Here is a 57671-nt window from a genome sequence, read left to right as displayed (position 1 = left end):
TTCTTACGCTTATCAAGCTTAAGAATTCAGGATGAAAGGAGTCTGAAATGGCAGTAGGAAAAGAGATTCTCACCAAAATCCGTAGTGTTCAAAATACACAAAAGATCACTAAAGCGATGCAAATGGTGTCAACCTCTAAAATGCGGAAGACTCAAGAGCGGATGCGTCTTGCGCGTCCGTACGCTGAAAAAGTGCGTTTAGTTATGAGCCATTTGGCACAGACCCATTCGGACCATGGTGTCAAATTGCTTGAATCGCATCGTAGCGTACAACGCGTAGGATTCATTTTGATCACCACCGATAAAGGTTTATGTGGTGGCTTGAATGCTAATGTATTGAAGAAATTTTTAGCACAAGTTCAAGAGTATCAAGACCAAGGTATTGAAGTTGATGTTGTGTGCTTTGGCAGCAAAGGATTAGCAGCTTGCCAACGAATCGGATTAAATGTAATCGCTAGTGTGGTTAATTTGGGCGATACTCCACGCATGGAAAAATTGCTGGGAGCATTGACTGAAATTTTCCAACGCTATGAGAAACAGCATTTAGATGTGATTCATTTGGTGTATTCTGGCTTTGTTAATACTATGCGTCAGGAACCGCGCAATGAGATTTTATTGCCAGTAGGTCAAAACACAATCGAAAGCGTAAGCGAAAATAGCGATTACAATTGGGATTATCGTTATGAACCAAGTCCGGTTGCTGTTTTGGAATATTTAGTCCGCCGCTATTTAGAGTCTGTGGTTTATCAGGCACTAAGCGACAATATGGCATCAGAACAAGCCGCACGTATGGTAGCAATGAAAGCTGCTACGGATAATGCAGGTAATGCCATTAAAGAATTGCGTTTGGTGTATAACAAGTCGCGTCAAGCGGCGATTACCACAGAGTTGTCAGAAATTGTTGCAGGTGCAGCTGCTGTTTAAGGCTGCTGCGCCGTTCATTTAAAATAGGATACGATAATGAGCCAAGGCAAAATCGTACAAATCATTGGTGCTGTAGTTGACGTTGAGTTTCCTCGTGATGCTATTCCGCACGTATATGATGCCCTGAAGTTGGTTGACCAAGATTTGACTTTGGAAGTTCAACAGCTTTTGGGAGATGGTGTAGTACGTACCATTGCAATGGGTAGTTCAGACGGCCTTAAGCGCGGTATGCCTGTAGTGAATACAGGCTCTCCGATTACTGTACCGGTAGGTAAAGCTACACTGGGTCGTATTATGGATGTACTCGGCAATCCGGTAGATGAAGCAGGCCCGGTTGGTGCGGATGTAAAACGTGCCATTCACCAAGAGGCGCCTAAATTCGACGAACTTTCCAGTACAACTGAATTGTTGGAAACTGGTATCAAAGTGATTGACTTGCTTTGCCCGTTTGCAAAAGGCGGTAAAGTAGGTTTGTTTGGTGGTGCCGGCGTGGGTAAAACCGTAAATATGATGGAGTTGATCAACAACATCGCGAAGGCACATAGTGGTTTGTCTGTATTCGCCGGTGTAGGTGAGCGTACCCGTGAAGGTAATGACTTCTACCACGAGATGAAAGACTCCAACGTATTGGACAAAGTAGCCATGGTTTACGGCCAGATGAATGAACCTCCGGGTAACCGTTTGCGCGTTGCTTTGACTGGTTTGACTATGGCCGAATATTTCCGTGACGAGAAAGATGAAAACGGCAAAGGTCGTGACGTCTTGTTCTTTGTGGATAATATCTATCGCTATACTTTGGCCGGTACCGAAGTGTCTGCATTATTAGGCCGTATGCCGTCTGCAGTAGGTTATCAGCCTACATTGGCAGAAGAAATGGGTCGCTTGCAGGAGCGTATTACTTCTACTCAAACAGGTTCTATTACTTCTATTCAAGCCGTATATGTACCTGCGGATGACTTGACTGACCCGTCTCCGGCTACCACTTTTGCCCACTTGGACGCAACAGTAGTATTGAGCCGTGATATTGCTTCTTTGGGTATTTATCCTGCAGTTGACCCGTTGGATTCTACCTCGCGTCAATTGGATCCAATGGTTTTGGGTCAAGAACACTATGATGTAGCACGCGGCGTTCAATCTACTCTGCAAAAATATAAAGAGTTGAGAGATATTATTGCAATTTTGGGTATGGATGAGTTATCTGATGAAGATAAACTGACAGTAATGCGTGCTCGTAAGATTCAGCGTTTCTTGTCACAACCGTTCCACGTTGCAGAAGTATTTACAGGTTCTCCGGGCAAATACGTTTCATTGCGTGACACCATTGCAGGCTTCAAAGCGATCTTGAGCGGTGAATATGACCACTTGCCGGAGCAAGCTTTCTATATGGTTGGCGGCATTGAAGAAGCTGTAGAGAAAGCGAAAACCGTAAGCTAAGGAGGCCGGCATGAGTATCATGCAAGTTGAAGTGGTAAGTAATGAGCAGAATATTTATTCAGGGGAGGCCAGCTTTGTAGTTGTGCCGACTCTGACAGGTGAGCTTGGTATTTACCCGAGACATGAGCCGATCATGAGTTTAGTTCGCCCGGGTGCTTTGCGTTTGACCGTACCTGGTGCAGCTGATGAAATATTGGTAGCCGTTTCAGGTGGGCTTTTAGAGGTTCAACCTGATAAGCTGACTGTGTTGGCTGATGTGGCAGTACGCAGTGAAGAAATGGATCAAGCTCGTGCTGAGGAAGCTAAGAAAGCTGCTGAGGCACGCATTTCTCAGGCTGGTGATGATGAATCATTGGCTAAGGCACATGCTGCGTTGGCTGCTGCAATTGCACAGTTGAAAACCTTGGATTATATTCGCTCGCAAAGAAATAAATAATAGAAATAGATTGTTTATTTACCCAAGAAAAGCACAGTTTTTACTGTGCTTTTCTTTTTTGTGTAAGGGGTAGGGGGAAAGATTTTTGATTTACACATAGTTTGAGACCTTTGCAAAACCCCCATCTGCCGCGCATTTCTGCGTTGTGTGCTGCTCACTCGTTTGCCTATCTATATGATATGTCTGCACTCGCTGCGCTTCTACGCCTTGAACTGCGTCCACATCTGAGGGTTTTGCAAAAGTCTCAGTTCGAAGCTTTTAAATGTGCTTCTCGATTTGGATAAACACCGTATAGAGTAAAAAAATTTGATTTTACGACGCTATTATTAGACAAAAAATGTTTTTAACCAAAGTCTTAAGTGCTATATGTTTTTGCAGCAGCTTAAATGGCGGCAAGGGTGTTGGTGCCTAATGATCGTGCATCTGAGGAAGGATAAAGGAATATTAGAATAAATCAACAGCCGAAATCCTGCGATCGGACTTCGGCTGTTGATTTTGGTGAAGGCCTTAACCTAGATTGATTGAGATTGTCTGTTTGTATCAATCTTAACTTTGCGATATCTATAATGGTATGGTGAGAATGACTATATTAATCAGACGATCATTAATCAGGCATTGTGAAGTTCAGCAGCTTGTAGGGTATTTTCTAAAAGTGTTGCAATTGTCATCGGGCCTACACCTCCGGGGACGGGGGTAATCATGGATGCTCGCTCTTTGGCTGCATTAAATTCTACATCACCGCACAGTTTGCCGTCTTCTAGGCGGTTGATGCCTACATCAATGACAACGGCGCCCGGTTTAATCCACTCGCCTTTTACAAAATTAGGAATGCCTACACCTACGACCACGATATCTGCAGCGCCTACTTCTTCGGCCAGATTCTGGGTGGCGCTGTGGCAAACGGTTACGGTGGCGCGGGCTAATAAGAGTTCTAATGCTTGTGGTCTGCCGACAATATTTGAAGCGCCGACGACAACGGCTTTTTTGCCTTTGGGGTCGATGTTATAAGTTTCTAATAAAGTCATCACACCTTTAGGTGTGCAAGGACGGAGGAGCGGCATTTTTACGGCGAGACGGCCTACATTGTAGGGATGGAAGCCGTCTACGTCTTTATGAGGTAAGATTCGTTCCAATACTGCTTGGCTGTTGATTTGAGCGGGTAAGGGCAGTTGTACCAAAATGCCGTCAACGCCGGCATCAGCGTTTAAATCGTCCACCAATTTGAGCAGGGTGTCTTGAGAGGTGTCTGCGGGCAGTTCGTAGGAGAGTGAGCGGAAACCGACTTTTTCACAAGCTGTTTTTTTATTGCGCACATATACGGCACTGGCGGGATCATCGCCTACCAATACGACAGCCAAGCATGGGGCACGTAAGCCGGCTGATTGGCGGGCTGCTGTTTTTTGTTTGAGCATTTCTAAACGTTGTTGGGAAATCTCTTTGCCATTAATCAATTGCGCGCTCATGATGCGGTTTCCTTCGGTAAAGTGGAAGATAAGCGCAGATTATCGCATTTTTAACATTTGATTTCATCTGGTGTAATTAAACAAAGCAGACAGAATGGGGAGCATTGGAACGACTGCTTTTGTTTGCAGCAAATAAGTTGATCTACCAAATATAGCTTTATTCATTTGGTTTTTCCGCAAGGCAATCTCCAAATTTGGGCTTGCTGGACTGGATTCTTGAGTTTAGCTTTAGGTTGGGGGATATTTTCAGACGGCCTTCAGGCGCATAAGAATAAGTTTGTTGTCTATATAAAAAGCACTTGGCAAGGAGATGCCAAGTGCTTTTATTTTCAAGCCTATTGGGAGCCAAGGCTTTTATTTTCTAGCAGGTTTTAGAATTTATCATATTCTACGATCATGTATTTACCACCGATATTTTTGGTGGCGTCGCCGTCGTCGCTCATGAAAATCAGACGGTTTTGGCCGTTTACCTTCACAGAATCTACGGCTTCGACGTTGGTCATGTGATTCATATTGGGCAAGTCGATAGGTTTGGCTTCGGAAGCAGGTTCGCCGTTCCATAGCCAGAATTGCGGGAATTTCTTGCCTTTTTCATCTTTCACTTCGTTGGTCAAGATAAATGATTTCAATACTGCATCGTAGTTTATCGAGCGGATACCGCCGCCTTTAATATCCAAGAAAGCAACGTCAACAAAGTTGGGTTTGGCTTTTTTCTCAAACATTTCTTTAGGATTGTCGATGTAGAGAATCATGGATTTATCGCTGAATTCGGGGTCACGGAAGCCCAGCAGCAGGCGGTTTTTGGTGGGATCGTAGGCCAAACCTTCGATATTGATGGTTTTGAAATCCAACATCGTGCCGATTTTGCCGCGGATAAGTTGTTCTACTTGCTCTGATGTTTCCAAGATGTCCACCAAGCCGTTAAACGAACTTAATTCCACCACTTCGTTGCCACGGATTTTGAAGCGTATAAAGTGTTCGCGGTCGGGGCGGCGCACGCCTTCTCTGTTGCGGGAATGCGAGGTGATGGCATAAACATAACCGTCGTTATCCAAAGTCAGGCCTTCCAAATCACTCAGTTTGCGTTTGAAGCCGCGGACAATTCGGGTATCGATTGATTCGTTTTCATCTAAAGTACCGTCTTTGTTAAACGATACGATGCTGGCAGCGCGGGAATGTTCGTCTTCTATAACCAGCAGGCGGCCGTCAGGCAGCTGCTGTACGGCTGAAGGTTCGTACAACCCTTTGAATGAATTAATGCCGAGATTACGCAGCTCTGCCGCAGCTTTGTCTGCACGCATAGACGGCACGACATTGGGCAGGGTTTTAATCGCGATAAAGGCCAGCACCGAGAAGAGCAGCCCCCAGCGGAAAACAGCGTATGACATGTTCAGGTATTTGAACTGCTTGTTAGCCAAAGAGCCGAGCCAGTAAAGCTCTTCACTCATTTTTTTATATACTTCTTCGCGGTTGGCCATAATATCCTGCATCATTTCCCAGTAGCGGTCTTTGGATATTTTGACGCGGTCTTCGTAAATCAGAATATTGGGCGATTCATCGACAAAATGCGCTTCCGGTTCATATACCCGTGTTTTGAAATCGCGAAGGGAGGCCTTGCGTTTGAACACATCTTTCAGCCATTCGACGGTGGCACGCATTTTACCCATACGCTCTGGAGAGGCCGACAATAAAGCAAAGACAATAGAGGCGGCGGCCGTTGCCATAAAGATACCGGCCGGCACAAGAAAATCGGGGGAAGTTGAGAAAATAAACGCACCGGAAATCATTAAAGCGGATACGATAAAGCCGTTTAATGAAATCATGATATTGGCTTTGGTTGCTGCCAAAGCCAATAATTCCATTTCCGTACGGAACGCGTTGCGGAACATGGTTTCTACACCTTTTGCCGTGCCTAGTTGCAATGTGGGTTCTTCCGCCGGTTCTGAAGTAGCTTCTTTTTTGGCTTTGCGCTGTTGTTTCAACAGTTTCTTTTTGGCTTTTTTGGCTGCGGCCGCCGGATCGTCGGCAGATTCGGATTCGTTTAATGCCGCTTCTTCTGTCGGCGATTGGAGGTTTTCCTTGTCCTCCAAGTTTTCCAGCATCAAAACCGGCTCTTGTGCTGCTAAGTTACTCATTGTGTTGTGCTGCTCATGTGTGTTTTCGGCGCTCATCAAATCGTCGTTTTGCGCCGATTTTTCTGCATGGGTTTTATTGTTTTCTTGTTCTGTCATGGTATGCCTTTGCTTTTTCTAAGGTAATTTTTGCTATTCAGCTCAATTAAAATTTCCGAAGTATCTTAGTTATTGTGAATGTTGGTCAATCAGTTTTACAACATTCCATTATGCATAACATTTATTAACAAAATGTATAGAAAATATATATGGAACATATTGTTACAGTAAATTAGGCAAGCGCAAGGACAAGCATGTTTCGACATGGGCTGTTTGGAGCCAAAATAAAAGTCCCTGATAAATATCAGAGACTTGTCTTGTTTATATTAGTTTCCTTATGGATGAGGTTTTTTGCCCAGCAGGCAGATGACCGAGCTTAAACCTTGATGGCGGCTGCCTTCGTTCATTTCCCTTACAGAGTGTTCGGCAATCAACCATTCTAAGCCGGACAAGGCCTGTTGCATTTCTTCCAAGTTGCCCAACAATGCCGGATCGCTGGGGCCTCCTGTGCCGTAAGCAATTTGATCGGGGTGGTAAAACACGCCTGCAAACAAGCCTCCGCTTTTTAATGAGCGGATGATGCGCTGCATGGTGCGCGTGCGCTCCGGCTCGGGGAAATGGCAGAACACCGAAGTGATCACCGAATAATGTTCAGACGGCATGTCCATTTCCGTTATGTTGTCGAGACGGGTGGTAAAGTCCACGCCTTTGCTTTGAGCCAGCTTTTGTGCTTTTTCCAAACCGCGTGCCGACATATCTACGCCTTCCGTTTCCAAGCCTAATTGTGCAAGGAACACGCCGTTGCGCCCCTCGCCGGTAGCCAAATCGAGCGCCTTGCCTTGCGGGGGAAGATACGGGCGGATGCGGGCGATAAATTCGTTTGGCTCGGTACCGAACACATATTCTTCGGGTTGGTAGCGTTCATCCCAGCGCGACATTTCATTCTCCTTCAATCTTAAAAAGTGTTTTCAGACGGCCTCATCAACATCTTTGCAACCGTTAAAAAAACGGTTGTTTCAGAGTGTAGAAAATCCGGTTTTTATGCAGATGAAATTGGCTGAATAATTTATATCAATCAGCAAGATACAAACATTACCCAAATCTTTACCTGAATTAAAATCCGGCTAATTTTAACCTAAGTTTCGATCCATACAATGAGAATCAAACAATAAGGCATAACCCGATGCACAGGGTTGAAGAGATTTAACGCTGCATACACGGTCATGAACAATAATTGTTGCGCCCAGCTGTAAGAAGCTGACTTTGTTTGTCACTTTGATGAAAAGGACTACGACTATGAAACTCAACCTGAAAAAAACTGCTGCTGTTATCTTGGCTGCAACTTTGAGCGCCGGCGCTTTTGCCGATTACCATGATTACTGGACGCCGGATCAATCTTATTACGATAACAAAGTAAAAGAGAAGGCTGCGAAAAAAGCTGCCAAAGCTGCTAAGAAAGCTGCCAAAGCCAGATTGCCTAAGCCTGAATCTGAAGCTGTAAACAAAAAACTGCTGAAAAGCGCAGCATACCAATCCGGTATTCACTACAAAGCTTTGGATCACCACAGAGCGAGTGTTGACCGCAACGGCGTGAAAACCATCGTTGCCAAAAACCACTATACTGGTCAGGACATCGGTAAATTCTCGTTCAACAGCATCCGCAGCGGCGGGGCGAGCGTACAGTACGGCGAATGGGTAGGCCGCGAGTTTGCCAAAGGTTCTAACCGTGCCGTGTTCTACTCAGGCGACAGCCGCACCCGCAACATGCCTACTTATGGTACTGCTACTTATGCGGTTAAAGGCTTTAACCAATATAAAGGCAACAACCTGATGACCGGTACTTTGAGAGCCGACTTCGGTGCCCGTACCTTGGCAGGTTCGCTGAAAAACTCAGCGGTTAACATGAACGTTAACACTTACATCGATACCAAAGATGCAGAGTTTGAAGGCTACGCCTACGCTAACGGCCATGTAGGTAAAGTTGAAGGTAACTTCTTCGGCAACAACGCCTCAAGCTTGGCTGGTGTGGCTAAGTTCAAAACCAACCACAATCTGAACACTGCGTTCGGCGGTGTGAAGAAGTAAGTTAGGGCAAACAGGCCTCACGGGAAACTTTCCCTAAACGCCTGAATCCAATCATCCGCTTATTTGTTGCAATATCAAATAAGCGGATTTTTATTTATCTGAACATTTAGGTGCAGATTATGTTGAAAAAAACAGTTTGGCTGTGTTTGGTGGCGGTGAGTTGGCCTGCCTTGGCGCAAGACGACGATACCCAGCAGCGCTTGTGGCAGAACACCCGCCAGATGGACAGGGCGCAAGAGCGCGAAGTGTGGGAGAAAGATGCCGAAGCGCAGGCTGCGATGCGCGGAGAAGAAACCGCACCTCAAGACACCGGCGCCGCACTTTACGAAGCGGTGAACCATAGCGATTGGCCTGCCGCACGCCGCCTGCTTGCAGAATACGAACAACAAGCCGACCACGACCAAGACGTTGCCCTGCTGGCGCGTGCTTCGTTGGCGCGTGCCGACGGCAAATGGAAAGAATCCAAGCGGCACTACGAAACCTTGCTGGAACGCCAGCCCGACTTCACCCGCGGCCGCCTCGATTTGGCCAGACTGTTGTATGAAGGCCATCTGAACCGTGAAGCCCAATCGCAGTTTGTGCAGATTGCCCGGGCGCCGGATCTGCCCGAAAGTGTTCGCGAAAACATTGCCTCTTTTCAGACGGCCTTAAACCAACGCAATTCATGGCGAGGGTCGGTACAAATCGGCGGCGTATGGAACAGCAACATCAACCACAGCCCCGGCACAGGCAAAGAGTGGTGCCACCGGCTGAGCGACGAAGACGACGAATGCAGCAGCGTCTTGCAGGCCGACCCCGTTGAAAGCGGCGTGGGCGCAAGATACGAAAGCACCGCCGTGCGCCGTTGGCAAATCAGTGGGCATCACGGCGTAACAGCCCGCGGTATTGCCTACGGAACCGTTTACCGCAACCGCAAAGAGCGCGGCTCGCACACAGTCAATGTGAGCGCCGGCTACCAGTTTGAAAACCACCGCGACAGCTTTACTTTGGCGCCGGTGTTTGAGTGGAACAACAGCGGCGGCAAAACCGAGCAGCTCGGCTACGGTGTGCGCGGCGAGTGGGAAAGAAGCGGCAGCAACTGGCTGTGGAACACCGAGCTGGAATGGACGCGCCTGAATTATGTCGAGCGTTTCAACCATTTGGACGGCCACATGGTTACCGCCAACAATACGCTCACCTACCTCCCGCGCCACGACATCATGCTTTACGCCGGTTTAGATTACCAACGCCGCACGGCACAGAGCGATGTGTTTGCTTACCGCCAAACTTCCGCGCGGGTCGGCGCAGTGAAAATATTCCCGCAGGGCTTCAGTTCGGCCTTTAATGCCACCTTCCGCCGCCGCTCTCACGACGGATACGAAGCTTTCTTCCAAAACCGCCGCCGCGACAACGAGCAGATTTACACCCTCAGTCTCACCGCCGACCGCTGGAAAGTGGCGGGCTTGAAGCCGGTGCTGAATCTGAAGCACCGCAGAGTGAACGGCAATATCGGTTTGAACAGCTACAAGCAAAACGAAATCGGCTTGGCGCTGCAAAAAACCTTCTAAAACCGCTTTGGTGATATCGAGGCCGTCTGAAATAATCTTTCAGACGGCCTAAAGGCACGATTAAGCATTTAAGAATCAAAATAAAAATACGGCAGATTTCGCCGTGATGCTTACCAAAACAGCGCACGGAAAGTTTAGCCTGTATCATAAAAATCTGTAATTATCCAACAAGTTCGCAAGTTTCGGGTTAAAATTCCCTCCATTACGCCAAACAGTATCGAAATCAAAAGGATGTTTGCCATGAATGCTTCACAACGCGATTTAACCCGCATCCGCCATAATACTAAAATCGTGGCCACCCTCGGCCCGGGCAGCAACAATGTTGACCTGTTGAAAGATATGATTGCCATAGGCGGCTTGAATGTCGTCCGCTTCAATTTCAGCCACGGCACGCCCGAATTTCATCAAGAAAACGCCCGCATCGTCCGCGAAGCTGCCAAACTGGCCGGCCGCGAGGTGGCGATTATGGCCGACCTGCAAGGCCCGAAAATCCGTGTGGGCAAAATCGAAGGCGGCAGCATCAAGCTTGAAGCCGGTGAAAAACTGCTGCTCGATGCGGCTTTGGAAGGCGAGGGCAGCCGCGAACGCGTCGGCCTCGATTACCGCGACCTGCCCAAAGATGTGAAAGCCGGAGACATTTTATTGCTCGACGACGGCCTGCTCACTTTGATTGTGGACAGCGTCGGCGGCAGCGAAATCCTGACCACCGTTCAAAACAGCCATGTGTTGAAAAGCAATAAAGGCATCAACAAACAGGGCGGCGGCCTTTCTGCGGGCGCGCTCACCGAAAAAGATTTCCGCGATTTGAAAACCGCCGTCGCCATCGGCTGCGACTATTTGGCGGTCAGCTTTGTGAAGTCTGCCGAAGACATGCACACCGCCCGCCGTTTGGTCGAGCAGGAAATGCAGGGCAGCGACGCCGTGCGTCCCGGCTTGGTGGCGAAAATCGAACGGGTGGAAGCGATTACCCATCTTGATGAAATCATTTTGGCTTCAGACGGCATCATGGTTGCCCGCGGCGATTTGGCGGTAGAAGTCGGCAACGCCGCCGTGCCCGCCCTGCAAAAACGCATGATCCGCCGCGCCCGCGAGCTGCGCCGTTTCAGCATTACCGCCACGCAGATGATGGAAAGCATGATTACCAACCCCGTGCCGACCCGCGCCGAAGTGAGCGACGTGGCCAATGCCGTGCTGGACGGCACCGACGCGGTGATGTGCTCGGCAGAAACCGCCATCGGTGCGTATCCGTTTGAAACCGTGCGTCAGATGGCGCTGATTTGCGCCGCCGCCGAAGCCGAGCAGGATTCGCTCAACGGCGTGAGCGAAGAATACAGCGACGAGGCGGTGAGCACCAATTTGGCGATTGCCGGCGGCGCGGTTCACGTTGCCCGAGCCGTCAACGCGCGCGCCATTGTTACCCTCACCGAAAGCGGTTCGACCGCGTTTGAAATCAGCCGCCACAGCATCCAGCTGCCGATTTACGCGCTGACGCCGAGCATTTCCGCCCAGCGCCGCATGGCCATGTACCGCGGCGTCCGCCCCATGATTTTGGCGACCAGCACCGACCACGATACCGCTTTGGAGCAGGTGGAAAAAACGCTGGTCGAGCGCCAAGTGCTGGCTGCGGGCGACCAATACATCATCACCAGCGGCTCGCGTATGCGCGAAACCGGCTCGACCAATATGCTGCAAATTTTCACCGTGCGCGGGTAAACATTCACGCATTTGGGCTAAAGGCGTTACATCAAAGGCCGTCTGAAAAAGCGTTTCAGACGGCCTTTGGCTTATGGCAAAAGTTTCCATGCGCGAGCTTTGCTATATAATCCCTCTTTTTCAAACGGTTTCAGCAGGATACGATGTCGAAGCGCATACGCACCCATTACGACAATCTGAAAGTTTCACAGGATGCGCCGATAGAAGTAATCCGCGCAGCCTACCGCTCGCTGTGCAAAAAGTATCATCCCGACCAAAATCACGATAATCCCGATGCCGACCGCATCATGAGCCTGATCAACCGTTCCTACGCCATATTGTCCGACCCCGAACAGCGCCGCGCACACGATGAATGGATTGCCTCGCAACAGCACGGTGGTATGGCAGGCGAAGACAGAACGTTTGCCGCAGAAAGCGAAAGCGGGGCAGGGCAGCCGTTTAACATGAGGCCGTCTGAAACCGAAACGGAATATCCGCCGCAACACACATTCAAAAAACGCCGCTTGTGGCTGGGGCTGGTGTTTTTTCTGGCGGTGCTGGCAGGTTTGTTTTGGCTGGCCGATCAGCAGCGCCAAGCCGTATCGGATATGCCTGCCGTCCGCAGCGGCGATGCGGGTGCATCTTATCCCGAGTTTGCCCAATATTGGGAAGGCTATCCCGTGTTGGCCGAAAACGGCAACGGCATGGTGAAGATAGACAATGCCGATAACCGCTCGCCAGTGTTTGTGCAGATTTATCCGGCGGATAAAAAAACCGCCATCCGCACGCTGTATATCCCGCCCGCCGCCGACTTTACCGTGTTCAAACTGGCGGCAGGGGCTTACACGCTGCGCTACCGCCAGTTGCAGACCGACGATTGGGAGCAAGCCGAGTTTCAGGTTTCAGACGGCCCCGGCCAAGCGGAACATGTTTTGCTGAAACCCGCCCGCATCGTTACGCCTTGAGATTGGGCAACTTCCTTCATAGCGAATAAAAAACATGCCGCCGTTTCCAACATCAGGAAACGGCGGCATGTTGTGTTTTGGCGAAGCTCACAAAGTGTGCTTTAGCAAAACCTGCAAACTCGTTTTTCAGACGGCCTTAAAGTTAAGGTTAATGCCATGCTTTCAGCGCAGGTTCGGGCGTAACCGTATAGCCTTTGCGGCGCAGTTGCTCGATCAAACCTTCTTGGCTGGCAAGGTGGCCGATGCCCACGGCAATCAATGTTTTCTGAGTATCGACGTTTTTTTGGATTTCCGGCATCCATGCGCGGTTGCGGGTGGCGATCAGGTCTTGCTCCATCCACTTGCGCGCGGCGGTAACTTCTTCCGGCTTCATGCGCGGTTTCGAGAGGTTTTTGTCCATAAACGCCGGAATGTCTTTGAAGCGGTTTTGCGCATATAGACGGTGCAAAGTGCGGATGTCGGCGGTGTCTTGCGCGTGGTATTTCACCATGCTTTTCAGCATAGCCAACGCCAGATCGTTGGGAATGGAAGAAAAGTGGTGGAACACGTCTTGAACGTTTTCCAAGCTGCCGCGCGGTTTGCCTGCTTTCTTGGCTGCTTGCGAGAGCAGGATGTCCACGCCGTTTTCGGCGCTGTATCCTTTGGGATTGTATTCCATCATTAGCATCACGGCCGCCCACGGTTGCAGGTTTTCCAATACCGGCAAGAAAACCGACAGCTTGGCCGAGCGCTCGAAATGGCGTTTCAAGTTGGTAAATTCTTTTTCGCCCAAAGCGGTGCGCAATGAATTTGGCGAAATCATCTGCTGCCCCATATATGCGCCCATCTCTTCAACCGCTTTTTCATCGGGCAACATATCGACTTCGGTAACCAGTTTGTCTGTTTTGGCCAGCAAAGCCTTTGCCTGCTTGCTTAACGGTTTGTTTTTCAGGCCGAGATGCAGCGTGCCGAGCAGGTAAGAATCCGGCTGCCCCGGTTTGCTGACTTTCCAAACGTTGCTGGTCAGCTTGGGCGAGTGCCAGTTGAAAGACGGGGCAGGTTCCGCTTGTGCAAACGGCAAAGCCGCCAATAAGGCGCATGTGCCTGCCAATTTAACCAAGCGGGTTTTCAGATTCATCATATTCATACTCCAAAGCGGTTGTGATTGTTCGGTACAAAGTAAAGGGGCGACCATCGCGCCCAGTTTTCTTGCATCATTAGAACAGCTACAAACAAATCTGTTCCGCAAGCGCGGTTAGGCTTCGGTTGCAGAATATGTTTTTCAGACGGCCTTGAGAAACCTCGCTACCACAATCCCAACGCCGTCAGGCAGATTTCGCGCTGCCCTTTCTGCGGGGCAATCACCCGTTGCGGCAGCTCCAGCGAATATGTCTGCCCGCTGCGTTCGGCTTCCAAAACGCGGAAACACAGCAAGCCTGCCAAGCGGTCTTTGGAGGTGCCGGCGGGGTAATCCAGATACGAAATCACAGTATTGCGGACAGCTGTTTGCGGTTCTTCAAAACGCTTATCCAGCATTTGGCCGGTTTTTGCATAGGCTTTCCAAGCCACATGCTGCAACGACGCGCCTTCTTGATGAGGCTGCAAATAAGACAAATCGTCGCCGCCCTGAACAGGCGCTCGTTTGCGGTCGGTTTCGCCGCCGCGCTCACGGCCGTCGGGCAGATCGTGCGGAATCGGTGCGGGAAACACTACAGCATCGCTCGGCCAATGCCACACGCACTGCACCATGCTCATGCCGAACGGCGCTACCGCAGCCGTGCGCAGCGGCGGTACGCGCAAATAGCCCCGCATCAGCGCGGGAATCTGCCAGTGATACACGGAGAGGCCGTCTGAATTCACCTGCCACGGCTGCCAGAGTTTCGCCGCTGTTTGGTTGGGATTGAGGAAATCGTCTTCGCTGCACAGCCACAACCAACGGCGGCGCGAGTTTTGCCGAGCGGTTAATTCGAGCACCGCCGTATGTCCCGCAAACACCTCTTTCGGCATGTTGACATCTATCTGCACATCCAAAAGCTGGCGCAGATTCAGTAACACCGCCACCGCCAAAAAACCTGCCAGCCAGAAAGCGGCGGCATACGCCAGATTGACCTGATAATTCAGCCCCACCAGCCACAGCAGCAACACCGTTACCAACAGGCCGGCACCCAAACGGGTCGGGCGGCAATGCAGTGAAGCCAAATCGGGAGAACGCCCTGCCACGGCGGGCAGTTTGTGTTTACGCGACGGCCACATGATTGAGCAGATCCGCCAAAATCTGTGCGCTGGTCATGCCTTGCTGCACCGGCTGCAAACGGTGGTTGGCCACCGGCACCCATACCGCTTTGATGTCTTCCGGCAGCACATGCCCTCTGCCCTGCATAAACGCCCATGCTTTCGCCGCATTCACCACAGCCAAACCCGCGCGCGGGCTGAGTCCCAGCACAAACCGCCCCGGCTGGCGCGTAGCCTGCACCAAACGGTACACATAGTCTGCGGCAGCCTGTGCAAACTTCACCTGCGCCGCCTGTTGCTGCCATTGTTGCAGCGTCTGCGCATTGCACACCGCCTGCAAAGCGGGAAGCGCTTGACGGCGGTCGCCCTGAAAATAAAGCTGTTTTTCGGCATCGGCCACGGGATAACCCATGCTCAACCGCATCATAAAACGGTCGAGTTGTGATTCGGGCAGCGGAAACGTACCCAGCTGCTCGGTCGGGTTTTGTGTTGCCACCACGATAAACGGCTCGGGCAGCGAGTAGGTTTTACCGTCCACCGATACCTGATGCTCTTCCATCGCCTCCAACAGCGCAGATTGCAGCTTGGGCGAAGCACGGTTGATTTCGTCGGCCAATAAAAAAGAATGGAATACGGGGCCGGGGTGAAACTCGAAGCGGCCTTCGTTCGGGCGGAACACATTCACCCCGAGCAAATCCGAAGGCAGCATATCGTTGGTGAACTGCACGCGGCGGTAGTCCAGCCCCAACACCGCCGCCAAGCCGTGCGCCAATGTGGTTTTACCCACGCCGGGCACATCCTCCAGCAGCACGTGCCCGCCTGCGAGTATGGCGGCCATCAATTGTTTTAAAACGGTTTCTTTCCCCAGAATCAGCGAGTTAAGCTGGTGTAATGCGTGTTGGATGTGATTATTCATTGTGTTTTTTGTGTTTTGTAGAAGTGTGGTTACGGAAGTTTTTAAGCGGTGGGCATTTTAGCATGGGAAGCCGCCAAATCTGCCGGATGGTTACGCCCGGTATTGTCAGGTGTGGCGAAAATGTGCAAGTGCCGTTGAGGCCGTCTGAAAAAAGATGGGGCGTGCCGTGATTGGCTTTCGGTTTCAGACGGCCTCTCTACATTTCCCCAAAAGCCTTGCATTAAACTGCTATAATTCCGCCTTATCTTTACGTTTTTCTGATTAAAAGCATTTCAAAAGCACAATACCATGCAAGAACAATACCAACCGTCTGCCGTCGAGCCGGCAGCACAAGCCAAATGGGATGAAGCCCGTTTGTTTAACGTGGCCGAAGACGCGTCCAAACCCAAATACTACTGCCTCTCCATGTTCCCCTATCCCAGCGGCAAGCTGCACATGGGGCATGTACGCAACTACACCATCGGCGACGTATTGAGCCGCTACAAACTGCTCAACGGCTTCAACGTGCTGCAACCGATGGGCTGGGACGCTTTCGGCATGCCCGCCGAAAACGCCGCCATCGACCGCCAAGTCGCCCCTGCCAAATGGACTTACGAAAATATTGCCTACATGCGCAAACAGCTGAAAAGCTTGGGTTTTGCGTTTGACTGGGAACGCGAGCTGGCCACCTGCACCCCCGAATATTACCGCTGGGAGCAGCTTCTGTTTACCAAGCTGTTTGAAAAAGGCGTGATTTACCGCAAAAACGGCACGGTAAACTGGGATCCGGTCGACCAAACCGTATTGGCCAACGAGCAAGTGATCGACGGGCGCGGCTGGCGTTCGGGCGCGTTAATCGAAAAACGCGAAATCCCCATGTATTACTTCAAAATCACCGATTACGCCGAGCAGCTTTTGAGTGATTTGGACGGCCTCAACTGGCCGGAGCAAGTCAAAACCATGCAGCGCAACTGGATCGGCAAATCGCGCGGCGTACAAGTGCGTTTTGCGTTAGACGAAGACAGCAAACAAGGCTTGGAAGGCGATTATGCCGAATATCTTCAAGTCTACACTACCCGCCCCGACACCTTGCTGGGCGTAACCTACGTTGCCGTGGCCGCCGAGCATCCGCTGGCTACCGCCGCCGCAGCCGACAAGCCCGAACTGCAAGCGTTTATCTCCGAATGCAAATCAGGCAGCGTGGCCGAGGCCGATATGGCGACGATGGAAAAAAAAGGCGTGCCGACCGGCCGCTATGTGATTAATCCGCTCAACGGCGACAAGCTGGAAGTGTGGATTGCCAACTATGTATTGTGGGGCTATGGCGACGGTGCGGTAATGGCCGTGCCCGGCCACGACGAGCGAGATTTCGAGTTCGCCAACAAATACCGGCTGCCTATTAAACAAGTTGTCGAATCCACTTTGGAACAACCTGCCTACAACCCGACCGAATGGCAGGATTGGTACGGCGACAAAGAAAACACCCGCCTGATCAACAGCGGCGAATTCGACGGCATGGACTTTCAGACGGCCTTTGATGCCATTTCCGCCAAACTGCAATCCCTAAACGCCGGCGCACCGAAAACCCAATACCGCCTGCGCGACTGGGGCATTTCGCGCCAACGCTACTGGGGCTGCCCGATTCCGATTATCCATTGCGAAAGCTGCGGCGACGTACCCGTACCGGTCGACCAGTTGCCCGTGGTGCTGCCCGAAGATGTCGTACCCGACGGCAGCGGTTCGCCTTTGGCCAAAATGCCCGAATTCTACGAAACCACCTGCCCGCACTGCGGCGGCCCGGCCAAACGCGAAACCGATACCATGGATACCTTTATGGAATCGAGCTGGTATCAATTCCGCTATATGTCGCCCAAGTTTTCAGACGGCATGGTTGCGCCCGAAGCCGCCCGATACTGGCAGCAGGCCGACCAATACATCGGCGGTATCGAACACGCCATCCTGCACCTCTTATACGCCCGCTTCTTCACCAAACTGATGAACGAAGAAAGCATCGTGCCGGTAAAAGAACCCTTCGCCAGCCTGCTCACGCAAGGCATGGTGCTGCAAGCTACCTACTACCGCGAAACCGAAGGCGGCAAAAAACAATGGTTCAACCCCGCCGAAGTAGAAGTGCAAACCGACGACAAAGGCCGCCCCGTCTCCGCCGTATTGCGTTCAGACGGCCTGCCCGTTGTGATCGGCGGCGTGGAAAAAATGTCGAAATCGAAAAACAACGGCGTCGACCCGCAAGAGTTGATCGAAGCCTACGGTGCCGACACCGCCCGCCTGTTTATGATGTTCGCCTCGCCGCCCGAACAATCGCTCGAATGGAGCGATGCCGGCGTAGAAGGCGCACACCGCTTCCTGCGCCGCCTGTGGCGCACCGTGTTTGAATACATCAACCGGGGCGGCACAGTCAACGCCTTTTCAGACGGCCACGACAGCCTAAGCAAAGAGCTGAAAGACCTGCGCCACAAACTGCACGCCACCATCGCCAAAGTCAGCGACGACTACGGCCGCCGCCTGCAATTCAACACCGCCATCGCCGCCGTGATGGAATTGCTCAACCAATACGACAAAACCGATTGCTCGTCCGAACAAGGACGTGCCGTGGCGCAAGAAGTGTTGGAAGCCGTTGTCCGCCTGCTGTGGCCGATTGTGCCGCACATCTGCGAAGCCTTGTGGAGCGAGTTACGCAACGATACCCCGCTGTGGCAAGCCGCTTGGCCGCAAGCCGATGCCGCCGCCTTGGTGAAATCCGAAATAGAAATCATGGTGCAGGTAAACGGCAAACTGCGCGGCAAAGTAACCGTACCCGCCGATGCCGACAAAGCCGCCGTCGAAGCCGCCGCCATCGCCACCGAAGGCGCAATGAAATTCATGGAAGGCAAAGAGCCGAAGAAAATCATCGTCGTCCCCGGCCGTTTGGTGAATATTGTGGTGTGAGGTTGATTGTCTCAAAAAGGCCGTCTGAAATAAGCCGTTTGGCTTTTCAGACGGCCTTTTATTTCAATTATATATCATATAAATATCCGTATGGTTTAAAATCGCGCTTATTTGTTTTCAGCAGATTTTGAATCATGCAAACTCAATCCTACCACCTCAGCTTCTCCCGCTTCAGCCCCTCCCTCTCCGTCGTCTCCTTCACCGCCACCGAAGCACTCAACACAGCCTACCGTCTCGACATCGAACTCACCTCAGTCGATGCCGACCTGCCGCTGTCGTCGTATATTAATCAAGCGGCCAAGTTTACGGTGACGCCGGTAAGCTCTGATGTGTTGGGGTTGATTGAGGGAATGATCGCCCCCCAAGCGCTGAAGGAATGGAGCGGCATCATCACTTCGTGCGAGAAGCTGTCGGTATCGGCGGACGAGACCCGTTACCGCATGGTATTGGAACCCCGCATCGCCGCATTGAAGCACCACCGCACTTCGCGTCTGTTTCAAAACCAAAACGTGCCCGACATTATTTCGTCGCTGTTGAAACACCACGGCTTCTCCGGCGTCGATTTCCGTTTCAATACCTCACGCGAATACGGTGTACGCGAGTATGTGACCCAGTATCAGGAATCCGACTTTGCCTTTCTCAACCGGCTGTGCGAAGAAGAAGGGATTTGGTATGCCTTCGAGCAGAATGCCCAATATGGCGATGTGGCGGTATTCGGTGACGATGCCGCCCATTATTTTCGCAGCCACACTTCCCCCTATCCCTACCGCCCCCACGGCGGGTTGGAGAGCGTTGGCGAGGAAGCGGTGTTTGCCTTACAGGTGAAGCACAATCCCATTCTCGAATCCATCCGCGTCGGCGACTACAACTACCGCGATGCCGATACCGACTTATCGTCCGCAGTAACGGCGAAGGGTACGGAAACCGACAGCAGCGTCTTACTCGGCAGCGACAGCCATTGGGGTTTGCATCAAAAAACACCCGAAGAAGCCCAACTTCAGACGGCCTTACTGCAACAGCTCGACCACAGCCGCCGTATCGTCGCTTCCGGCAGCGGCAACATCACCGCGCTTCGCCCCGGTCTGGTGTTTCAGACGGCCCCGAGCTTCAGCGAAGCACCCAACGGCTGGTTGGCGGTATCGCTCACCCACAGCGGCAGCCGCGACCAAGCATACAGCCATACTTTCACCGCCATTCCCGCCGACAGCATCTTCCGCCCCGAACGCATCACCCCGTTGCCGAAGATCCAAGGCAGCCTTCCCGCCAGAGTCACCAGCCCCGGCAACTACACCTACGCCTATATCGACAATATGGGCCGTTACCGCGTCAAACTGCCGTTCGACCTTGATGAATGGAGTCCGGGCGGAGAAAGCCGTCCCATCCGCTTAGCCAAGCCCTATGCCGGCCCCGACTACGGCCAACACTTCCCGCTGCACGAAGGCACCGAAGTAATGCTGTCGTTCGTACAGGGCAATCCCGACAGGCCCTACATCAGCGGAGTGATGCACGACAGTTCCCACCCCGACCACGTGCCTGCCGATTGGAACACCCGTAACGTCATCCGCACTTGGGCGAATAATAAGCTGCGCATGGAAGACAAACAGGGGCAGGAACACATCAAACTGGCGACCGAATACGGCAAAACCCAACTCAACCTCGGCCATATCGTCGACGGCCAAAGACAGAAACGCGGCGACAACGGCGAAGGCTTCGAGCTGCGTACCGATAGTTGGGGCTCATTACGGGCGGGGAAAGGTTTGTTTATCAGTGCCGATGCCCAAAATCAGGCGGCAGGACAGGTATTGGATATGGATGCCGCCATCGCCCAAATGGAACAGGCACTCAGTTTGGCTAAAAGCCTTAACAAAGCCGCCCATACCGCCAAAAACGAAGCCACCGAAGCCGAAGAACAGGCAGGCCGTCTGAACGACAGCCTCAAACAGCTGCAACGCTCCGGCATCATCCAATCCGCCCCCGACGGCATCGCCACCGCCACCCCGCAAAGCCAACTGCATACCGCCGGCCAACACATCCACCACATCAGCGGCGGCGACACCGACATCAGCGCCGGCAGCAACTTCACCGCCCATGCGGTCGGAAGCGTCAACCTGTTTGCCCAGAGCAACGGGGCGAAGTTACAGGCCAATCAGGGCAAGGTGGAGATACAGGCACAGAACGACGAGATGCAGATCAACGCCCTCAAAGACGCCACCATTACCAGCAGCGCCGGTAAAGTGACCGTGGCGGCCAAAGACGAAATCCTGCTCACCAGCGGTGGGGCGTATATCAAGATTAAGGATGGCAACATTGAGCTGGGCTGTCCGAAGATGGTGTGGGTGAAGTGTGCGGGGTTTCAGGTGATGGGGCCGGCCACTATGAATTACACTCATCCCGAGTGGCCGAAAACGATTCCGACTCGAACATTAGCTTTAAATATTGCGCGCTCAGCCCATGGTAAACAAGCATTTGAAGGTATGCCTTTTAAATTGTACGCAGATGGAAGAGAGATAAAACGAGGAGTAATCGATAAAAGTGGAAATATTGCTATAGAACATCAAATACCTACCCAGCAATACAAACTGGAGCTGGCTAACGGGGAAATCTATAAAATGTCGCTTATCGATGAATATCAGGAAAACACTAAAAAATCAAAACTAATCAATCAAGGGTTTTATTTTCCTAAAGGAATGGATACCGCCAGTGCAGCAGAAGCTGCCCAGCATTATGCTGACTTAGTTGCCGGAAAGTTAAAGGGAAAGAATAATGGCACAAGTGATTAAATTACCGATTCAACAATGCTCTATGATGAATGCTAAAGTGAACGGCATTTGGTTCGTAGAAAAAGAGCTAACTCAAGCAGAGAATAAATTCTCAGTAAGGAGCAATGGCTCTGCTGATGATGATATGTATTATCAAGTAAATAATAGAGAAGCCTTGATTTTCCCTTTGATCAATGGAGAGCGTGCATTTGGTGCTTTATATGACGCACTTGTAGCCGCAAAACTTAGTGTCGAAATAGTCTGTTGGGGTTTTCAACCTTCTTTATTTTTAAAAAGAGGAAATGCAAATCCTGCTTTTTCCGAAATCTTGCAAGAAAACTATTCTTTTCGGTTGGGGGAGTTACTGGCTCAAAAAGCAAGAGAGAATGTTAGAGTTAAAATATTATGCTTTTCTTTGCCATTGGGCATACAAAATCTAGCAGGTGATGATCTGGTAAATATGCCGGGTTATTTAACCTCATACGCTCCCAAGATAGTTAGCACGCGAATAAACAAAGAAGAAAGCTTGGCTGATGTCGATGTTGAATGGTGGGAAAAATACGCCAACAGCAAGGTTGAAAATTTAGAATTTGAAACGCATGCGGCAGATCCATACCAAGATAGTGAATATATAGATGCCACAGTTACCAAAGATGCGATTGGTATAACGCAAAGAATGGTTTACTTTTTTACTGCCAGTAATCATCAAAAAACAGTATTGATTGACTTTGATAGCAATGATGAAGATATTATTCCAACTGGTTTTGTGCTCGGTCATAACTATCTAGACAGTTATTGGGATAACGACGAACATCTATACAACGGCGATGCCATCTCAAACAATATTGAAGCAGCCGGCCGAGGTAAAAATGTTGCCACTCCTTTACAAGATATTTCTTGCAAAGTTTACGGCGCGCCGTTGATATTGATTAAAAAGAATTTCGACCAGTTATGGAAAGTTATCAGACCTGATGCGGAGATATCATCCGATATCGGAGACGAAAAAGCAGCAAAGCTGATTGAACCCCTGCAAAAATGTAAAATTCCTATGCAGTTGCCCGTGCCCGGCGGACAAGTAAAAGGCCATCATCTTTACGCACAAATACTGCGCACTTACCGCAGAGAGGAAATCAAAGACATTGCACGGATGTATATTAAAAACATTCGTCATGCAACCAAATTTATCTATACCGAAAACCAATATTTCCGCTTTCCACCTTTGGTGGAAGCCTTAAAAGAACAACTGAAATACCGCTCTGAGCAATGGCCGCAGGAAACCGAGGGTAATTTCCTTTATTGGTTTGCCCTAACCAATTCCAGCGATACCGGCATAGGCTCGGGAACCAAAAATACCGACCGTATGTTTGAAGCCTTGGGCAAACGGCACCAAATGCCGGAAGTTGCTCGTGATCGCGGCTGGCAGCCTGATTTTAAGGAAGACGACCTTCAAAAAGCCAAAGAGCTTTCAGAAGAGCAAAAAGCATTAGAGTTGCGAGAAAAAAGACACAAAGCGAGAAATCCCAAATTAATGAACAAATCGGCACAGGCTGAATATAATCGTGAAGGCCAAGCCATTCAGGAAAAAAAAGCAGAATTGGATGCACGTTATAAAGAATTGTATGCACATTATAACGTTGGCGAGGAATTTGCAAACGAATTCCGTCTCAAAAGCATCATCTGCACCTTGGTAGCCGCTGATACCTCCCGCACCTATTCGGAAAATGCTGCTACTCCTGCTTTACCGTGGCAAGAAACTTATATTCATTCCAAATGTAGCATCATCGACGACACCATGGCGGTTCTAGGCTCGGCCAACCTCAACACCCGCAGTATGGAAGTGGATACTGAAATTGCGATTCTAACTGAATGTATTGAATATGCTACGGATTTACGGCAACAGCTTTGGAAAATACATTTATGTGACAACCCTGAGGCGCAATATATCCAAGGATTTGATTTGGAAGACATATTTGAAAAATGGAAAAACATTACAGCTTATAACAATCGTAATGAAGCTTCTGGTCATAGCCCACAAAGCCGTATTCGAGAATTTTTCAGGGCTAATACCAAGGTTAGCAGTTTAGACTAGGAGAAATAATGAAAACCAAACTGTTTTTCACTCTCATATTATCCACACTTTTTCAGACGGCATTACCTGCTTTTGCCAAGGAGACCCCTAAAATGAACCCTTTAAAGGAACTGGATGATTTCCAATGCCGTTATGCCGACGAACATACCCACGGTAACAAGGAAAACGAACTACTTTACAACTATGCTTACTGGCACGAACTCCACGGACGCTGGCCCGGGAAAAATATCGAGTTCCTTAACGACAATCTGCGCTACTTCCGCATTGCCGCCGCCAACGGCGACACCATTGCCAATCTGAAACTGCAAAGCTATCTGCGTTCCGGCAAACTTTCCAAGAAAGCCGCTCCCGATGTGTTGAACGAAGTGCTGGATTTGAACGATAAACTACTGGCACAAAACGTACCTGCCGCCTATTACCGTAAATCCCGTTATATTCGGATGGGGATGTATCGAGGCAGCAGCCAAGATGCTGATGCTTATCTGCGTAAAGCCGCCGACTTGGGAGATAAAGATGCACAATATGATATCGGGCAAAGGGTAGAAGACCGCAGGGATTTGCCGGCACAAGTCAGATTGCCTTATCTGAAAAAATTTTGGGGTTGTGCGGCTATGCAAGGACACTCCGAAGCAGGACATGCCCTAAGAGCTTGGCTGTATAACATTGACAAAAAGCAATTGAAAGATAATATCAAACAAATACATAATTCAGCCAAAGGAGGTGGAAGTACCATTACACTAGTTTTAGAACTCGGTTTTATTACCACAGATATGACTAATAGAAGCTATTACATAGGCTTAAATCAAGTAGATAAAGAACGTTCCGAAAGATACCGCCTCATCCGCAAACAAGTTGCTAAATACTCCCACCTTAACCCTCAGGTTCCCGATTTGGATAAAATCGTACCACTACCTCCGGCCAAGCTACCCGCATGGGACGGTAAAATCGAATTCGTCCGCTGGTATGAAGGCCCCGCTCCCGCTAAACCTTCCGAAGAATTGATGCGGCGGTTGGCGGCCAAGCATCATCTCGACCCCGATACCGGCCTGTCTTTGGACAAACGGCGTTAAGTAGTTTACTGTTGAGACTAGTCTACTTCAGTATCATAAACAAACTATAATAGCTGAGGCCGTCTGAAAAGTTATTTTTCAGACGGCCTTTCCGTTTCATTCAAAATCACTTAAGCATTTTTACTTCTTCGCTTTAAATCCCAATAAATGCTGCTGGGTGGCGAGCCATGCGCCGGCGACGCCTAGGGCTGAGACGACTGCGATGATGAGGAGGATTTCCCATGCGTAGAAATAGCGCCAGTCGATGTGCAGGCCGTAGGGTTTGAAGATGCGGTTGATCAGCGGCTGTGAGGCGTTGACGAACCAGGCGCACAGGGCGAGGCTGACGCCGACGGCTAAGATGCCTTGCCATACGGCTTGGTAGAGGAACGGGCGGCGGATAAATGATGCGGGTGCGCCGAGCAGTTTGGTGATTTCGATTTCTTCTTTGCGGCTCAGAATCTGCAGGCGGATGGTGTTGTGTGCGACCAAGACGAAGGCGACGCTGAGGGTTATGGCGAGGAACCAGAAGATTTTGTGTAGGAAGTCGTTGATTTGGTAGAGGGTTTGCATCCATTCGGTGTCGAGGGTGGCGCTTTCTACCATGGGCAGTTGGTCTAAATCTTGTTTGAGGGCTTCCATTTCCGCGGGCGGTGTGGCGGGGTCGGGGGTAACGATGAATACGTCGGGCAGGGGGTTTTCATCGAGCATGGAAACGAGGTCTTGCCCGCCCATGCTGGTTTGGAGTTCTTCGAGGCCTTTTTGTTTGCCGACGAATTTGCTCTTGGTGATGCGTGTGTCTTTGGCCAGCAGGGATTTGACGGCTTCGGTATCGACTTGGTCGGCGTTAAGTTCCATGTATAGGGTAATTTGGGGCGACTCGTTGAGTTTGCCCAAGACGGCTTGCGAGCTTTGTACGCCGAGGTAGAGGGTGAGCGGGAGTGTCATGGCGATGGCGAGCATGACGAGGATCAGCAGGGTGCCGACGGGCTGCTTCCAAAGTTGTTTGACGGCGTTGACGGCGGATTCGAGGTGTAGGGATAGGTAGTGATTCATGATGCAAACCTGCCTTCCTGCAAGCGTAAGATGCGGTGGCCGTAGTCTGCCATCAGGGTTTCGTCGTGGGCGGCCACAATCACGGTGGTGCCTGCTTCGTGGAAGGTTTTGAAGAGTTCCATAATGTCGAGGGCGTAGGCGCGGTCGAGGTTGGCGGAGGGTTCGTCGGCAATCAGGAGGCTGGGTTGGTGGACAACGGCGCGGGCGATGCACAGGCGTTGTTGTTCGCCGCCGGACAGGGTGATGGGGTCGGAGAGTTCGCGTCCGCCCAGGCCGACTTTTTCGATGGCGACACGGGCGCGTTTTTCGGCTTGTTTGGCGTCGTAGCCGATGATGCGCAGGGGCAGCAATACGTTTTGTAAGACATTGCGGTCAAACAGGATTTTGTGGTCTTGGAAGACGATGCCGATGTGCTGGCGCATGAAGCCGATTTGGTTGTCGTTGAGGCTGCCGATGTCTTGGTTGTTCATCCATACTTTGCCTTTGGTGGGCTTGGTGATGCCGGAAATCAGCTTGAGTACGGTGGATTTGCCGGCGCCGGAATGCCCGGCCACGAAAATCATTTCGCCTTTGTCGATTTTGAAGCTGACGTTTTTCAGGGCTTGAAAACCGCCGGGGTAGATTTTGGAAACTTGCTCGAAACGGATCATAGGTTTTCTCGTTGAAGTTGCTGTTCAGACGGCACAGGCCGTCTGAAAAAGAAGGGCGGAAGTCTCAGGCTGCGATTATACCGAATAATGCGCCGTGCTTCAGCCGCGCTCAGGCAGACGGAATATTTTTATTGTGGAGCGGCGTGGCGGGGGCGTTTGTTGTTTTCTGTATGCAGTTTGGGCGGGTGCGGTTTGTTTGCGGCGGGTGGGACGGATGCGTGCGTGTGTTGGCGGCGTGGCGGGGCTTGCGGGAGAAAGTTGCTTGGCGGAGGTGTGCGGTTAAGCCGGAAACCGGCCGGTTTGGGCGCTTGGAATGGGGCGGGGTTTGGGCTTGTGTCTGTCGTTTGTTTATGCCTCCCTATATAATGCACACTTATTTTTCAGACGGCCTTGTCAGCCGAGGCCGTCTGAAAGCTGATTTTTGAAAGGAACCTCTGCCATGCTTTCTCCCGAACAAGTAAAAAATATGATTGAAGCCGTAGCCCGCTGCGAATATGTTGCCGTAGAAGGCGACGGCCACCACTTCTTTGCCCAAATCGTATCGTCCGAATTTGAAGGCAAAGCCCGCCTTGCCCGCCACCGCCTGATTAAAGACGGTTTGGCCGACAAGCTCGCCAGCAATGAATTGCATGCTTTGTCGATTACGACGGCTGCAACGCCTGAAGAATGGGCGGCGAAACAGGGCGGTTAGGCCGTCTGAAAAACATTGATAAACACGAAGCATACCGCTGCGGATAAGGCGGTATGCTTTAAAAACACCGACAAACATCGCTGCGGACGATCTGCCCGATGTTGATGATAAAAAACAAAAAATAAAGAGATTACTTCGGCTGCCGTTGTCGGCGAAGGTTTGAAGTCTCGAACAAAACAGCGGTTGCTTAGGCACGAAGATGCACGCAACGCAGCCGCACGATAAACACATTACGTCTCATCTATCATGCTGATTCTCAATCCCGCCTTTCTCCAACAACCGCCGCCGCGCGCCGTTGCGTCTGCCGTGCTGTTTACTTTGCTGTGGGCGGCGCTGCCGCTAGTGTCTTCGCTGCCTGCCGCGGTGGTGGCCGTGTTCGGCGGCATGTGGCTGCTGCGCTTGGTTTTGCTGCGGCTGGGCGTGGCCAAGCTGCCGCTGCCGGCATTGGTTTTGCTGATGGTTATCGGCTGCGCGCTGGTGTGGCAGCAGCTCGGCACGGTGATCGGGCGCGACGGCGGGGGGTCGTTTCTGCTGTTGATGGTGATGCTCAAGGCATTCGAAGGCAATACCCGCCGCGACTGGCAGGTGCTGCTGCTGGCCATGCTGTTTTTAATCGGTTCGTCGGTGCTGTTCGATCAAAGCCTGATCATCGGCATATGGCTGCTGCTGGCTTTGCCGATGGCAGGCATATGCTTCGCCGTGCTGTGCGGGTTGAGTGTTAAAGAAGCGGCCAAACACACCGGCCAAGCCCTGCTGCTTACCCTGCCGCTGACCGCCGTGCTGTTTGTGGCCGTGCCTCGTTTGAACGAACCTTTATGGCGCATTCCTCAGCCTCAGCAGGGGCAGGCCAAAACCGGTTTGTCCGACTCGATGGAGCCGGGCAGCATCAGCAATCTGGTGCAGAGCGACGAATGGGTGGCGAACATTACCTTTTCAGACGGCATCAAGCCGCAGCGCAGCGATATGTATTGGCGCGCCATCATCATGGCCGACTTTGACGGCGTGCGTTGGCGCGCGCTCGACAACACCTATATAGACGAAGCCCGCAGCGTGGCCAACCCAGCACGCACCGTTGAATATCAAATGATTATCCGCGACCAAAACGGCGCGTTGCCCGCTTTGGACTATCCCGTCGGCCAGCTGCACGGCAGCCTCACCAAACGCATGGGGCAGATTGTACGCGCCCACCGCAGCCGCGAAGGTTTGCGCCGCATCACCTTGCAGGCATCGTTAAGCGACACCCTGCCGCATGCTCTCAGCCGAAATGAACACGATTTCTACACCCGTCTGCCCGAAGGCAACCTGCAAACCCGCCTGCTCGCCGACACATTGGCCAAGCAGTCTGCCAACGAACGCCAGTTTATCGACAAAGTGCTGCATCACTACCGCAGCAAAAAGTTCGGCTACACCCTGCAACCGCCGCGCACCCCGGGGCGTAACGGCATCGACGAATTTATGTTCCGCACGCATCAAGGCTTTTGCGAACACTACGCCCAAAGTTTCGTGGTGATGATGCGCGCCGTCGGCCTGCCCGCCCGTGTCGTTACCGGCTACCAAGGAGCCGAATACAACGAACAAGCCGGCTTCTGGCAAATCCGCTCTAAAGACGCACACGCATGGGCGGAAGTGTGGCTGCCGCAAGAACAAGCATGGCTGCGCGTCGACCCCACCGCCGCCGTCTCCTCCGTGCGCGCCGAAAGCGGCATCAGCCAAGCCCTGCCCGAAGCCGAGCGCAATATGGTTTCAGACGGCCACAGCCTCTTCGCCCGCTGGCGCGATACCGGCCAATTTTACTGGCAGCAATGGGTGGTGAACTACGACCAAAGCAAACAAAACAACCTCTTCGAGCTGCTCGGCTTGGGCGGATTCAACTGGAAAACCCTGCTGCTGGTGCTGCCCGCAGGCATGGCACTGGCGTTGCTGCCTCTACTGAAATGGTGGTTCGGCAACCGCAACCGCGAACGCGATTACCTAAACGAAGGCTTCGCACAACTCAAAACCGCCTTGCTGGGCGAAGAAGACGAAACCGCCCCCGCCGTGAGCGCAGGCGAACTGCAAAAACTGCTCAACAGCAACGGCATCGAAAGCCCCGAGCTCATCCGCCTGCTCAAACAATACGAACACTGGCTCTACGCCGCCGACCGCCCGACATTGCGCACCCAAAAACGCTGGTATCGCGCAGTACGGAAAATCGTTAAAAAGCATTACCGGCGGCAGCATTAATTTGTTAGGTTTTGCCTATAACAGAGGCCGTCTGAAAACAGCTTTCACCCGATTGTGAGTAGTTTTCAGACGGCCTCTTTTTGCAGTGAAAGGGAGTGCAAATTTCTAAAGTGTTATGATATATTTCTCACTTGGTAATCAATAAAGAAATAATAAAAAATACATTGGAGAATGTCTGTGGATCATCAAACTATCAGAATTTACTACGCCCATTCCGCCGAAAACCAACCTTACGAATACTGGCAAACCATGCGCAGCCATGCCCACAATGTGGGTGAGGCGGCTGCAAGGTTTGCCGCTTTTTTTGGTGCGGAGGAAATGGCGCGTTATACCGGCCAATTGCACGATTTGGGCAAATACACGCCGGAATTTAACCGCCGCCTGCATGGTGGGCCATCGGTTGACCATGCCACGGCTGGCGCAAAAATCGCTTTCGAGCGTTGGGGGTTGCAGGGCAAGTTGATGGCGTTTTGCATTGCCGGCCATCACGCAGGCTTGGCAAACGGAAACAGCGAGGGCGATAACCGCCGCACCTTAACCCAACGCTTGGCCGTGCCATTCGGCAAAGGCATTCACGATATTCCCGAGCCGGATGAGGTGTGGCAGCAGGACATCAGCCTGCCGCAAACTTTGCCCGCGTCCCCCTTGCAGGCTGACAAACACCATCCCTTTTTCTCTTACGCCTTCTTTACCCGCATGCTGTATTCCTGCTTGGTCGATGCCGATTATCTCGACACCGAAGCCTTTTATGCGGGCTTGGAAGATAAAACCGTGCAGCGCGGCGGTCATCCCGATTTATTGCAGCTGCAACAACGCTTTAACCGCTTTATCGGCGATTTCAGACGGCGTATTGCCGAAAAGCCGCAGCAAACCGAAGAAGATAAGCGCAATGCCGCCCTAAACCGCCTGCGCAGCGATATTCTCGACCACGCCGTGAGTCAGGCAGAGCAAGCGCCGGGGCTGTTTACCCTCACTGTACCCACCGGTGGCGGCAAAACCTTCACTTCGATGGCCTTCGCTCTCGAACATGCCAAGCGCCACGGCATGCGCCGCGTGATTTATGTGATTCCCTTCACCAGCATCATCGAGCAAAACGCCGCCGAGTTCCGCAAGGCTTTTGGCGATTTGGGCAAGGATGCCGTGCTGGAGCACCACAGCACGTTTGACGACAGTAAACTCAAAGACCAGCACAGCAAAGACAAACTGCGCCAAGCTTCCGAAAACTGGGATATGCCCGTGGTGGTTACCACTGCCGTGCAGTTTTTCGAATCGCTGTTTGCCGACCGCTCCTCCCGCTGCCGCAAGCTGCACAATATATCCGGCAGTGTGATTATCCTCGACGAAGCGCAAATGCTGCCGCTCAAACTCTTGCTGCCCATCATGCAGGCCGTTAAAGAGCTGGCGCGCAACTACCATTGCTCCGTCGTCATGTGTACCGCCACCCAGCCCGCGATCCAGGCCGAACATGGCTTTTATCGCGGTTTAGAAAATACCCGCGAGCTTGCCCCCAATCCGCCTGAACTGTTCGACAAACTGCGCCGCACTACCGTGCAACATATCGGCATCCAGACCGATGCCGATTTGCTCGAAAAGCTCGCACAGCACAAGCAAATTCTCATCATCGTCAACAACCGCCGCCACGCCCGCAGCCTGTACGACAGCGCCAAACAGCTTGACGGCGTTTTCCACCTCACCACCCTGATGTGCGCCAAACACCGCAGCCAAGTGTTAGAAACCATCCGAGGCCGCCTGAAAAACGGCCAACCTTGCCGTGTGATTGCGAGTTCTTTAGTTGAAGCGGGTGTAGATGTCGATTTCCCCTTGGTGATGCGTGCCGAAGCCGGATTGGACAGCGTTGCCCAAGCCGCAGGACGCTGCAACCGCGAAGGCAAAAGGCCGTCTGAAAACAGCTTCGTCTGGGTGTTCAAACCCGAAGAACAATGGAAAGCCCCGTCCGAACTCGGTCTACTCTCCGCCGCCATGCGCGAAGTCGTGCGCCACCACGCGGACGACCTATTGTCGCCGCAAGCCATCCGCCGCTATTTCCAGCGCGTTTACGAAGAAAAAGGCAAAGAATTAGATAGCAAAGGCATTCTTGAAATGCACAAGAAGGCAGGCAACAGCCTCAATTTCCCCTTCCAAACCATCGCCCAAAAATTCCGCATGATCGAAAGCCATATGCAGCCGCTGATTATCCCGTTCGACCAAGAAGCCGAACGCCTGATCGACAGCCTGCGCCATGCCGACCAAATCGGCAGACTGCTGCGCAAGCTCCAGCCCTACACCGTACAAGTGCCCGAGCGCGCCATGCAGGCACTCTTCAAAGATGGCCGTATTGAAGCCATCAATGACGAGCGGTTTGGCAAGCAGTTTTATCGCCTGATTGGTCTGGGTCTGTATGACAAAGTAGCGGGGTTGAGTTGGGAAAACAGCATCTTCATTGCCGCTGAAAGGAGTGTCATTTAAAACATGATAAATTGAAAAAAATATTGCATAGAGTAGATGGAGGTATTAGACTGTAGTCTCTGCAAGTAAAGGAGTTAGCTATGAGCAAGAAAAATCAACATGTTGTCCCTCATTCTGACGGATGGGCAGTTAAGGGAGCAGGGAACAGCAAGGCGACAGCTGTCTATGGAACACAGAAGGAGGCCATTATCCGTGCGCAGGAAATTGCCAAAAATCAGCGTGCAGATACCAAGATTCACGGAATGGATGGCAGGATTCGGGCGGGTAACAGCTACGGAAATGATCCTTGTCCGCCACGCGACAAAAAATAAGAGGGGTTTCGATTATCTGAATTGAGATAGTCGTGGATTGAAACAATTTGTCATGATTTCAAATGAAAACCGCCTCCCTTCGGGGAGGCGTGGATTGAACAAGAAGCAGAGGAGAGAGCGGTGCATGGAGAATAAAGTTCGTTTACACATCTGGGGCGACTACGCCTGCTTTACCCGCCCGGAGATGAAAGTGGAGCGGGTGTCTTACGATGTGATTACACCGTCGGCGGCGCGGGGGATTTTGGCAGCGGTGCATTGGAAGCCGGCGATTCGTTGGGTGGTTGACCGTATTCATGTGTTGAAGCCGATTCGTTTCGAGTCGGTGCGGCGCAATGAGCTGGGCAGCAAGATTTTGGCCAGCAAGGTTAGCGGGGCGATGCGGCGCAAGCGTGTGGAAGATTTGTATGCGCTGATTGAGGATGACCGTCAGCAGCGCGCGGCGACGGTGTTGAAAGATGTTGGCTATGTGATTGAGGCGCATGCCGTGTTAACGCCGCAGGCGGGCGAGGGCGAAACGGTTGCCAAGCATATCGAGATGTTTAAACGCCGCGCCGCAAAAGGGCAGTGTTTCCAGCAGCCTTGCATGGGCGTGCGCGAGTTTCCGGCGCATTTTGCGTGGGTGGATGAGGATTCGCTGACGGAGTCGGAGCTACCTGAAAACGAGCGCGACCGCGATTTGGGTTGGATGCTGCACGATATTGATTTCGACGGTAGCAATCTGCCGCACTTTTTCCGTGCGGAGATGAAAAACGGGGTGGTTGAAGTGCCGCCGTTTTTTGCGGAGGAGGTGAAAAAATGATTTTGACCGCTCTTGCACGCTATTACCGCCGCTTGGCGGCTGAAAATGATGTGGCGGGCAATCCGAAAGTGCCACCTTATGGGTTTAGCGAAGAAAAAATCGGTTGGGTGCTGGTGTTGGATGCAGACGGCCTGTTGGTGGATGTGGTGCAGCATTTTACGACTGAGGGCAAAAAGCCGCAGCCCCGCTTGATGAGTGTGCCTAAAACAGGAGGCTCTAATAGCAACAGTATTAAGCCAAATTTTCTTTGGGGTAACACCCAATATATTTTGGGTGTTACTAAAAAAGAAACAAAAGATAAGGACAGAACAAACAGGTGTTTTTCTTCATTTAGAGAATACCACTTTAGGCTATTGGAGAAAGAGCAAGACAAAGGTTTGTTGGCCTTGAGCCGTTTTTTGGAACGTTGGCAGCCCGAGCAATTTGCCCATCCGCCATGTTTGCCTGACATGCTCGATGCCAACGTAGTGTTTAAATTGGACGGTGCACACGGCTATATTCATCAGTGTGAAGCGGCACAATCCTTGTGGGTCAATCATTTGCAAAGCGATGAAGCAGAGCAGGGTTTGTGTTTGGTAAGCGGCGAACAAGCACCGATTGCGCGTACACATCCAGTTATTAAAGGGGTTGAGGGCGGAGAAAAGTCTGGTGGTATGATTATTTCCTTCAACAAGGAATCGTTCACTTCTTTCGGCAAAGAGCAGGGTGCGAATGCGCCGGTGTCGGAAGTGTCTGCCTTTGCCTATACCACCGCACTCAATTACTTGCTGCGCCGTGAAAACGGCCATTGCCTGACCATCGGCGATGCCAGCACCGTTTTCTGGGCAGAAGCCGCCACGCCCGAGCAAGCTGAGGCAGCGGAAGGTTTTTTTGCCGCCGCGATGACACCGCCCGACGATGAGCAGGAAAACCAGAAAATCTTCGATGTTTTGGCGCAAGTGGTCAAAGGCCGCCCGCTTCGGGAAATCGATCCGAATTTGGACGACCAAACCCGTTTTTATATTTTGGGTTTGGCACCCAATGCTTCGCGCATTTCCATCCGTTTTTGGCTGGATACCACGTTTGGCAAGCTGGCGGAAAATATCAAAAAACATCGCGATGATTTGTCGATTAACCCGCCTGTATGGGGTGCAAAACCGCCTTCCGTTTGGCGGATATTGCTGGAAACCACGCCCAAGCGCAAAGGAGCCGACGGCCGTCTGAAAAAGTCGGAAAGCAAAGACATTCCGCCGCAATTGGCAGGGGAATACATGCGTGCCATCTTAACGGGCAGGCATTATCCGCAAACCATGCTGTCGCGCATGATTGGCCGTATCCGCTCGGACGGCTTCATTAGCGGCCTGCGGGTAGCGGTAATTAAATCGGTTTTAAAACGTAACAATTTATGCAAAGAGGAGTTTGATATGGGGCTTAATGAAGAAACTCAAGACATTCCGTACCGCTTGGGGCGTTTGTTTGCCATTATCGAATTGGCGCAATCATCTGCTTTGGGGGAGTTGAATGCCGGTGTGAGAGATAAATTTTACGGCGGTGCTTCCAGTTCGCCGCACAGCACTTTCCCCTTGCTTTTGGATAATTACCGTACCCACATCTCCGGCTTGAGAAAAGGTAAAAAAGCAAAATGGGTAACAGGAGATTCTAAAAAACTGGCCAATTGGCTGGAAAACAAAGTTGGGGAAATTGTCAGCGTTTTTGATGCTGAAACCCCGTTCCCCCGCCATTTATCGCTGGAAGAACAAGGCCGTTTTGTCATTGGTTATTACCAACAGCGGTTCAAAAAATACAGCAAGCAAGAAGGTGGAGATGTTCCTGAAGACATTGAGCTGGCCAATCATTTGAAGACAGAATCTGATTCTGAAGACGAATAAATCCAAGGAGATAAAGTGATGAGTATCCAAAACCGCTACGAATTCGTGTTTTTCTTCGACGTAACCAACGGCAACCCCAATGGAGACCCCGACGCCGGCAATATGCCGCGCCTCGACCCCGAGTCCAGCAAAGGCTTGGTAACCGATGTGTGCCTGAAGCGCAAAATCCGCAACTTTGTGGAGCTGGCCAACGAAAACCAAGCGGGCTATGAGATTTACGTGAAAGAAAAAAGCGTGCTCAACCTGCAAAACAAACGCGCTTATGAAGCCCTCGGCATCGAATCCGAAGCCAAAAAGCTGCCCAAAGACGAAGCCAAAGCCCGCGACATCACCGCATGGATGTGCAAAAATTTCTTCGATATCCGTACCTTCGGTGCAGTGATGACCACTGAAGTCAACAGCGGCCAAGTGCGCGGCCCCGTGCAGCTCGCCTTCGCCCAATCCGTCGACCCCATCGTGCCGCTGGAAGTCTCCATCACCCGCATGGCCGTAACCAACGAAAAAGACCTCGAAAAAGAACGCACCATGGGGCGCAAATACATCGTCCCCTATGCACTCTATCGTGTGCACGGCTTCGTTTCCGCCAACCTTGCCGCCAAAACCGGCTTCTCCGATGAAGACCTGCAACAGCTGTGGAACGCCTTAAGGCTCATGTTCGAGCACGACCGCTCCGCCGCCCGTGGTGAAATGGCCGCCCGCAAACTCATTGTTTTTAAACACGACAGCGCACTCGGCAACGAACCCGCGCATAAACTGTTTGAAGCCGTCAAAGTCGAGCGCATCCACGGCGAAAGCGGCACACCCGCTGCTGCATTCAGCGATTACCGCATTAGTGTGCATTCAGACGGCCTCAAGGGGGTAACCGTAGAAGAACTTCTGTGATAAAAATTCTCATAATAAGCGCTTATTAATGGTAAAAACACACTATATAAAGCGCTTAATATAGATGTTTTTTACCGCAATAAGCGCTTATGAATGAGAAAAAATACCATGATAAGCATCCCGCTCTCCGCCCTGCAACACTACGCCTTTTGCCCGCGCCAGTGTGCCTTGATTCATAACGAACAAGTATGGGCGGAGAACTATTTGACCGCACAAGGCAGCGCTTTGCATGAGCGGGTGGACGGCGGCGAGCCGGAAACGCGCAAGGGCGTGCGCTTCGAGCGCAGCGTGCATGTGTCGGCGGAAAAATTGGGTGTGCACGGCGTGTTGGATATGGTCGAGCGCGATATTCAGACAGGCCGTCTGAAGCCCGTCGAATACAAACGCGGCAAACCCAAGCCCGAGCCGTTCGATGAAATCCAGCTCTGCGCCCAAGCCCTGTGCCTGGAGGAAATGACCGGGCAAACGGTGGCAGAGGGCGCATTGTGGTACATGCAAACCCGCCACCGCGTGCCGGTGGTGTTTTCAGACGGCCTCAGGGCGGAAACGCTGGACGTTATCCGCAATGTGCGCGAACTACTGGACAGCGGTACCACCCCGCCGCCCGAATACGGCAAACGCTGTAAAGCCTGTTCGTTGATTGAGGTTTGCCAGCCGAAGTTGGTGGAGAAGGATAGGTCGGTGGGGTATGTGGCGGGGTTGTTTAGAGTGGAATAAGGTAAATGTTACTTCTATTTTAAATAGGATAATTAAATGAATAAAAAGCCTATTAATTTATGGTTAGAAAAACTGTCTCTGTGGGGAATAGTAGCGTTACTTGTGATGTCTATAATTGTTCCTTTGTTATTTCAAGAAAATAATATGTGGACTAGTTTATCGTCAAATATTGGGATAGCTCTTTTTTCAGCTCTATCTATATCTAAATTTCTGCAAAAGGAAACTAAGGATTTCATATTTAATGAAATACCACTTCTTCAAAAAGCTAATGAAGTTGGAATTGCCTCTATTTTAGAAAATGGAAGTATCGAATCACTTGATTTTAAAGAATCAAAAGTATTTATTATAGCCATGAATGATGGAAAGTTTTTCATTACGCAGAATGCTGAAAATTTATGTAATAGATTTGAAAAAGAAGGTATGACCACTACATTTATTTTGTTAGATGGGGAATCTGATGCAGCTAAACTTCTGTGTCATGCTAATGGTAAAGATGATATTAATTCATATAAGAATAAAATTGATCAAGCTGTCAAGGAGATAAAAAATTTTTCAGATAGATATTCAAAGCATAATTTTGAAATTTATATGTACTCAAAAGGTTATTTTAGATCGTCAATAATATTAACTGATAGTAAAGCGCTAGTTGGATTATATAGAAATTCGCCTGGGAAAGGTAAAATACCGTTACATATTTTAATATCCAAATCTGGTAGTGAATTTGACGCAATAAAAAATGACGTTATGCAGTTAAAAAGTTTATCTAGACCAGTACAGGTTGTAGAAACTATAAATATAGCTCAACAAAATGCTGATATTCTAAGCTAAGTATGTAGTTGGTGTAGGTCGGATACTCGTATCCGACAAATGTTTGATATTTTCGTTGTCTCAAATTATTGCGATAAATTTGAAAATGTCGGATTCAAGAATCCGACCTACCCTGTTTCAGGTAGCCTAAGCATCAATCCCTAAGAGTGCGCTCAAAATCCGAGGAGTTTTTATCATGCGCAAACTGCAAAACACGCTCTATATCACCACCCAAGGCAGTTATCTGCATAAGGAGCGGGAAACGCTGGTGGTGGAGCAGGAGCGCAAGAAGGTGGCGCAGTTGCCGGTGCATGCGATCGGGCATATATTTTGTTTCGGCAATGTGCTGGTGTCGCCGTTTTTGATGGGTTTTTGCGGCGAAAACAATGTGAATTTGGCGTTTTTTACCGAGAACGGGCGGTTTTTGGGGCGTTTGCAGGGGCGGCAGAGTGGTAATGTGTTGTTGCGGCGGGCGCAGTATCGGCAGTCGGAGCAGAATCCTGTGCCGATTGCGCGGCATATTATTGCGGCGAAGATTCAGTCGGCCAAGCGGGTGTTGCAGCGGCGTTTGCGTAATCATGGCGAGCATGCGGAGGTGTTGGCGGCGGTAACGGCGTTGAATTTTTCTTTGCAGCAGTTGAAGCGGGCGGAGTGTTTGGACAAGGTTCGCGGGATTGAGGGCGATGCGGCGGCGCGTTATTTCGGGGTGTTCCGGCATTTGCTTGCGGAGAAAAGCGGTTTTGATTTTGACGGTCGCAACCGCCGCCCGCCGCGTGATGGGGTGAATGCGCTGTTGTCTTTTCTGTATGCGGTGCTGGGCAAAGACATCAGCGGGGCGTTGCAGGGCGTGGGCTTGGATCCGCAGGTGGGCTTTCTGCATGCCGACCGGCCGGGGCGCGACAGTTTGGCGCAGGATATTTTGGAAGAGTTCCGCGCATGGTGGGTGGACAGGTTGGTGCTTTCCCTGATTAACCGCGGGCAAATCAAGCCGCAGGATTTTGTGCATGAGGCCAGCGGCGCGGTGAATATCAAGCCCGAAGCGCGCAAGTTGCTGTTTCAAACGCTGCAAAGCAAGAAGCAGGAAAAGATTATGCATCCGTTTTTGCAGGAGGAAGTGGAAATCGGCTTGCTGCCGTATATTCAGGCGATGCTGCTGGCGCGGCATCTGCGAGGGGATTTGGCAGAGTATCCGCCGTTTTTGATGCGTTGAGTTTTTCAGACAGGCATCTTCAGACGGCCTTTCCGCTTATATTTGAGGCCGTCTGAAACAGAAATAGGGGAAATAGCATGTTGATGTTGATTACTTATGATATTTCGCTGGAAGATGCAGAGGGGCAGGCGAGGCTGCGGCGCATCGCCAAACATTGTTTGGACTACGGCGTGCGCGTGCAATATTCGGTATTCGAGTGCGACGTTACGCCGGATCAATGGGTAAAACTGAAGGCCAAGCTGCTGGATACTTACCAGCCCGAAACCGACAGTCTGCGCTTTTACCATCTGGGCAGCAAATGGCGGCGCAAGGTGGAACATCACGGCGCGAAAGCGGCGGTAGATGTGTTTCAGGATACGCTGATCGTGTGAATCGCTAACCCGTGGTTCTCATGAAAACATGGGGAGGTTAGCGATGCGGAATTGTTCTTTAACAATCAGGACATTAGGAAAGCGGGTGTGGCGGAATAAGGCTGTGTTATACTCGCTTTTCGCGTTTTCGGAGAGTTTTAGCGAATCAGGGCCGTGCAAGCCTTGATGGATAAAGGTTTCTGAGAAGGCTGCAGCCGCCTTCGGGCGGCTGTGTGTTGAAACTTCGCGCTGCAAGCGCGTACCGATGCGGGTAAAGAGGCAGCCGCCTTCGGGCGGCTGTGTGTTGAAACATATTCGGTCATCTGAACTGTTCCCCCGCCTGAATGCAGCCGCCTTCGGGCGGCTGTGTGTTGAAACAGGTTAAAATCAGCGCGTAAACTTGAACGCAATAGCAGCCGCCTTCGGGCGGCTGTGTGTTGAAACTCATAAATCCTCTCAAAAAGGACTACGAAATGAACGCAGCCGCCTTCGGGCGGCTGTGTGTTGAAACATTGCGTGTCTGCAGTAGCGGAGAAGATGGCATGGCAGCCGCCTTCGGGCGGCTGTGTGTTGAAACATCCGCCTTCGGGCGGATTTTTTTTGGCCTAATCGCAGCCGCCTTCGGGCGGCTGTGTGTTGAAACACAGCATACGTCAACAGCGCGGCAAAGCAAGTTGCAGCCGCCTTCGGGCGGCTGTGTGTTGAAACTTTATCAGCAATGATGCCGACTTGGCCTTGTTTAAGCAGCCGCCTTCGGGCGGCTGTGTGTTGAAACAAGAAATTCAACCAAACACAAGCCGAAAAGCTGGCGCAGCCGCCTTCGGGCGGCTGTGTGTTGAAACTCGATGTGGCCGAAATCAGACTTAATCAGGTTTAGCAGCCGCCTTCGGGCGGCTGTGTGTTGAAACAACAATAAAAAAACGGCCTTGAATATTACGCTACCGCAGCCGCCTTCGGGCGGCTGTGTGTTGAAACGGGCAAAACCGCATCAATCGTGCATATGTTGATGGCAGCCGCCTTCGGGCGGCTGTGTGTTGAAACGCCTTTTATCAGAAAACCTAATAAATCAGATTCAGGCAGCCGCCTTCGGGCGGCTGTGTGTTGAAACAAGTAATGCAAAGGTATGTTAAATTCCTGCTTTCGCAGCCGCCTTCGGGCGGCTGTGTGTTGAAACCACCAGTTTGCGGTCGGCCAAATAGTCAAGCTGCTGCAGCCGCCTTCGGGCGGCTGTGTGTTGAAACAAGTGGAACGAAAACCAAATCAGAGTACGCGAGAGCAGCCGCCTTCGGGCGGCTGTGTGTTGAAACCATATACCGACCTGAACACCCTGATCCTGCATGGGCAGCCGCCTTCGGGCGGCTGTGTGTTGAAACCGTATTGTTGAGGCAACTGCCGATGAAATTATTCGCAGCCGCCTTCGGGCGGCTGTGTGTTGAAACACCATCAAAGTCCCCTTAAAGGTCAAAAAACCGGCAGCCGCCTTCGGGCGGCTGTGTGTTGAAACGCCAAGTCGGGTCTTGTTGCAGCTTGGCGGGCAGCAGCCGCCTTCGGGCGGCTGTGTGTTGAAACCACTCAAGGAAAGTGATGCCGACAATTGTCAAAGCAGCCGCCTTCGGGCGGCTGTGTGTTGAAACCAGACAGTATGCTATATCGTATGGAAAATTTGCGGCAGCCGCCTTCGGGCGGCTGTGTGTTGAAACTCTTGTTGCGAGCAATACGGCGAAAGCAAAGGCGCAGCCGCCTTCGGGCGGCTGTGTGTTGAAACCGTTGGCAGAGGGTAAAATACAGCTGCTACCGCCAGCAGCCGCCTTCGGGCGGCTGTGTGTTGAAACCCGACACGATGGACATTCTGCCTGCGCCCCAAGCAGCCGCCTTCGGGCGGCTGTGTGTTGAAACAATAAAGCCGGTTAAAAAGGCCAAGCCACCTTCTGCAGCCGCCTTCGGGCGGCTGTGTGTTGAAACAAGCGCCAACGCATCCAGCACGGCAACCGGCAACGCAGCCGCCTTCGGGCGGCTGTGTGTTGAAACCTAGCTCATCGCTCCCCCGAACTATTGAGTTTTTGGCAGCCGCCTTCGGGCGGCTGTGTGTTGAAACGACGAGGGTGTCTTTTTTTGGATTTGCCATAGTCGCAGCCGCCTTCGGGCGGCTGTGTGTTGAAACTCGTGGTGCGTCAGGCAACTCGATTAAACAGGAAAGCAGCCGCCTTCGGGCGGCTGTGTGTTGAAACTACCAGCCGCATAAGTGCGAGATACAGCCTACACAGCAGCCGCCTTCGGGCGACTGTGTGTTGAAACATCTTCATTTTGTTCAGCTTTCTGAAACTGCGTGACAGCCGCCTTCGGGCGGCTGTGTGTTGAAACACTGCTGGAAACGCAGGATTGGGCGTTAATTACGCAGCCGCCTTCGGGCGGCTGTGTGTTGAAACTTTGTCTTGACCGTTGATTGGTTGCTCACAATCAGCAGCCGCCTTCGGGCGGCTGTGTGTTGAAACTTTGTACGCTGAGGACAATATCTATACAGAGATAGCAGCCGCCTTCGGGCGGCTGTGTGTTGAAACCCGCAAACCTGCGATGATGATGTGCTCGAAACACGCAGCCGCCTTCGGGCGGCTGTGTGTTGAAACTGGAGACGGTACAGTTTTTGCAGAAAAAGGGTGTGGCAGCCGCCTTCGGGCGGCTGTGTGTTGAAACCCAAAAAACCAAGTACGCAGCCCCCAAAGTAAAAGCAGCCGCCTTCGGGCGGCTGTGTGTTGAAACCAGACCCGCGCGCAGGCCGATGCGTTTTTGGCCGCGGCAGCCGCCTTCGGGCGGCTGTGTGTTGAAACAGAGAATGGCAATAAAGCCGCTGAACAAATCGCGCAGGCAGCCGCCTTCGGGCGGCTGTGTGTTGAAACGTGAGTGACCAGCAGCTCGGAAGACACGGGCGGCAGCAGCCGCCTTCGGGCGGCTGTGTGTTGAAACTCATGCAATTGGGTAAGCGGGTTGATGCCTGCGGGCAGCCGCCTTCGGGCGGCTGTGTGTTGAAACGGAAGACGAATTTACCGCCCTGTTGAAAGAAAAAGCAGCCGCCTTCGGGCGGCTGTGTGTTGAAACTGATTAAATCTTACCGCTACCCTTAAGCAACTCGGCAGCCGCCTTCGGGCGGCTGTGTGTTGAAACTATTGGAAGTAAGCTGAAATCAGGGTAATCTGAAAGCAGCCGCCTTCGGGCGGCTGTGTGTTGAAACAATTTCTGTGTCGGCTTATTTACTACCGGCAAAGCAGCCGCCTTCGGGCGGCTGTGTGTTGAAATCCCTTGCCATTTTGGGCGTTGTAGCGGGGCTTTAGCAGCCGCCTTCGGGCGGCTGTGTGTTGAAACCGGCAAGGCCGCCCAAAAATCCGCCCGCTGCTGATGCAGCCGCCTTCGGGCGGCTGTGTGTTGAAACTTGATTTGTTCATGATAAGTTCCTTTACAAATTTGCAGCCGCCTTCGGGCGGCTGTGTGTTGAAACTATCAAACCCATAAAGAGGAGATGGAGCGCGGTGCGCAGCCGCCTTCGGGCGGCTGTGTGTTGAAACAAGCATTACGCCGTGCATGATTTTGCCGAGTTTTTGGCAGCCGCTTTCGGGCGGCTGTGTGTTGAAACCTCTATTACGGATAAAGTAAATGACATTTACACTGCAGCCGCCTTCGGGCGGCTGTGTGTTGAAACCACCAAATCATTTAAGGGGCGCCGCTCTTCCGCAGGCAGCCGCCTTCGGGCGGCTGTGTGTTGAAACATGTGTGAATTTGTAGAAACGGGCAGCAATGTTTGCAGCCGCCTTCGGGCGGCTGTGTGTTGAAACTACATATCCCCCCAAGTCCCCCGGCGCAACAGATAGCAGCCGCCTTCGGGCGGCTGTGTGTTGAAACATGCCGCGATGCATGAGGCGATGAAGTCAGGCAAGCAGCCGCCTTCGGGCGGCTGTGTGTTGAAACTACAAACAGAATGCCTGTGCTTTTTTGATAGCCATCAGCCGCCTTCGGGCGGCTGTGTGTTGAAACAAGCTCCGCCTTGATGGTCTCGAGCATTGGGTATTCAGCCGCTTTCGGGCGGCTGTGTGTTGAAACAGCCGCGAACTGACACCGGTGTTGCAAGCCAAAGGTCAGCCGCCTTCGGGCGGCTGTGTGTTGAAACGACGTGCGCCTGCGCTACGACGAAATCGACGCATGTCAGCCGCCTTCGGGCGGCTGTGTGTTGAAACAGATGATGCCCCAACACATCTGCCGCGTGCTGATTCAGCCGCCTTCGAGCGGCTGTGTGTTGAAACTTTAAACCATGTTTAAAGGGGCTTTTATGAGCGGATGTAAGGGCGCGCGCGTTTTGTCATTGGTTTGCATTTTTTTTGTCATGCACTGGTGGGAATCGAGCCATGACAAAAGCAGCGCAATTTTCCGCCATCCACACTAGAATTTAAAAACCATATTATCCACATATTTCGCCCTTGTAGAGACGCTTGCTGTGTAACTTACATGCTCCATCCCATCAAATACCGCCCAATCGTCAGGGCGGCATTCTTTTATGAAATCCAAATAATCCATAAACTCGCTGCGTGTGCTGCTGAAGAATACGAAAGGCGGGCGAACCATGTGGATAAGACGCAAAAACTCAACCATGCCGAAGTAATTTTGGTTGGCATACATGCCTTGTAATGTTGATACATACGGGGGATCGAGTACGAGCAGGGTATCGGGCTGCGATGTATATTGGGGCAGCAGGGTTTGAAACGGCTGGGAAACAATCTCTAATCCTTTCAAATAGTATTCGGCATCGGGGTAATCGGTTTGTCGGATACAGTTATACATATTTTTGCTAAGAAACTCGGCCATTGTGCCGGCCTGATTACTGCTAAACAGTAGCCAAGAACGCAAACAGCCCAAGTCTTTATAGCCGTCGAATGATTCGATGACATCAACGACCTTAGACTTAGTTGCTTTGTCGATATGTTTATCGCGCGGATAACTTGCCAATAATTCTGCAAGCTTCTTGCGCAGACGGTTTGTGTCTGGGATATGGCGCAAACGGTCGGCATAGCCGTCGAAATCGTTATAAATGACGCGGGCTGATGGTTTAACGTGTTTGGCAACATGAGCCAGCAAACCACTACCGCCGAATGCATCCACTATCGTCCAACCGGCCCCGTCGGCAGGGATATGGTTTAGAACCTGTTTAAACTGCTTGATAAAGTTACGTTTTTGGCCGACAAACGGCAAAGGAGCTTTAGTGTAATGTGTCATAGACAGCAGGCGCTCGCGGCACTCTGCCTTTTTGATTAATCAGAATGTTTTGATGAGTTTTTCGGCGACCCAACGTGCGACTTGCGGACAGACGGCGTTTCCGGCAGCCCGAGCTTCCGCAAAGTTGGACGCATCCAATCCTTTGCGAAGCCCATTATCTGTAACCGTTCTGCCCCGCTCAACCATCTTACTCCGTCCGTCGGCGACAAGGCAGATATTGGCACCCGATATGTCGATATTGGTCCCGCTGGGGAAGCCTGCAAGTAAAGTTGGGTGTGCGTCCGCCCACGGGCCACCCGCTGCCGCCTTGCCAGCCAGTCTGTCAGTTGGTCCGGCGTCAACCATAAACTCAATGGGTGGCTGCTCTCCCAGTCCAGCGACCACGAATACGCGACGGCGTTTTGTGGGGACTCCGAAATAGCGAGCATCAAGCACTCGCCAGCATCCCACATACCCGCATTCGGCAAGGGACTGGATAACTGTTTGAAAGTCTTTGCCATCATTTGAATTGAGCAGCCCCGTGACGTTTTCAAGCACCACCCAGCGGGGCTTAAGCGTGTTGACGATATTGAGTGCGTCGAAGAACAGGCCGGTGCGTTCGCCCGCAAGTCCGCGGCGCTTGCCTGCGGTGCTGACATCTTGACAGGGGAATCCGCCGATGATGACGTCGGTGTGCCATAGGTCGGGCAAACAGGTACGGACATCGGTAAATTGTTTTGCGTGCGGGAATCTGTCGGCAAGCACGGCGCGGGGTACGTCGGAGATTTCAACTTGCCATGCGGTTGTGAATCCCGCCTGCTCGAAGCCGAGATCGAAGCCGCCGATGCCTGCAAATAGGCTGCCGACGGTTGGTCGTGAAGGTGCTTGTGCATCCATATTTTCCTTTCGCGTCGGCATTCTTGATGCTCTGTTTTAAAATATGGCGCTCAAGGCACTCTGTTAACCAATTAATTGAAAGTATTGATTGTTTTACAGCGGTTACACTTAATTTGCACGCTGCCGCTGCCTTTGGCCAACAGCTTTAAACAGCGGGCGCAGCGTAATTCGCGATAATTAACCATGTCGCATTCACTCCGTTTAAGGTACAATCCCCGCCGCCTAGCTAGGCAAGGCGGCCCTAGAAGTCAATGCAGGCCATATCTGCTTGGCTGGCGGGTAAGTGTTCCCGCACCTACCCGTCGCCGCCCCTCATTAAAATCTCTAAATTGCAATCCTCCTTATTTCACATATGCCCTAAACCACACACCTCGAAGGTCGGGCGCATAGTTAGTGGCAACGTCAAAACCTGTTTCCGTTACGTTTTGGATATAGTGAACCCTTGCAGCAGCAGACACAATATCAAGCGTTATTTGTACACACGGCCGCTCTTTAAATGCCCTTGGCCAAGGGCAAGTAACAAACCGAGAATTAGCCAAAGGCTTGCCGCCGTTAAATTGCTCCAATTGCTGACGGGTGTAATACCCTTCCTGAAATTCTTGGTAAGGCGGCACAGCACTGTTTTGTTTCAATTTCTCGAACTCATCGGCGATGCGGTCGCACAAGCGCTCTATTTGTTGCTTAAGTGTCATTGCAGTGCCTGCTCAAAACGGGCGACAAAATCGGTATCGGTATCGCCTAAATTCAAAGTGGCTTCTACGGCGGCCTTCTGATCGGGCGACAACACTTGAGATTCGTCGATACGCAAGCGCTTACCGATTTGTTCGGCCATTGCCGCCGCTCCGCTTTTATCTTCTTTAATATAGTTTCCTACCTCTTTCAGGGTATCGTAGGCTTCTTCTGCACCGTCTAAGATTTCGGTTTTAACTTCCTGTTTTACATCATTTTTAGCGGCATCAATCAGCTGTTGCGTTTTTTGACTGGAGTAAACGGTAGATTCGGATGCAGGCGCATTGTCGTTAATGGCCGCATTACCGCCCGATGCAGCGTTATCCATACGGGTTTTAAGCTCGTTGACCGCACCTACCAAGCTGTCTTTATGCTCGGTCTGCAATGCCGATTTATGGCCGATGTCGCCCTTAATACCCTTAAGCACCTCGCCGACTTTATCGATGAATTGATTAATACGTTCACTTAATTTCATATTTTTATCACTTATGACATGGCTAAAATCAGGCGGGCAACAAAATCGGGAGCCTCTTCTTCAGACGGCCTGAAACTTTGTAGCCACGCGGTAAAGTCATCAAAGGTTTTGCCTTGGTTTTCGGGCTGGGCGAGCCAAACCTTATATAGGTCGTCGTCAAAACGCCGTTCGGCATGGGCGATGTTGCCGCGGTAAACGCGAAAATTAACCAACATGGCTCGTCCCCTTGATGATTTCGACGGCTATATCCCCGCTCATCTGGACAAGGCCGTCTGAAAGGCGGGTAAAGGCCACATCGGCAATATAAGAACCTTCTCTCAAGCCTGCCGATTGCTCCGCTGTCAAGGCAAGCAGCAGGCGGTTTTGCTCGGGAAACACATCCACGGCAAAGGCTGCTGCCGCGTCATTGCCGAATTTCGGGCGGATGCGGGCAAGGGTATTCACGCCGTAAAGGGCGGAAATGCCGTAGTCGTCCAAAATATCGAACAGCAGCGTGATTTCCACAGTTTCGCCGCGCTTGAATGTTAAAGGCTTGTTCATGGTGCAAGTTTACGTTTTCAGACGGCCTTATCAGGGTATAGGCCGTTCACTACACGGGGATATCGGTAATTTGCAAATCGGGAGCCTGCCCGATAATCTTATTGGTACGCTTGTCGTAAAACACGCTTTGTCCGTTCGCAGCCTGACCACTCAAAACGATGTTGCCGCCACCGTGTGCGCGGGCGGCAAAGCTGCCGCCGCCCAAATCCCCCGTGATTTTGGCAATGCCGCGCTGCTCACGGTTAAAAATGGCATTAAATTGCGCAAAAAGGTTCATTTTTAAAATCGCCTCAATTATCCAAATAGCGGTTGATAACCACCGTTTGCAGTACGCGCGGTGCTTCATTTTCAATGTCGACGGCCAGCGTTACGCCTGTTACCACGCCTTGCCACGCTCCCGCAGGCTCCTGTATCTGCCAAATCTGCCCTAATTGCGCCAACGGCAAGGCATATTTGTCGGATACGGGCAGGGTAACGGTTTCGCTTTTGTGCGTGCCGGTATCGCTCAATGCCGCCACACCTGCGGCCTGAAGCACAGGCATATCGGTATAAAGCGGCCCCGTAACGGCAGCGGCTCGCGGCTCGCGGTTGCCCGCCTTGCGGTAAACGTCCGCCCCTTTGCCCTTGGCATGGTCGGCATACACAAATACACCACCCGCCAGCGGTTTAACGCTGCGGCTGCCGCTGATACTCAAAATAACGGACGCAGGAACGGAAACATCGGGCGACGCGGCAGATACTTCCCACGCGGGCTTTTTCCAGCGGGTCTTGACGTTGATTTCGGCATTTCCGGGGTGGCTCTCGACAAATGCCCCTGCCGCCTGCGCCAATTCCTGCAAAACCGCCATCGGCGTTTTATCGGTTGATGCGTAGATGCCGGCAGGAATCAGCCAATCGGCCGCCCGCCAGTCGGTTAATCTGATACCCGTGTTTTTCAACTGGGTATCGGCAATTTGGCGCGCATAAATAGGCGCATCAAACACACCGCCTGCCTGCACGGCGTAGCTCTCGCCCAAACGGGCGGTAACGCTGCGGCCTGATACCGTGTAGCTTTTTTGCCCGAACGCACGGTTGTCTCGGTATTCCTCGGCCAATATGACAAAAAGCCCGCCATTGATATTAATAGTGATCACGGCTTCGCGGCCTTTTGCCCGACCATCCATACCCAGCCGGGCAAAATCATCGGGTGGTACAGTTACCGTACCCTGCCAGCAATAACCGCCCATATCGGCGGTAAACGATGCCGATAACAGCGTGAGCGGGGTATCGTCAAACGATGCGGATACGGTATTGACTATCATATAAGCCTTTAATACGGGGGTTTTAAGTTCTTGGTGGCAGGTAAACGGTATCGGAATACTGCCGGAGCTATGCCCGATAACGCGGCGGCGGAAACGCAGCGGCATCTTATCGGGCGGCGGGCGCAAGCCGCATACATAAGTATTGTCGGGCGGTTGCGGCGGCATAGGCTCGGCGGGTATTTCGTACCACTCGCACGGCACGGGCAAGGCGGGCAGGCTTGCCGATTTGCGGCAGGCTGCCGTTGGCGTGCGGGCGGAAACGTAAGCATCCAATGCAAACACCTTGCTTTCAGACGGCCTAAACTCATGCAGCCCGCATTTACGCAATGCTGCTGCCACGCCTGACGGTTGACGGCCACACCTTGCCAAAGACGCCCCGCCCGACATATTTGCGCGGGTTTCGCGCCTCAAATCCGCCATACCGCTGATATTGGCTGCGGCTTCGCCAGCATACAGCACGGCGGGGGTATATACGCTTTTTTGCTTGCGTTTCAGGGCTGCCATACCCTGCACGGCAGCCTGCATACAGGTGGCCACACCCACCGCATCCACATATACACCGGCATAATCCAACGCAACGGGCAGGCCGTCTGAAAAACCGCCTTGCAGGGCAGCGCGCATAGCAACGGGCGGCAGCACAAAGCCGAACGATGCCGACACCATCGGCCGCACAGGGTCGCGCCACGGGTTATAACCGTAGTCATGATCTTTATCAGGGGCAACCGATCCGACGTCTTGCACGTCGCCCAACCGCCGTTTGAGCGGCAAAGGCAAAGCCGCAACGTTACGGTCGGCAGCAATCGGCAAACCGAACGACAACGGCAAAGCATCGGGGGAAGTGGCGCGGGTATCGCTCATGGTGTGTTATTCAGACGGCCTAGCCGCTTTCGGGCACGGCGGGGCGCACAAAATCATAGGCAACCGGCTCGTATTGTCTTTTATGGTCAAGGGCCAATACCAAATAGTCGCGGTCGGGGTTAATGCGGTCGAGCAGATAAGTGCCGTCGGGGCGGCTCCATGCCCCGCGCACCAATTTAAACGTTCCGCGCTCAAACAAGAGAATGCGCCGTTCGGCAGGCTGGCCCCCCACGGTCAAAATACCGTCGCCGCGCCCGGCAATGAAACCGCCGCCGTGAGTGCGGCCGTAGTGATTTCCCGCTCGGGATTTGACCGCACCGAACAAAGGCTGCGGATGACGGGGACGGCGACAAATGCCGACACGGCTCTTAACCGCCATTCGTAAAGGCTTCTCATGGCGAGGCCGCTTGAAAATAGCTATACGGGACTTAAACAGCATGGTTTAAATTTCCCATGCGGTGCAGTTAAGCAGGAAGCAATCTTTACCGACAGTATTATCGTTGGTGTTGAATTTAAGGAATCGGTCTCCGCTCTGATCGATATTGTTAAAAAATTGAAAATCATCTAAATCTTCCAATTTTTCTCTAATTGCCATAACTCCGCCGAGAAGCCCACGTAAGTGGTATGTATATAGATTAGAGCCATATCTTGACTCCAACATGAAAATTTCAAAAGCCGAAAAACCCTGCGATACAAAATCAGGATATTCTGCCCCCCTATGTGCCTGTGCAACCGAAGCAAAAGCACCGTAAACATTGTGATTCATCTTATCCGAAGAAGCCGCAAAAGCAAATTTGGTTTTGCTAATAGAATAACTGAAAGAACTGGCCATTATGTCGCTTCCGACGCCATAATGATTGGAGTCAATATATTTATTGACTGATAATTCGTGGCCGCTTTTGCATAAGATACAATTACGAGTATCATCAGGCGCAATACTGCAGAAATCGCCAAAATAAATCATTTGAGAACATCTATTGGGATTATAAAGGGCAGACCGTACTAACAAGCAAAAACCGCGTTCGTGTCCTACCAACACCCAAGGAGCATTTTCTGAACTGTTACTCAACAATTGAACAAGCCCTTCGCCGAACTGATTTTCTCCGGTGTTTTTTGCCGACATCTCATGATAGCCCGTTACCACCGCCGCACGTTCGTATTGGTTGTCGATGGAAATCCAGCACTTGCTGGCTTTATTGTGTTTGCTTCGGAAGGCAATATAGGTGCTGTCTTCATAGGCCGATTCCCATCCCAACGCCTGCTTATCCCCATAGCCCGTTACCAAACAGGCTTTCAGAATGGTTTTCAGGCTGCCCGCGGATGCGGTAAGCTGCGGCGCGCCCTCATCGGTCGATTGGAATAAAGTAACCGGAACACGTTCGGTTTTAAACATGGTTTAACCTGCCTTTTAAAATCGGTTTTAGATGCCCGATTTTCCCGCGCGCGCAATAGATCGGATTGACAACCTGTTTCACTTACAGCAAAGGCCGTCTGAAATTTTCAGACGGCCTTATTCGGAAAGCCCCCGGCCTTGTTAATCCGCCACGGGCGACGGCAAAGTAGGGGGAGTTGTTACAGCGTATTATATACCTTACTCATCGATAACGGTATTACCGCGCAGGCAGGCGGAAAAGCCGTCGCGCTCGGTCTGCTTAACCGTGGTCGGCTGTACCGCACGGAGAATCCAAACGGGTGTCGGCGTACCGTAGGTATTAAAGCGCACACAGTTGCCACTCGCCCAACCACCACCGAATGCCAAGCGATTGAGCGTGAAATAAGGCTTGCCCGTGGCGGGATTGAGCGGGGCCAAATCGCCCAAAGTGTCGCCCTTGGCAATCAAGCCCAGCCGCTCGCCGTACAGCTCGTATTGGGTGTCGCTGGTAAAGCGCAGCAGCCAACGCTCGGTAATCGCGCCGTTGCTGGTGAGCTTAATCGGGTAGTTTTTGACATCCAACCGCGACAAAACGGGATTGCCGCGGATTTCGTCTCCCCAAACGTTATCCCAAGTCTGCTGTGAAAACGGCTCGGTCGCCCTTACCAGCAAATCACCGCCGATTAAGGCGCTGGATACATAGGTCGATTCTTTCGGGTAATCGCGCCCTACGGGAAACTGCAATTTCAGACGGCCTGAAATATCCACACCCATCACGCGGTTTTCTTCTTCCCACGCCTGTACCGCTGTGAGCGGGTAGGTGTAGTCCGACAAATCCAACGGCTCGGCAAACGTTATCGTGCCGGCAGCCAAATCATAGCTGTATTTATCGGCCAACACATGCTTGCCTTTGGCATCAACCAAGCAAATGCGGTCGCTGTTTTGACGGTCAAGCTGCACGGTCTGATTACCCGTAAACGTGCTGCCCAAATCCTGTTTGATGCGGTTGCCGATCACAATCATATCGCCTTTGCGGTACACCGGCACGCGGCCGTCAGACGGTAGACGCACGGAATCGATACCGATAACGCTGGAATCGAGCGGAATATTGTCTTGGGTTACACAGTTGAAGCGCAGGGTGTCTGCATAAAACAATGCCCCGCCTTCGATGCTGAAAAAGCCCGTTTCGTAGTGGATTTTGCCTTTAAGCTCGCCGTCAATTTCGCCCAAAGCATTTGACCGCCCCGTCAATGTCCGCACTTGGCCGTCTGCGCCTGTTTCCGTGGCATACACGGTAAAGCTTTCGGGCTTGACCGGAGCAGCGGGAGTTCGCCCGACAAAATTGCCGATTTTGGTAGCGGGCGCAACCACGATGCCCGCCGTGATTTTGACGTCAACCAAATTAAGCGACGTATCCGACATCACAATGCGGCCGGTTTCCGTATTTAAACTGCCTATTACCTTGCCGGTGCCGGTTTGTACGTCCCAATCCTTATAAAGCTGGCCGCCGCGCTCGATGATGCGGATACCGCCCGCACTAAACGCCCAAGTATCCGGCAAAGCGTGGCTGCCCGCATAAGCCCCGCGCAACACGTTAAACGTCATGGCCGCGTTGGTTGCGGTTTTTTCTGCCGCGCGGGCGGTTTCAGACGGCCTCACAGTGGTTTGGGCATGGATAAAATGCACGGTAAAGCTATCAAGTTCGTACTCTTTGCCCTCGATATTGATGGTTTTGGCACCTGCGCCGATTTCCGCCAAAGCATCTTGATAGCCGTATGCCGTGATTTGAAGAGCCGATGCGGGCAACACAATCGCGCCGGACGCATAATCGATACTCCCGCCTTTCAGGGTTTGGCCGTTCAGCGTCAGCCCGCCGCCGCCGTTGTCGCCGATGCTGGCGGCAAAAGTATCAATACCCACCTTATAATCTTTGGTCTCGACATCGTAACGCCCGAAGAGGCCGCCCATGCCGACCTTAAAGCGGGTACGCTTCACGCCAGTGGCTTCGATTTTGAGTTTAACGTCCATTTTGAGCGAGCCGGGCACGGCTTTTCCCGCGTTAAAGCGCAAGGTGCCGGACTGATTAATGCTTGCCGATTTGCTCACTTCCGGCTCGGTGTATTCTTGCCACCTTATCTGCACCGTAGATGCGCCAATCGCCGACGATACCCGCAATTCACCGCGCTTATATAATACGTCGCCTTGGGCATCGCCCGTAAGCTTGCCGCTGCCGTTGTCGCCGGCGGTTTTGTCTGCGCCGTCGTTCCACGATAATTGCAGAGTTCCGGGCTTCACGTCGGCGCCCACGTCATACACGGCAACCGCCGCAACGGTTTCGGCCACCGAATCCGTACCCGCCTTATCGGCATTAAAGGTGCGGTAATCGGCAGTAGGCGACCATGCAAACACGATATTGCTGCCCACATCGGGCAAGGCGGGCAGCGACACCACCACCGAGCCGCTCGGCTCTACCGTACCGCAGGGGTTGTTTTCGGCATCCAGCAAGATGCCGTTTCCCATGTCGCGCAGGGTGTACCACACCCCCAAGCTCATAAACGATATAGTCAGGCTGCCGCGCAGCGGCGCAGGCTGCAAAAGCGGTGCCCATTGCGTGCCGTGGTTGGTATCTTTTACCTCGATATAAGTCGAGTGGCGGGCGGCTCTTTGCTGCGCGCCCGGAACCGCAGAGATGCTCACGCCGAAGGCGGCAGGAAAATCGGCAATCAGGCCGCGGTTGTAGTCGATATTGACGATATTGCCGCCTTTTTTCAGACGGCCTTGTGCATCGTCTTGCCAGCCCTGTATCTTAACCGTACCCGGTATCACGGGCTGTTCCAGCCAAATATTGCCCGATACCGACCCGTCAGAACGAAACATTACGCGCTCGGTGCCGGCAGGCACCCACGCCTCCGAAGATACGGTATATTGGTCAACATAAGGCGTTTCCACCGTGGATGTAGGCACCAGCTTTTCATAAATGCTGTCCACCCTCAGTTCCAGCGCGCCTTTATTTAGTGCTTCGGCCAACGGGCGCACGCCGTAGTAAGTAGCCGAATCTGCCACCTGCGTTTCCAAAATGGCCGTGCCGTTGCCCGCGTAGCCTTCCACAGGGTAGGCGGTGCCGGCATAGTCATCTGACAATGGATTGTAAATCTCCATTTTCAGCACGCGCCGCTGGATTTCTTTCACACCGCCGCCCGGCAGCGGGATTTCAAACGTGCGCACTTCGTGCTCCAAATCGGCGATACGGAAATACTGATAGCGGATGATGTTTTTATTGCCCGATGTTTCGCGCATTTCCAAGCAGTAACGCTCGCCCACTTTCGGCAGCGGAGCTTCTTCGCGCTGATAAGCCTGAATCATGCGGATACCGGCCATGTGTCGGCCAAGCAGGGTCATGCGGCTTTCCACGGTGGGTACGCTGTATGCTTCGATGCGCGGCATGATTTCGGCGCGGCTTTCGCCGTAGTTGCGGGCTTTAAACGCCAAAAACGACACATTATCTGCCTGCGGCGGCTCGGAAATGATAAAGTGCGCCCCGTAAAGCGGCTCTGCATCTGCCCGCAATACGCCCGGATACAGCAGGCGCGCGTCAAAACTGCCCATCGTTCGGTCAACATCGGATACGGGCGGAAAAATCTCGTTATCCTCGCCCGTTAACGGCGTTCCGACCATCAATCCGCCGCCGTCGGGCGTGTCGGTCAAGCGTTGGCTGGGGTAAATCTGCAAATCCTGCTGGGTTAATCGCGTGGTTTTTGTCATGTTTTAAAACCTGTTTAAATCGTCATTAACAATATAGCGGCGGTGTATTTGTCGCCGTCTGTTTCGGGCGTAGCATATCGCACCGGCTCAATACGATTCATCGCGGCATCATGTAATCTAAATGCCACGTCGAAGGTGCGCCCGTCGTAATGGGTCAGCTCCATTTCCAGCGCGGGCGTATCGCTCCACTCTCTCAAGGTGTGCAGATCGCCGCGCTTGAGCCACGCCCAATCGCCGCCCAACGTAATCGGCCTGCCGTTGAGCTTAATGCCCTGTTGTATCACCAAGCCGCCCGACAGGGTACGCTGCGGTGCGGCCTGCGCCACTTTCGACCACTCAAATTCGTCGAGCCAGCGCATATCCTGCGGCAGCCGGACAATCGCGCCGGTATCTTTGCGTTTTAATCGCCAATAATCGTTCGACATTTTATAAACTCCTCCAAGAGATGATAAAAAAAGCCCCGCACGGGGCGGGGGATAAGGGCTTCACTTGGTCGGGTTGCGTGGATTTTTTCAGACGGCCTAACTCATACGCCGGAGTTCGGCTTGAAGTTGAACTAACAATTCCTGCCCGGCTTTTTCAACGACTTTGGCATCCCGGGCATTTAGGGCTGATTCAAGCTGTTTAATCACACCACTTGCAGCATCACCAAGCCCGTCAAGTTTGAGATTATCCAAATCTCCGAGATTCAAGCGGCTGCCGCCATCCTTGTTAATTGCCGCCGCTTCGCGCTGCCTTTGCTCTTCCTCGGCCTTTTCCCGCTGCCGCTGCTCTTTTTGACGGGCGTATAGGGTTTCCTGCGCCTGCAACGCCCGCGCCCATTCACCCGCCACATCGCCTTGCCCGTTTTTGGCCGCTGCCTGCTGCTTGGCTCTCAATTCCGCCAACTTGCGTTGCTGCTGCAAGGCATAGCCTGCCTCTTCATCGCCGTTGATGGCTGCCAATTCCGCTTCAATCGACAAGCGTGCGTCCGTAGCCTCGTCTTTAAGCTGCACCAGCTTTTGCCGTGCCGCTTCAATGGAATTTTGCAGGTTGGCAAGGCTGGTTTTATCCAGCTTGCCGGCAGCAGCGCCCGCCGCGGTGGTCGCACGGATAAGATGGCCCATGTTAACCGTGCCGTCTGAAATAGCGGCGTTTAATTCTTCCTGCGCGCGGTTCGCATCTTTTATGCTGTTTAAAAACTGGTCGGCATAAGCGCGCCAGCCTTTGCGTAAAAAGTGCGTTCCTTGTTCGGTTAGGCCGTGTAGCAGATTGTTATAGCGCACAAACTCTTCGCGCGTGAGTTTGACCACACCGTAGGTGCTGCTGATACCTTGATGCAGGGCGTTGACTTTTCGGGTTGCCGATTCAGATGCGCCGGCTACTTTCTCCATGCCGTCGGCAAGCTCTTTGCTGGATTGCCCCGCACCTTGCGCCGCCCGTGCATGATTATCGGCAGCCGCGGCCGCTTTGTTATGGGCATTCGCCGCCGTATCGCCCGCCTTGGCCGACTGCGCCTCCAGTTCGGCGGTGCGCTGTTTAACTTGTGCCAACACCTGATCATATTGGGCTGCGGTAATCGCACCCGCCTCAAATGCGGCTTTAGCCTCTGCCGCAACACGGCTCAAATCAGCGGCAGCGGCAGCCGTTTTGATGGATTGAGCCATTGCGTCATAAGCCGTTTTGGCTCCCGCCGCACCTTCTTTGGCCGCATCGTTCAGCCGCTGGATTTGCTCTTTTGTCAGCACCGCCGCATCGCCGCTCTTTTGCAACTGCGCGCGGAACGCATCAAACTCGGCGCGGCTTTGCAGTTTGCCCATCATCTGCTCAAAACCGTTGCGGATTAAACGGGCGTCTTCAATCCCCGCATCTTTAGCCGCCGCCGAAGCCGCCTGCCAATCGGCAAACGCTTCTTTGGCTTTACTGCTGATTCCTGTTGCAGCGGCTTCTGCATCCACGCCGATTTTGGCAAAGGCTTCAGACACTTTAGCGGCAGCATCAGGGGCTTTCTCCCCGATTTTGGCAATCTCTTCGGCAGTCAATCCGGCCTGCTTGCCCACGTCTTCCAAGCGTTTACGCAAGGCTTCCACAGCTTCGGGGCTGTCCATCTTTGACAATGCTGCCTGAAAAATGCGCGCCATCTGCTCGCTGTCATGCCCGAACTGCACCGCCGCTTTGTCGAAAGCCGCCAAACCTTTCGCAGCTTCTTCGCTGATTCCGCTAGACACCTGCTCTGCGGTCAATCCCAAGTCTTTAAGCGCGTTTTTTGCTTCGGCAATCGCGCCGGTGTCAAATTTAAAATCCGCGCCAGCTTTGTTTAACTCGGCGTTTAACTTTTCCATTTCCGCCCGTAAACCATCGGCCTGCGTAGCAAGTTGGGCGTAAATTTCGCCGTTTTCCAAACCTTCCGACTGCAACAGCTTCATGGATGAGGCCACCGCGTCATGTTCGGCTTTTAAACTGCGGTATTGTTGCTGCATGGCCGTGATGCGGGCAGATTCTGCCGCGGCCGCTTTGGCATCGGCTTCCGCCCGCTCTGCCTTAGCTTTGGCAGCTGCCTTCTCTGCTTCGGCCAACTCGCGGGCAGCTTGGGCAGACGTTTTAAAATGCTTGGATACGTCATCAAACGTGCGGTCGGTAAAAATGGCATCCACATAAGCCAAAGCCCGCCCCAGCTCGTCGCCAAACGACCTAACGGCAGCGGAACTTTCATAAGCCCAATCACCGACACTCGTACCCGTGCTTAATGCAATACCTATCCCCGCCGCAGCATGTGCCGCCTGCGCCAGCTTCTCTTTCAATCCTCCCGCCGCATTTTTTAAAATATCAAGATCGCGGGCGGCGGTTTTACCCAATTCGGTATTTAATGCCGCAGCGGCGGCTTTTGCCGCCAACAGTTGCATTGAAAATTTCTTGGTACCAACTTCGGCTTGCAGCATACTTCTAACCGATGTCGCGCCGGTTAAACGGGTAACAGTTTCCAACGCTTGCATACCCACGCGCAAACCTGCATACATAACCCCAAGCTGGGTCAAAACCGGGAACTGCTCCGCCACAGAACCCACCGTGTCAGCCACACGCGCAGCACCCGAAGCAACGGCAGAAATGGCGGGCAACAGAGCCTCGCCAATAGTAGCGGCCGCCGCCTGAAAAGATGCTTTGGCCTGATTCAGACGGCCTTCCGCCGTATCCATTGCCGCCGTAAATTCGTTTTGCATCGCACCTAAAGTTTGCGCCTTGTCGGACACCAAACCCAAAGCTTTTTCGTACTCCCCGAGCGAGCCGACCAACAGCGCGATATCGTCGCTGTATTCCGCGCCAAACAAATCGGAAAGCACTAAGGCGCGGCTCTGCTTGTCGAGCTGTTGCAGTTTACCCAAAAACTCGTTCAGGGCTTTTTGAGGGTTGGCCGCGATATTTGCCGCCATATCATCCGCCGATAAGCCGATTTGGCTTAAGGCCGTCTGAAAATCCTTACCCTGCGATTGAGCCGTCTGCAATTTTTGCAGCAACGCATTGATGGCTGTTGCCGCCACCTCGGGCGGTTTACCCAAAGCAATAAACGCACCGGACAAAGCAGCAGCCTCTTCGGCAGCCAAACCAAACTGCTTGGCCGTACCGCCGATGCGGGTCATGGCGGCAATAATGTCTTTCTCGCGGGCAGCGGTGTTGTTACCCAAAGTGTTGACCGCATCGCCCAGCCGCTCCACTTCTTCAATCGGCAATTGGAATACGTTGGCAATGGTAGCCGCCGCATCGCCCGCCTCTTGAGCGGATATACCGAACGCCACCGACATTTTTGCCGCCATTTCCGTAAACTCGGGCAAT

At 52.2% G+C, this 57671-nt stretch carries 47 protein-coding genes and 1 CRISPR repeat array (2 of these 48 cut by a window edge); of the genes, 25 read left to right on the top strand and 22 right to left on the bottom strand.

Annotation, left to right across the window (positions count from 1 at the left end; all coding sequences use genetic code 11):
- The 5 genes from atpA to CKV66_RS12775 form a co-directional block, all read left to right on the top strand.
- Positions 1 to 22: the end of a F0F1 ATP synthase subunit alpha gene (atpA, locus tag CKV66_RS01105; RefSeq protein ID WP_085364281.1), read on the top strand. The gene continues 1526 nt to the left of window position 1, outside the view; the window shows 22 of its 1548 coding nt (coding positions 1527-1548); its start codon lies beyond the left edge, outside the window; it ends in the stop codon at positions 20 to 22.
- A 25-nt stretch (positions 23 to 47) separates the two neighbouring features.
- Positions 48 to 923 carry a F0F1 ATP synthase subunit gamma gene (atpG, locus tag CKV66_RS01100; RefSeq protein ID WP_085364280.1) on the top strand — a complete coding sequence of 292 codons (876 nt, stop codon included), beginning with the start codon at positions 48 to 50 and terminating at the stop codon, positions 921 to 923.
- Positions 924 to 959: 36 nt separating this feature from the next.
- The gene (gene atpD, locus CKV66_RS01095; protein ID WP_085364279.1) at positions 960 to 2357 is read left to right on the top strand and encodes a F0F1 ATP synthase subunit beta; all 1398 of its coding nucleotides are present in this window, start codon (positions 960 to 962) and stop codon (positions 2355 to 2357) included.
- A 10-nt stretch (positions 2358 to 2367) separates the two neighbouring features.
- The gene (locus tag CKV66_RS01090) at positions 2368 to 2793 is read left to right on the top strand and encodes a F0F1 ATP synthase subunit epsilon (RefSeq protein WP_085364278.1); all 426 of its coding nucleotides are present in this window, start codon (positions 2368 to 2370) and stop codon (positions 2791 to 2793) included.
- A 110-nt stretch (positions 2794 to 2903) separates the two neighbouring features.
- Entirely contained in the window at positions 2904 to 3077 is a 174-nt protein-coding gene (locus CKV66_RS12775; RefSeq protein WP_085364277.1) for a lipoprotein signal peptidase, read from the top strand.
- 324 nt (positions 3078 to 3401) lie between these two features.
- On the opposite strand, the gene folD is transcribed toward CKV66_RS12775, so the two are convergent.
- The 3 genes from folD to CKV66_RS01070 form a co-directional block, all read right to left on the bottom strand.
- Positions 3402 to 4256, bottom strand: coding sequence for a bifunctional methylenetetrahydrofolate dehydrogenase/methenyltetrahydrofolate cyclohydrolase FolD (gene folD, locus CKV66_RS01080; protein WP_085364276.1), 855 nt, complete (start codon positions 4254 to 4256; stop codon positions 3402 to 3404).
- 371 nt (positions 4257 to 4627) lie between these two features.
- Entirely contained in the window at positions 4628 to 6487 is a 1860-nt protein-coding gene (locus CKV66_RS01075; RefSeq protein ID WP_095197811.1) for a Pycsar system effector family protein, read from the bottom strand.
- Positions 6488 to 6762: 275 nt separating this feature from the next.
- Positions 6763 to 7365 carry a class I SAM-dependent methyltransferase gene (locus tag CKV66_RS01070; protein ID WP_085364275.1) on the bottom strand — a complete coding sequence of 201 codons (603 nt, stop codon included), beginning with the start codon at positions 7363 to 7365 and terminating at the stop codon, positions 6763 to 6765.
- A gap of 358 nt (positions 7366 to 7723) precedes the next feature.
- Here CKV66_RS01070 and CKV66_RS01065 point away from each other — a divergent pair, with 358 nt between their 5' ends.
- From CKV66_RS01065 to CKV66_RS01050, 4 genes are all read left to right on the top strand, one after another.
- Positions 7724 to 8512, top strand: a complete 789-nt coding sequence (locus CKV66_RS01065) for a Slam-dependent surface lipoprotein (RefSeq protein WP_085364274.1) — start codon at positions 7724 to 7726, stop codon at positions 8510 to 8512.
- A gap of 119 nt (positions 8513 to 8631) precedes the next feature.
- Positions 8632 to 10059, top strand: coding sequence for a surface lipoprotein assembly modifier (locus CKV66_RS01060; RefSeq protein ID WP_085364273.1), 1428 nt, complete (start codon positions 8632 to 8634; stop codon positions 10057 to 10059).
- 240 nt (positions 10060 to 10299) lie between these two features.
- Positions 10300 to 11772: a pyruvate kinase gene (gene pyk / locus CKV66_RS01055; RefSeq protein ID WP_085364272.1), complete on the top strand. Its 1473-nt coding sequence runs from the start codon at positions 10300 to 10302 to the stop codon at positions 11770 to 11772.
- A 143-nt stretch (positions 11773 to 11915) separates the two neighbouring features.
- Entirely contained in the window at positions 11916 to 12716 is an 801-nt protein-coding gene (locus CKV66_RS01050) for a J domain-containing protein (RefSeq protein ID WP_085364271.1), read from the top strand.
- 148 nt (positions 12717 to 12864) lie between these two features.
- On the opposite strand, the gene CKV66_RS01045 is transcribed toward CKV66_RS01050, so the two are convergent.
- The 3 genes from CKV66_RS01045 to CKV66_RS01035 all read right to left on the bottom strand — a co-directional run bounded on the left by CKV66_RS01045 (position 12865) and on the right by CKV66_RS01035 (position 15843).
- Complete coding sequence (locus tag CKV66_RS01045) at positions 12865 to 13836, bottom strand: TraB/GumN family protein (protein WP_157739134.1); 972 nt, start codon at positions 13834 to 13836, stop codon at positions 12865 to 12867.
- 164 nt (positions 13837 to 14000) lie between these two features.
- Entirely contained in the window at positions 14001 to 14948 is a 948-nt protein-coding gene (locus tag CKV66_RS01040; protein ID WP_085364269.1) for a DUF58 domain-containing protein, read from the bottom strand.
- Positions 14932 to 15843 (bottom strand): AAA family ATPase, encoded by a 912-nt coding sequence (locus CKV66_RS01035; protein WP_085364268.1) that lies wholly within the window; start codon positions 15841 to 15843, stop codon positions 14932 to 14934. The genes CKV66_RS01040 and CKV66_RS01035 overlap by 17 nt, the downstream gene beginning before the upstream one ends.
- A gap of 288 nt (positions 15844 to 16131) precedes the next feature.
- Here CKV66_RS01035 and leuS point away from each other — a divergent pair, with 288 nt between their 5' ends.
- From leuS to CKV66_RS01015, 4 genes are all read left to right on the top strand, one after another.
- Positions 16132 to 18768, top strand: a complete 2637-nt coding sequence (leuS, locus tag CKV66_RS01030; RefSeq protein ID WP_085364267.1) for a leucine--tRNA ligase — start codon at positions 16132 to 16134, stop codon at positions 18766 to 18768.
- 134 nt (positions 18769 to 18902) lie between these two features.
- Entirely contained in the window at positions 18903 to 21548 is a 2646-nt protein-coding gene (locus CKV66_RS01025; RefSeq protein WP_095197810.1) for a type VI secretion system Vgr family protein, read from the top strand.
- Positions 21532 to 23616, top strand: coding sequence for a phospholipase D-like domain-containing protein (locus CKV66_RS01020; RefSeq protein ID WP_143773817.1), 2085 nt, complete (start codon positions 21532 to 21534; stop codon positions 23614 to 23616). The genes CKV66_RS01025 and CKV66_RS01020 overlap by 17 nt, the downstream gene beginning before the upstream one ends.
- Positions 23617 to 23708: 92 nt before the next feature.
- Positions 23709 to 24686 (top strand): DUF6396 domain-containing protein, encoded by a 978-nt coding sequence (locus tag CKV66_RS01015; RefSeq protein ID WP_085364194.1) that lies wholly within the window; start codon positions 23709 to 23711, stop codon positions 24684 to 24686.
- A 120-nt stretch (positions 24687 to 24806) separates the two neighbouring features.
- On the opposite strand, the gene ftsX is transcribed toward CKV66_RS01015, so the two are convergent.
- Entirely contained in the window at positions 24807 to 25721 is a 915-nt protein-coding gene (gene ftsX / locus CKV66_RS01010) for a permease-like cell division protein FtsX (protein ID WP_085364195.1), read from the bottom strand.
- Complete coding sequence (ftsE, locus tag CKV66_RS01005) at positions 25718 to 26371, bottom strand: cell division ATP-binding protein FtsE (protein ID WP_085364196.1); 654 nt, start codon at positions 26369 to 26371, stop codon at positions 25718 to 25720. Before ftsE ends, ftsX begins: the two co-directional genes overlap by 4 nt.
- 11 nt (positions 26372 to 26382) lie before the next feature.
- Between ftsE and CKV66_RS12085 the strand changes: the two genes are divergently transcribed.
- From CKV66_RS12085 to cas2, 12 genes are all read left to right on the top strand, one after another.
- Entirely contained in the window at positions 26383 to 26796 is a 414-nt protein-coding gene (locus CKV66_RS12085; protein ID WP_085364197.1) for a hypothetical protein, read from the top strand.
- A gap of 14 nt (positions 26797 to 26810) precedes the next feature.
- Positions 26811 to 27062: a BolA family protein gene (locus tag CKV66_RS01000; RefSeq protein ID WP_085364198.1), complete on the top strand. Its 252-nt coding sequence runs from the start codon at positions 26811 to 26813 to the stop codon at positions 27060 to 27062.
- 246 nt (positions 27063 to 27308) lie between these two features.
- Positions 27309 to 29285, top strand: coding sequence for a transglutaminase family protein (locus CKV66_RS00995; protein ID WP_095197809.1), 1977 nt, complete (start codon positions 27309 to 27311; stop codon positions 29283 to 29285).
- A 171-nt stretch (positions 29286 to 29456) separates the two neighbouring features.
- The gene (locus CKV66_RS00990; RefSeq protein WP_085364200.1) at positions 29457 to 31751 is read left to right on the top strand and encodes a CRISPR-associated helicase/endonuclease Cas3; all 2295 of its coding nucleotides are present in this window, start codon (positions 29457 to 29459) and stop codon (positions 31749 to 31751) included.
- An 80-nt stretch (positions 31752 to 31831) separates the two neighbouring features.
- On the top strand, positions 31832 to 32062 hold the full coding sequence (locus CKV66_RS00985) for a DUF2188 domain-containing protein (RefSeq protein WP_085364201.1): 231 nt from the start codon (positions 31832 to 31834) through the stop codon (positions 32060 to 32062).
- A gap of 124 nt (positions 32063 to 32186) precedes the next feature.
- A complete protein-coding gene (cas5c, locus tag CKV66_RS00980) occupies positions 32187 to 32861 on the top strand; it encodes a type I-C CRISPR-associated protein Cas5c (protein ID WP_085364202.1) in 675 nt (224 codons plus the stop codon).
- Positions 32858 to 34729: a type I-C CRISPR-associated protein Cas8c/Csd1 gene (gene cas8c / locus CKV66_RS00975; protein WP_085364203.1), complete on the top strand. Its 1872-nt coding sequence runs from the start codon at positions 32858 to 32860 to the stop codon at positions 34727 to 34729. Before cas5c ends, cas8c begins: the two co-directional genes overlap by 4 nt.
- An 18-nt stretch (positions 34730 to 34747) precedes the next feature.
- Entirely contained in the window at positions 34748 to 35611 is an 864-nt protein-coding gene (gene cas7c / locus CKV66_RS00970; RefSeq protein ID WP_004284050.1) for a type I-C CRISPR-associated protein Cas7/Csd2, read from the top strand.
- 108 nt (positions 35612 to 35719) lie between these two features.
- Positions 35720 to 36328, top strand: a complete 609-nt coding sequence (cas4, locus tag CKV66_RS00965) for a CRISPR-associated protein Cas4 (RefSeq protein WP_050793676.1) — start codon at positions 35720 to 35722, stop codon at positions 36326 to 36328.
- A gap of 36 nt (positions 36329 to 36364) precedes the next feature.
- Positions 36365 to 37156 carry a hypothetical protein gene (locus CKV66_RS00960; RefSeq protein ID WP_004284048.1) on the top strand — a complete coding sequence of 264 codons (792 nt, stop codon included), beginning with the start codon at positions 36365 to 36367 and terminating at the stop codon, positions 37154 to 37156.
- 175 nt (positions 37157 to 37331) lie between these two features.
- Positions 37332 to 38345 carry a type I-C CRISPR-associated endonuclease Cas1c gene (cas1c, locus tag CKV66_RS00955; protein WP_085364204.1) on the top strand — a complete coding sequence of 338 codons (1014 nt, stop codon included), beginning with the start codon at positions 37332 to 37334 and terminating at the stop codon, positions 38343 to 38345.
- A 77-nt stretch (positions 38346 to 38422) separates the two neighbouring features.
- Positions 38423 to 38716, top strand: a complete 294-nt coding sequence (gene cas2, locus CKV66_RS00950; protein ID WP_085364205.1) for a CRISPR-associated endonuclease Cas2 — start codon at positions 38423 to 38425, stop codon at positions 38714 to 38716.
- A 190-nt stretch (positions 38717 to 38906) separates the two neighbouring features.
- Positions 38907 to 42984: a CRISPR direct-repeat array (repeat unit 32 nt; unit sequence GCAGCCGCCTTCGGGCGGCTGTGTGTTGAAAC).
- A 136-nt stretch (positions 42985 to 43120) separates the two neighbouring features.
- Here cas2 and CKV66_RS00945 read toward each other — a convergent pair.
- The 14 genes from CKV66_RS00945 to CKV66_RS00880 all read right to left on the bottom strand — a co-directional run.
- Positions 43121 to 43957, bottom strand: coding sequence for a hypothetical protein (locus tag CKV66_RS00945; RefSeq protein WP_197697467.1), 837 nt, complete (start codon positions 43955 to 43957; stop codon positions 43121 to 43123).
- 33 nt (positions 43958 to 43990) lie between these two features.
- Positions 43991 to 44827 (bottom strand): DNA cytosine methyltransferase, encoded by an 837-nt coding sequence (locus CKV66_RS00940; protein WP_085364207.1) that lies wholly within the window; start codon positions 44825 to 44827, stop codon positions 43991 to 43993.
- A 71-nt stretch (positions 44828 to 44898) separates the two neighbouring features.
- Positions 44899 to 45012 carry a zinc finger domain-containing protein gene (locus tag CKV66_RS00935; protein ID WP_085364208.1) on the bottom strand — a complete coding sequence of 38 codons (114 nt, stop codon included), beginning with the start codon at positions 45010 to 45012 and terminating at the stop codon, positions 44899 to 44901.
- 156 nt (positions 45013 to 45168) lie between these two features.
- Positions 45169 to 45519 carry a hypothetical protein gene (locus CKV66_RS00930; RefSeq protein ID WP_085364209.1) on the bottom strand — a complete coding sequence of 117 codons (351 nt, stop codon included), beginning with the start codon at positions 45517 to 45519 and terminating at the stop codon, positions 45169 to 45171.
- On the bottom strand, positions 45516 to 46031 hold the full coding sequence (locus CKV66_RS00925; protein WP_085364210.1) for a hypothetical protein: 516 nt from the start codon (positions 46029 to 46031) through the stop codon (positions 45516 to 45518). Before CKV66_RS00925 ends, CKV66_RS00930 begins: the two co-directional genes overlap by 4 nt.
- Before the next feature lie 11 nt (positions 46032 to 46042).
- Positions 46043 to 46246 carry a hypothetical protein gene (locus tag CKV66_RS00920; protein ID WP_085364211.1) on the bottom strand — a complete coding sequence of 68 codons (204 nt, stop codon included), beginning with the start codon at positions 46244 to 46246 and terminating at the stop codon, positions 46043 to 46045.
- The gene (locus CKV66_RS00915) at positions 46236 to 46571 is read right to left on the bottom strand and encodes a hypothetical protein (protein ID WP_085364212.1); all 336 of its coding nucleotides are present in this window, start codon (positions 46569 to 46571) and stop codon (positions 46236 to 46238) included. Before CKV66_RS00915 ends, CKV66_RS00920 begins: the two co-directional genes overlap by 11 nt.
- A 49-nt stretch (positions 46572 to 46620) precedes the next feature.
- Positions 46621 to 46848: a hypothetical protein gene (locus CKV66_RS00910; protein WP_085364213.1), complete on the bottom strand. Its 228-nt coding sequence runs from the start codon at positions 46846 to 46848 to the stop codon at positions 46621 to 46623.
- 13 nt (positions 46849 to 46861) lie between these two features.
- Positions 46862 to 48730 carry a hypothetical protein gene (locus tag CKV66_RS00905; RefSeq protein ID WP_231990501.1) on the bottom strand — a complete coding sequence of 623 codons (1869 nt, stop codon included), beginning with the start codon at positions 48728 to 48730 and terminating at the stop codon, positions 46862 to 46864.
- A gap of 19 nt (positions 48731 to 48749) precedes the next feature.
- The gene (locus CKV66_RS00900) at positions 48750 to 49109 is read right to left on the bottom strand and encodes a hypothetical protein (protein WP_231990500.1); all 360 of its coding nucleotides are present in this window, start codon (positions 49107 to 49109) and stop codon (positions 48750 to 48752) included.
- A 63-nt stretch (positions 49110 to 49172) separates the two neighbouring features.
- Entirely contained in the window at positions 49173 to 50123 is a 951-nt protein-coding gene (locus CKV66_RS00895) for a hypothetical protein (protein WP_085364214.1), read from the bottom strand.
- A gap of 198 nt (positions 50124 to 50321) precedes the next feature.
- Positions 50322 to 53864 (bottom strand): hypothetical protein, encoded by a 3543-nt coding sequence (locus tag CKV66_RS00890; protein ID WP_085364215.1) that lies wholly within the window; start codon positions 53862 to 53864, stop codon positions 50322 to 50324.
- Between the two features lie 14 nt (positions 53865 to 53878).
- Positions 53879 to 54289, bottom strand: coding sequence for a hypothetical protein (locus CKV66_RS00885; protein WP_085364216.1), 411 nt, complete (start codon positions 54287 to 54289; stop codon positions 53879 to 53881).
- Positions 54290 to 54385: 96 nt separating this feature from the next.
- Positions 54386 to 57671, bottom strand: partial view of a phage tail tape measure protein gene (locus CKV66_RS00880; protein ID WP_085364217.1) — the 3' portion only. 956 nt of this gene lie beyond the right edge of the window; the window shows 3286 of its 4242 coding nt (coding positions 957-4242); the start codon falls outside the window, past its right edge; it ends in the stop codon at positions 54386 to 54388.

The organism is Neisseria zoodegmatis (assembly GCF_900187305.1).
Lineage (GTDB): Bacteria > Pseudomonadota > Gammaproteobacteria > Burkholderiales > Neisseriaceae > Neisseria > Neisseria zoodegmatis.
Note: the sequence above shows the minus strand (reverse complement) of the source record. Positions and strands in the feature narration are given on the sequence as shown.

Bases quoted from the DNA above. Each gene is read 5' to 3' on its own strand.
- atpG (WP_085364280.1), top strand. From the start codon at position 48: ATGGCAGTAGGAAAAGAGATTCTCACCAAAATCCGTAGTGTTCAAAAT.
- atpD (WP_085364279.1), top strand. From the start codon at position 960: ATGAGCCAAGGCAAAATCGTACAAATCATTGGTGCTGTAGTTGACGTT.
- CKV66_RS01090 (WP_085364278.1), top strand. From the start codon at position 2,368: ATGAGTATCATGCAAGTTGAAGTGGTAAGTAATGAGCAGAATATTTAT.
- folD (WP_085364276.1), bottom strand. From the start codon at position 4,256: ATGAGCGCGCAATTGATTAATGGCAAAGAGATTTCCCAACAACGTTTA.
- CKV66_RS01075 (WP_095197811.1), bottom strand. From the start codon at position 6,487: ATGACAGAACAAGAAAACAATAAAACCCATGCAGAAAAATCGGCGCAA.
- CKV66_RS01070 (WP_085364275.1), bottom strand. From the start codon at position 7,365: ATGTCGCGCTGGGATGAACGCTACCAACCCGAAGAATATGTGTTCGGT.
- CKV66_RS01065 (WP_085364274.1), top strand. From the start codon at position 7,724: ATGAAACTCAACCTGAAAAAAACTGCTGCTGTTATCTTGGCTGCAACT.
- CKV66_RS01060 (WP_085364273.1), top strand. From the start codon at position 8,632: ATGTTGAAAAAAACAGTTTGGCTGTGTTTGGTGGCGGTGAGTTGGCCT.
- pyk (WP_085364272.1), top strand. From the start codon at position 10,300: ATGAATGCTTCACAACGCGATTTAACCCGCATCCGCCATAATACTAAA.
- CKV66_RS01050 (WP_085364271.1), top strand. From the start codon at position 11,916: ATGTCGAAGCGCATACGCACCCATTACGACAATCTGAAAGTTTCACAG.
- CKV66_RS01045 (WP_157739134.1), bottom strand. From the start codon at position 13,836: ATGATGAATCTGAAAACCCGCTTGGTTAAATTGGCAGGCACATGCGCC.
- CKV66_RS01040 (WP_085364269.1), bottom strand. From the start codon at position 14,948: ATGTGGCCGTCGCGTAAACACAAACTGCCCGCCGTGGCAGGGCGTTCT.
- CKV66_RS01035 (WP_085364268.1), bottom strand. From the start codon at position 15,843: ATGAATAATCACATCCAACACGCATTACACCAGCTTAACTCGCTGATT.
- leuS (WP_085364267.1), top strand. From the start codon at position 16,132: ATGCAAGAACAATACCAACCGTCTGCCGTCGAGCCGGCAGCACAAGCC.
- CKV66_RS01025 (WP_095197810.1), top strand. From the start codon at position 18,903: ATGCAAACTCAATCCTACCACCTCAGCTTCTCCCGCTTCAGCCCCTCC.
- CKV66_RS01020 (WP_143773817.1), top strand. From the start codon at position 21,532: ATGGCACAAGTGATTAAATTACCGATTCAACAATGCTCTATGATGAAT.
- CKV66_RS01015 (WP_085364194.1), top strand. From the start codon at position 23,709: ATGAACCCTTTAAAGGAACTGGATGATTTCCAATGCCGTTATGCCGAC.
- ftsX (WP_085364195.1), bottom strand. From the start codon at position 25,721: ATGAATCACTACCTATCCCTACACCTCGAATCCGCCGTCAACGCCGTC.
- ftsE (WP_085364196.1), bottom strand. From the start codon at position 26,371: ATGATCCGTTTCGAGCAAGTTTCCAAAATCTACCCCGGCGGTTTTCAA.
- CKV66_RS01000 (WP_085364198.1), top strand. From the start codon at position 26,811: ATGCTTTCTCCCGAACAAGTAAAAAATATGATTGAAGCCGTAGCCCGC.
- CKV66_RS00995 (WP_095197809.1), top strand. From the start codon at position 27,309: ATGCTGATTCTCAATCCCGCCTTTCTCCAACAACCGCCGCCGCGCGCC.
- CKV66_RS00990 (WP_085364200.1), top strand. From the start codon at position 29,457: ATGTCTGTGGATCATCAAACTATCAGAATTTACTACGCCCATTCCGCC.
- CKV66_RS00985 (WP_085364201.1), top strand. From the start codon at position 31,832: ATGAGCAAGAAAAATCAACATGTTGTCCCTCATTCTGACGGATGGGCA.
- cas5c (WP_085364202.1), top strand. From the start codon at position 32,187: ATGGAGAATAAAGTTCGTTTACACATCTGGGGCGACTACGCCTGCTTT.
- cas8c (WP_085364203.1), top strand. From the start codon at position 32,858: ATGATTTTGACCGCTCTTGCACGCTATTACCGCCGCTTGGCGGCTGAA.
- cas7c (WP_004284050.1), top strand. From the start codon at position 34,748: ATGAGTATCCAAAACCGCTACGAATTCGTGTTTTTCTTCGACGTAACC.
- cas4 (WP_050793676.1), top strand. From the start codon at position 35,720: ATGATAAGCATCCCGCTCTCCGCCCTGCAACACTACGCCTTTTGCCCG.
- CKV66_RS00960 (WP_004284048.1), top strand. From the start codon at position 36,365: ATGAATAAAAAGCCTATTAATTTATGGTTAGAAAAACTGTCTCTGTGG.
- cas1c (WP_085364204.1), top strand. From the start codon at position 37,332: ATGCGCAAACTGCAAAACACGCTCTATATCACCACCCAAGGCAGTTAT.
- cas2 (WP_085364205.1), top strand. From the start codon at position 38,423: ATGTTGATGTTGATTACTTATGATATTTCGCTGGAAGATGCAGAGGGG.
- CKV66_RS00940 (WP_085364207.1), bottom strand. From the start codon at position 44,827: ATGGATGCACAAGCACCTTCACGACCAACCGTCGGCAGCCTATTTGCA.
- CKV66_RS00935 (WP_085364208.1), bottom strand. From the start codon at position 45,012: ATGGTTAATTATCGCGAATTACGCTGCGCCCGCTGTTTAAAGCTGTTG.
- CKV66_RS00930 (WP_085364209.1), bottom strand. From the start codon at position 45,519: ATGACACTTAAGCAACAAATAGAGCGCTTGTGCGACCGCATCGCCGAT.
- CKV66_RS00925 (WP_085364210.1), bottom strand. From the start codon at position 46,031: ATGAAATTAAGTGAACGTATTAATCAATTCATCGATAAAGTCGGCGAG.
- CKV66_RS00920 (WP_085364211.1), bottom strand. From the start codon at position 46,246: ATGTTGGTTAATTTTCGCGTTTACCGCGGCAACATCGCCCATGCCGAA.
- CKV66_RS00915 (WP_085364212.1), bottom strand. From the start codon at position 46,571: ATGAACAAGCCTTTAACATTCAAGCGCGGCGAAACTGTGGAAATCACG.
- CKV66_RS00910 (WP_085364213.1), bottom strand. From the start codon at position 46,848: ATGAACCTTTTTGCGCAATTTAATGCCATTTTTAACCGTGAGCAGCGC.
- CKV66_RS00905 (WP_231990501.1), bottom strand. From the start codon at position 48,730: ATGAGCGATACCCGCGCCACTTCCCCCGATGCTTTGCCGTTGTCGTTC.
- CKV66_RS00900 (WP_231990500.1), bottom strand. From the start codon at position 49,109: ATGGCGGTTAAGAGCCGTGTCGGCATTTGTCGCCGTCCCCGTCATCCG.
- CKV66_RS00895 (WP_085364214.1), bottom strand. From the start codon at position 50,123: ATGTTTAAAACCGAACGTGTTCCGGTTACTTTATTCCAATCGACCGAT.
- CKV66_RS00890 (WP_085364215.1), bottom strand. From the start codon at position 53,864: ATGACAAAAACCACGCGATTAACCCAGCAGGATTTGCAGATTTACCCC.
- CKV66_RS00885 (WP_085364216.1), bottom strand. From the start codon at position 54,289: ATGTCGAACGATTATTGGCGATTAAAACGCAAAGATACCGGCGCGATT.